The following is a 57,671-nucleotide window of genomic DNA, read 5'->3' as shown; positions in this document are numbered from 1 at the left end:
TTAATTCTGCCTGTTTTTTTATCGAAACCATACGGACAGTGACGGCAGCCGCTTTTACAGCAATAACCTCTTTTTAAATGGTGTTTCTCAGTAAAGCATTTATAACCTTCAGGCGTATAGTAAAAATCTTCACCTTCGATTAATTTATTTTCATTACTTTGCTCTTTCATAAATCTGCATTGGGGTTCATGTTCTCATTTCTCTAAATCAAATTTATTATTTAGATTGTGATTTTAATGAAATTGAACAATTTTTATCTACAAATTTATAAATTTTACAGCTAATGTTTCTGATTGTTGCTAAATATTTAATTCCAAAAGGATATCGCGGAATGGCGGTCTTTCCGTTTGTAATTTTAAAATATGATTTTGATAAAGACAATCCGGTTTTTGTCAATCATGAAAAAATTCATTTGAGACAACAATTAGAATTGCTGTTTGTTCCGTTTTATATTTTTTATCTCTTAGAGTATACAATTAGATTAATACAATACAAAAACAAGGATTTAGCGTACCGCAATATAAGTTTTGAAAGAGAAGCTTATACTAATGAAGCAGATTTGGATTATTTAAAAAAACGGTCTTTCTTTCGCTTTTTGAATTACATAACTTTAAAACAAAAATAGATTTTGAACCAACGAATTCATATCGCTTTTCCCAATGATATTTCACTTACGATAAAACGAGATGATCTTAATCATCCTTTTATTTCCGGGAATAAATTGCGAAAACTAAAATATAATTTGCTTCAGGCAAAAGCAGAGAATCAGCAAACAGTATTGACTTTTGGCGGTGCTTTCTCTAATCATATTGCTGCTGTGGCGCATGCCGGAAAAGAGCAGGGTTTCAAAACTATTGGCGTTATTCGTGGTGATGAACTTTTTGATAAAATTAAAGAAAACCCGACATTGAGATTTGCTCAGCAAAACGGGATGCAATTTGAGTTTGTAACGCGGGAAGATTACAGGGATAAGAGTGAAATTTTCTTTATAGAAAAATTAAAAGAGAAGTTTGGTGATTTCTATTTAGTGCCAGAAGGCGGTACAAATGAATTGGCAGTAAAAGGCTGTGAAGAGATTTTGACTGATGAAGATGCCGTTTTCGATTATGTTTGCTGTGCGGTTGGAACAGGCGGAACAATCTCCGGATTAATCAATAGTGCCTTGCCACATCAGAAAATTTTAGGGTTTCCGGCGTTAAAAGGTGACTTTTTAACCGATGAAATTCGTATTTTTGCAAAACAAGATAACTGGAATTTGATTTCTGACTATCATTTTGGAGGTTACGGGAAAGTGAATTTAGAATTAATTGAATTTATCAATACTTTTTTAGAAGATACTAAAGTGCCCCTTGATCCAATTTATACAGGAAAAATGGTTTTTGGCGTTATAGATTTAATTCATAAGAACTATTTTCCTGAACATTCAAAAATAGTACTCATTCATACCGGCGGATTGCAGGGAATTGAAGGGATGAATATAAAACTGAAACAGAAAAAATTACCAATACTTAAAAACAATGGTTAAAAAAATAATAACATTTTTGATTCTGGCAACTTTAGTGAGTTGTTCCTCTAGTAAACCTGCTATTGCAACCACTAAAAAAGCAGCAATGCAGAAAACCAGAGTGGCAACGACCCGAAAGCCCGCTTATGCTAAACCAATTGGTAAAAATTATCCCACTACAAACAATACTACAGAAGTTATACAATCTACTTCGAAAACAGTCGTAACCAATGATTTAATCACAAATTATGTATTGCAATATAAAGACATTGCAATGGGTAATATGCAAAAATACGGCATTCCTGCCAGTATTATTCTGGCTCAGGGAATTCTGGAATCCGGTGCAGGAAGAGGTGATTTAGCTATTGAAGCAAATAATCATTTCGGAATAAAATGTCATAAAGACTGGTTAGGGGAAAGTGTTCGTCATGACGATGATTCAGCTCAGGAATGTTTCAGGAAATATCCCGAAGCTGCAGAATCTTACAGAGATCATGCTTTGTTTCTGGTTGGAAAAAACAGATATGCGACGTTATTTACTTACGAAAAAGACGATTATAAATCTTGGGCAAAAGGGTTGAGAGCCGCAGGTTATGCAACAGATCCTAATTACCCGGACAAATTAATAAGTTATATCGAAAGATACAATCTGCATCAATACGATTGTCTGGTTACAGGAAGAAATTACAAACCTTTTGAGAAATCAGCCGTGGCTAAAAGTTCTTCAACGCCAGTAAGAAGTTCCTCAAATTCGAGTGCAAATTCAAACGATCCCAATTCATACGAAGTTCAAAAAGGGGATACCTTATATTCGATTTCAAAAAAATTCAACTTGCTTGTTGATGATTTAAAGCGTAAAAATAATCTTTCAGACAATGCCATTTCAATTGGACAGCGATTGAAAGTGAAATAAGTTTTTAGTTTTGAGTGCCGGTTTTCAGTCTCAGTTTGAAAGTATTCAAAAATCTAAAATTCAAATTTTAAAATAGAGTTCATAGTTTATCATCTAAAATCAGAACTCTAAAATCTAAAATCTAAAATGATATATAAAAGAAGTAGTCAGCTTTTTGCTGAAGCAGAAAAAGTGATTCCGGGAGGAGTAAATTCACCAGTTAGAGCCTTTAAAGCAGTTGGGGGAACTCCTATTTTTGTAAAAAGTGCCAAAGGTGCTTATTTGTATGACGAGGACGGAAATAAATTAATAGATTACATCAATTCATGGGGACCAATGGTTTTAGGTCATGCGTATCAGCCAGTTGTTGATGCTGTAATAGAAAAAGCAAAATTGGGAACTTCATTTGGAATGCCAACAGAATTAGAAACTCAAATTGCAGCTTTGGCGGTTTCTATGGTTCCGAATATTGATAAAATAAGATTTGTAAATTCTGGTACAGAAGCGTGTATGAGTGCAATTCGTCTGGCACGCGGATTTACAAAAAGAGATAAAATTATCAAATTTGCAGGTTGCTACCACGGACATTCTGATTCATTTTTGATTCAGGCCGGAAGTGGAGCCGTAACTTTTGGATCTCCAAATAGCCCGGGAGTTACAGAAGGAACTGCAAAAGATACTTTGTTGGCGAAATACAATGATTTAGAGAATGTAAAAACTTTGATCGGGGCCAATAAAGGGGAGATTGCAGCGATTATTATCGAAGCAGTTGCCGGAAATATGGGTTGTATCCCTCCTCAAAAAGGGTTTTTAGAAGGACTAAGAGAGCTGTGTACTACAAACGGAATTTTACTGATTTTTGATGAAGTAATGACAGGTTTCCGTTTGGCTCGCGGGGGAGTTCAGGAATTGTATAATATCAATGCTGATATTGTAACTTTCGGGAAAGTAATTGGCGGAGGTTTACCGGTTGGTGCTTTTGCTGCGCGAGAAGAAATCATGAATTATCTGGCACCACTTGGTCCGGTTTATCAGGCAGGAACATTATCAGGAAATCCGTTAGCAATGGCGGCAGGATTGGCAATGTTACAGGCATTAGATAATGATCGTGCTGTTTTTACCCGTTTAGAAGAGAAAACAGCTTATCTGGAAGCAGGAATTGACAGGGTTTTAAAGGCGAATAATGTTGTTTTTACCATCAATAGAGTAGGCTCTATGATTTCTGTTCATTTTGATGCAAGCCCGGTTGTTGATTTTCAAACGGCTGCAAAAGGAGATAATGAAACATTTAAGAAATTCTTTCACGGTTTATTGAACGAAGGTGTTTATATTGCGCCATCTGCTTATGAAACCTGGTTTATTACAGATGCATTAACCTACGACGATCTGGATTTTACGATTAATGCGATTGATAAAGTTTCGAAGACATTTTAAATTTTAATATATTTTTTTCAATTTAAGGTTTAGCTTTTTTATTAGAGCTGAGCCTTTTTTTGTTTTAGTTTGGGAATTAGTTAATGAAAAGTTAATATGTTATTTTTTTCTTCTAAAATTAGAATAAAAATTATTTTTGTTTATTGAATAATCACTAAACTTATAAGAAATGAATAAATTTTTCATTTTTATTACAATGGCATTTTTTATGCTGTTCTCTACACAACAATTTGCACAATCAAACAAAAAGAAATCCAAAGAAGTAGAATCTGCCGTTACGCCACCTGAGAAAAAATCAGAATCTGGAATAAAAGAATACAGTAAAGTTATTACTAAAAATGCTATTTCTGACGAAGGGCTTTTTACCGTTCATAAAGTCGATAAAAAATACTACTTCGAGATTCCAAATAAGTATTTAGATAAAGACATGCTTTTAGTAAGCAGACTTTCAAAATTACCTTCAAATTTAGGCGGAGGATATGTAAACGCCGGTTCTGAAACTAACGAACAATTAATAGTATGGCAGCGTTTTCAGGATAAAATTCTTATCAAATCAAAATCATATAATGCAGTTGCCAATGATACTTTGCCTATTAGTATTTCGGTAAAATCAAACAATTATGAGCCTACATTATTTGCTTTTGATATTGTAGCTTTTAGCAAAGATTCAGCAAATACAGTTATTGATGTAACTAAATTTTACAGTACAGACGTCAAAGCCATCAGCGGAATATCGGCAGAAATGCGCGAAATGTATAAAGTAAAAGGACTTGATGATTCGAGAAGTTTTATTAATACCATTAAAAGCTTTCCTATGAATATCGAAGTAATTCAGGATATGACTTATAATGCTTCGAAGCCGTCGATGTTAGAAGATACAGAATCAATAAGTATACAGATGAATCAATCTATGGTTTTATTACCCGAAGTGCCAATGAAGCCAAGATTTGCAGATCCCAGAGTGGGATGGTTTACTGTAAGTCAATATGATTATGGAAGTACGGAATTAAAATCTGACCTTAAAACATACATTCGTCGCTGGAGATTAGAACCTCAAGATCCCGAAGCTTATAACAGGGGAGAATTGGTTGAACCAATAAAACCAATTGTTTATTATTTAGATCCTGCAACGCCTGAAAAATTAAGAAAATATATCAAACAAGGAATTGAAGAATGGCAAAAACCTTTTGAAGCTGCGGGTTTTAAAAATGCCATTATTGCCAAAGATGCTCCAACAAAAGAAGAAGATCCTGATTTTAGTCCTGAAGATATTCGCTATTCGGTGATTCGTTATGTAGCGAGTACAACTCGAAATGCCGTTGGTCCAAGTGTATCTGACCCAAGAACCGGAGAAATTATCGAAAGTGATGTTATCTGGTATCACAATCATTTACGTTCGTACAGGAACCGCTACTTGCTCGAAACCGGAGCAGCAAATCCTTCCGCCAGAACTTTACAAACCAGTGATGAAGAAATGGGAGAAATGATGCGAATGGTAATTGCTCATGAAGTAGGCCACGCTTTAGGATTTCCTCATAATATGGGTGCAAGTTGTGCTTATGATGTTGAGAGTTACAGAAATGGAGATTTTACGCAAGAAAACGGAATCTCTGCAAGTATTATGGATTATGCTCGTTTTAATTATATTGCTCAGCCCGGAGATAAAAATATTCGCTTTATTCGTAAAATGGGAGCGTATGATCATTATGCTTTGAATTGGGGATATAGAGTAATTCCGAATGCTAAGTCTCCTGAAGATGAAGTTTCGGTTTTAGACAAATGGATTTTAGAGAAAGCAGGAAATCCTGTTTTTAAGTTTGGGAAACAAAGCAGTGCTTTTGACCCAACTTCGCAAACAGAAGATATTGGTAATAATTCGATGAAAGCAAGTTCTTACGGACTTAAAAATCTGGAATATGTAGCCAGTCATTTAAATGAATGGACAAGTAATGTGACCAATAATTATGGAGATTTAGATGAATTGTATAAAGAAATGCTGGATGTTTGGAGCAGATATGTAGGTCATGTTGTAACCAATGTTGGTGGAGTTTATGAAAATACTAAAAAGCCAAATCAAGTCGGGAACATTTATGAAGTGGTTCCAAAAGCGAAACAAATAGAAGCAATGAACTGGCTTCAAACCAATGCTTTTGCTTCGCCAACCTGGATCGTAAACGTAAATACTTTAAAGAATACAGACGTTGCAGGTTACACAGAAAGATTTAGAGCTTTGCAGGTTCGACATTTAAATAATTTATTGAGTATTGGCCGAATTGGTCGATTAATGGATAATGAAATCCTGGGTGCAGATACTTATAAAGCTTTGGATTTATTAAGAGATACACGAAAAGGAATCTGGAAAGAGACGGCTACGCCAGCGAATGTAACAATATACAGAAGAAATTTGCAACGCGGTTATATTGACAGAATGGGGGCTTTAATGACTGAAGAAATTAAATCAACAGATAGATCGACAGTATATTACAATGTAGCACAATCTGATGTCAGGGCTTTGGTTCGTGGCGAATTGACTGCATTAAAAACTACACTTTTAGCAGCAAAATCAAGACCCGTAAATACAGAAACAAAATACCATTATGAAGATTGTATCAAGCGAATCGATTTGATTTTAAACCCGAAATAAGAAAATACATAGTGAAGAGGTTGTCTGAAAAGACGACCTCTTTCTTTTATTATACTAGTAAATTTACAGAGTGTTTCTTGAAAAATGTAAATTTGGGCTAAAATGGTCTTCTATAAACTTTTCTAAAGCTTCTACGAGATCAAAAATGAGGTTAAAATTGCCCAAACGGATTTTAGCGATCCATTTAGAAAAGTTGTGAGCAATAGCAATCAGGCCAAATTCAGTATTTACTTTGGCTGTTTTGGTAAGTGTAAATCTTTTAAATCCTTTGTTTTGCTTGATGTTACCAAAAACCGGCTCTGGTTCAATACATCTTTTACTATAAATTTCCCTGCCCAATTCACTTTCTAAATTCTCTCTTGCCTTGAATTTCAGTCTTTGAAGATTGTGATTAATTTCTATCCGTCTGTTCCCCTTAGCTTTAAAGCATTGCCCCCGCAGAGGACATCCTGCGCAATTTAAAGCCTCATATACCGAATGATACTGTTCAAAACCAGTTGTAGTTTTTGATTTCTTAGTAAAGATACGAGGCATTTGCTGCCCCATTGGACAAACCAAAAAGTCTTGCTCATTATTATGAAACAGGTTTTGTGCGTGGAATAAATTGTTTTTATGCTTACGGGTCTCTTCGATACGGTACATGTTGTAGGGAACAAAAAAATCAATTTCTTTGTCTTCAAGGAGTTGATAATTTTCCTCACTTCCATAGCCCGCATCGGCTATAACTTTTGCAGATTGTTTGCCGTAGTTGCTTTTGAATCCTTCTAAGTGAGTCTTTAATGTGGTAAAATCAGTAGAAGTCTGGTGGGTGGAGTAATGTGTAATAATTTGATTTTCTGTAGAAATCTGAATATTATAACCCGCTTTTAATTGTCCGTTGCCCATATGATCTTCTTTCATGCGCATAAAAGTAGCATCGGTATCGGTTTTCGAATAACTGTTTCTATCCCCCAGAATTTCGAGATGTTTCTCATATTCTTTAAGTTTTACAAGCTGTTCTTTCTCGAGTTTTTGAAGTGATTTGTTCTGCTGTTTACTCAGCTTCTGCTTTTTTTCACTTTGGTTGATCTCGTGTATTTTTTCTTCTAATTTCTTACTGTCTACCTTGGTATCAGTTTGGTTATCAGTATGCATAATGTCTGACTCGATAGCCTGACCAATATCTGCCAGAACAGCATCGATTTTTCCCTGAAGCCTGTCTTTATGTTTTTCAACTGCTTTCTTCCACACAAAGCTGTATTTATGTGCGTTGGCTTCTATTTTAGTACCATCAATAAATTGTCTCTCCAGGCTAATGAGCTCTAAATCTACCATCATCAGAACGACCTGGCTGAAAAGTTTTTCGATATTCCCTTTTAATTTTTTTCCTCTAAAGTCATTGATAGTTCTAAAATCCGGCTGAAGTCCTCCCGAGAGCCACATAAAATATATATTCTCCTTCACGGCTCTAGCCAGCTTTCGGCTGGAATAGGTATTATTGAGATATCCGTAAAACAATATTTTCAATAACATCTTAGGATGGTAGCTGGATCTTCCACCGCCTTTAAACTGTGATATAATCTCGGAAATTTCCAACTGTTCAACAACACTGTCTATTAATCGGGCAGAATGATTCTCTGGGATCAGATCATTTAAATTCAATGGAAAAAGATCTTGCTGGTGAACCGAATGAGGCTTAAAAACTGGCTGCATAATCATTGATTTTAGTACTTAAATATAAGAAAAATCAATGTGTAAAACAAAAAAAAACTGCCCGAAATTACTTTTCGGACAGCCTCTTTTTTTGATCTCAATTACATTTTATCTTTTCGGTGATCTTTCATTTTATCCTTACGCTCTTTTTGAATCGCAGTCCATTTTTTATATTGATCTGCATTCAAAATAGATTTCATTTTTGTATCAAAAGCGTTGTGATCTTCGGTCATTTGTTTTTTTATGGCCTCTTTATCAGCTGCAGTTGGTTTTATTCCTGTATCTCTTCGGCTTTTTTCAAGCATTGCCATTTTGGTGCTTCTGTCAGATAAAAGTTCACCAATTTGTTTTTGCTGATCAGTATTTAAACTTAAATCAGTTGTTAATTTTTGCAGACGTGCCTGATCGCGTTCCTGCGGAGATTTCATATCTCTTTTGCCTTTGTGATCCCCTTTTCTGTTGCGATCTTTATGCTCTTTTTTAAGAGCTGTCCATTTCGTATACTGATCGGCATTTAAAATAGCTTTCATTTTAGCATCGTTTGCAGCTCTTTCAGTTTCTATTTGTTTTTTAAAAGCTTCTCTTTCTTCAGCAGTTGGTTTTGTTTTGCTGTCTTTTCGGGCATCTTTAAACTTTTCTGCTTTAGTGCTTCTTTCAGCTAATAATTGTTTTACCTGATCCTGTTGTTTTTTATCTAAACTCAATTCAGAAGTTAATTTTTGCAAATGTTTCTCGTTACGCTGTTCGGGAGTTAAATTTTCTCTTTGATCACGTGTCGGTTTTTGCTTGACGTCCTGCGCAAAACTTACTATTCCAACGAACAATAAAGCTGCGATAAATAATTTTTTCATAATTCGTTTTTTTAAAGGTTTATACCCATTAGACTTCAAGAACTTTGCTACGTTTAATTGTCTTGTCAGATTTATCTTTTAATTAACTAAAACTATTAACAAAAGCATAATTTGTCTTTGAAATAAAAAAGAGGCTTAAGTAGCCTCTCCTTACAAATTATAATTATTCTTTATCTTTTTGATACTCTTTCATTTTCTCTCTGGTCTTGTCTTTGTTTTCTTCCTGCATAGACGTCCATTTTTTGTACTGATCTGTATTTAAGACAGCTTTCATTTTTGCATCGTTGGCATCTTTTTCGGCAACCATTTGTTTTTTGAAAGCTTCTTTTTCCGCCGCAGTAAGTTTTACATTACTGTCTTTTCGGTCTTTTCGTTCCTCTCTTAATTTGTCTGCTTTTGCACTTCTTTCAGCTAAAAGTTGTTTAACCTGAGCTTGCTGACTGGTATCTAAATTTAAATCAGTAGTCAGTTTTTGCAAATGTTTCTCATTTCGTTGTTCCGGAGTTAATTTTTCTCTTTGCTGACGAGTAGGTTTTTGATCTGCGTCTTGTGCAAAACTTGCTACTCCAACGAATAACAAAGCTGCGATAAATAGTTTTTTCATGATGTACGTTCTTTAATTGTTATGCCAATTAGACTTTATAAAAAACAATAGGTTTAATCTGATTATCAGAATTATATAATTATTTAACAAAACGAAAAATTATCTCTTAATATTATAGAGGATCTATCGTACTTTTAATTGTTGTAAATTATATTTGATCATAATGGTTTTTACACGAATAGGTTTTAAATTTGCTATGCTTTTAGGATTTTGAAAATAGAATAACAAAAGAAAAGTATGCAAGAATCATTCAATAAGAAAAATAAAAACCGTGTTCTTAAAGCTGTAAATTATGAAATGTCGTATCAAAAATTGACTGCTTCGGAATTGCATCAATTTGTACAGCATTGGAATTATGACGACGGAATTGAACCTTTTGAATGGGTTATCAAACAAAAATATCTGGATAAGGGCACTGCGCTTTGTTTATACTGGATGTTACAGCCAGATTATTTTTGCAGGTTTAAAAACGAAGATGAAATAAAAGGAGGTGGAAATTATGGGCATTATAAGCTGATAAAAGAAATAGAAGAAAGATATTGCTCCGGCTTTTATGAAGATGCGAATTTTTCTTTTGATCCAAAGGGAGAGTTTCTTGATGAAAATTCTAATTTAAAATGTATTCCGTTAGAAATGCTTGCACAGCCCGAGGGAAGTATTTTTGAACGAATAGATATTGAGTTTGCTTTTTTAAGAAATCCTAATGAAAAGGAATTAAAAACAATTGAGACTAAAATAGCGGATGCTATAAAAATTATTCAGATTTCAAATCCTGATTTTGTTTATGGTCACACTGCCGCTACTATAGAAGTGATAATAGAAAGTGTAGAATATTGGAAAACGAAAGAATTAGGAAAGATAAAAATTAAGAACCTCTCTTATTTATGGATGGATTGTCTTCATAAAAAACACAATTGGGATTGGATTATTTGGGATTGGGAAACGGGAAATAATGTAGGTGTTACAAATAGTACAAAAGAACTAACCTGTTTGTCAGACACTATTATCAATCATACCATAGATGGGTTTTAGCCTTCTTCGATAATCGCAGATTTATATACAGATTTAGAAGGAGTCACTAATTTTTATGATTTAAAAAGAGATCCTTACAGCGGTATTGGATTGCTTTTTAGTACAGATCACTTAAAATTCAGAGCATAAATAATATCTCATGACACTAAGAAAAATTATTGTTGAAGAAAATGTTTATCTCTACAAATGCGTAACGGGATTTGGACTTAATACAGAGATCGCAACATTTGAAATAACGGTATTCTTAGAAAATTATAAACAAACCCCGTTGAAAATTAATTTTACTACCTGGGAAGATTTGTATGCCGGAAACCCTTTAAAAACAGGTATAAAGCTAACTAAATTAGCAACCAAAGAAGAAGAATTTGTAAACTTGAACAGGCCTAAATATAGTAGAGAGTTTATTTTATATGGTTTGAAAATGGGATGGGACGGGAAAAATAAACTCGCTTCTATTGATGGTTTAGAAGTCCTTAAAAGTTTAGGTTATGATGTCTCTGTTTTATATCCAAAAGAAGGAATTATTATGGTGCATGGCAAGGAATATCTAAAATAAACTGATTTTTTTAGGATCAGAAATTTACTTCAGGATTAATTCCGTAATTTAGTAAAACTTCAAGTCAGGAAATAAAAACAACTTTTATGAGCTTAAATACCACACCCAATAATAATAATAATAATAAAATCGCCTTTTTTTCAACACAGCCTTATGACAAAGCTTTCTTCAACAAGCATAATATTGAGTTTGGTTTTGAATTGGATTTTTTTGAAACACAGCTAAATCCTCAGACCGTTATTTTGATCGAAAATGCGACTATCGTTTGCGTTTTTGTGAACGATATCGTAAACGAGACAGTGATTAAACAATTGGCAGAAAAAGGCGTGAAAATTATTGCGTTGCGTTGTGCCGGTTTCAATAACGTCGATCTTGAAGCAGCAAAAAAATATAACGTAAAAGTATGTCGTGTTCCGGCATATTCACCTCAGGCTGTTGCAGAGCACGCTATTGCGATGATTTTAACTTTAAACAGAAAAACACATAAAGCGTACAACAGGGTCAGAGAGCAAAATTTTTCGCTAAACGGATTATTAGGTTTTGATTTGTTCGGAAAAACAATCGGAATCATTGGAACGGGAAATATAGGGAAAGCTTTTGCAAAAATCGCTTTAGGTTTTGGATGTAAAGTTTTGGCTTATGATATTGTAACGAATCCGGAGATGGAAAAAGACGGAGTAAAGTTTGTCTCTATAGAAGAAATCTTCAAATCGAGCGATATTATCTCATTGCATTGCCCATTAAATGAACAAACCAAGCATATCATTAATAAAAAGTCTATCGATGAAATGAAAGATAGCGTAATGATTATCAATACAAGCCGTGGCGGATTAATAGAAACTTCTTCTGTAATTGAAGGTTTAAAAGAAGGTAAAATTGGTTATCTCGGAATCGATGTTTACGAGCAGGAAGAAAAACTATTCTTCAGAGATCTCTCTGCTGATATTATTCAGGACGATGCAATTCAGCGTTTAATGAGTTTTCCGAATGTTTTGGTTACAGCGCATCAGGCCTTTTTTACCAACGAAGCTTTAACTCAGATTGCTTTGGTCACTTTCAATAATATAAAATCTTTGCTAACCCATAATGATATTGAGAATAAAGCAGCTTTACTTGTTTAGGATGAATGTTGAACTTTAAAAAGAAAAAATATGAAAAATAAAATTTTAGTGGCAGTTATGATTCTGGGAATGATCTCATGCCAAAACAAAGATAAAACCGACTCAAATAGTGTAATCAAAACAATTGCCGAAGATACCTTATCAAAAACCGTTGCCGGAACTGCAGATGTAAGCGATGCACCAGCAAAAGAGGACAAAGCAGTCGACTTGATTCGTAAACAATTGAATATTCTATTAAAGACAGATCTTCCGGCAATGACAAAAGACGACAGATTCTTTTACTACGAAGCTTTCGATTTGAATAATGATAAAAAAGACGAATATTTCGTTGGTTTCTCTAATCCTTATTTTTGTGGAAGCGGAGGTTGCACCGGATATATCCTAAATAATGATGGAAGTGTAATTAACAGGTTTACTGTAACTGATTTTCCAATTTTGGTTGCCACTTCAGTATCCGATAAATTTTATGATCTTATATTTGAGACTGGAGGAAAATTTCATCTTCTAAAAATGAAAAACGGAAAATATCCTTCAAACCCATCCGTTCAGGAAGTTTGGAAAGGCGAGGCTCCTAAGGAAAGTACGAAGGTTTTAGATATTCAGGGAAAGAAATTAGAGAAGTATTCGTTTTAATGTACTAATGCCCACAAATAGTGTCTGACTTTTTGGGGGCGGTTCAGATTGAAATCTGTCGGGTTTAGAAAAACTATTTTTTATCTCGTTCAGCCCTTTTTATTGAAATATAAGTTTCGGTATCTGAAATTATTTCATGAAGAGTTTTATCTGAATTTTTAGCTAAATTATTTAGGGAACCATAAAATGCCTTTACATGTAATCCTACCCAATCCCGATTGTCAATATTTGAACAATAAAAATGAATTTTACATAGCTTTTTAATATCGTCTTCAATATTTGAAATATCAAGGTATATTTTTAGAATGTTTGAAAAGTTATTTTTATTGCGAATAGTTTTATATTCAAATAAGATGTTTTTATTGTCTATTTGATATTCAAAAAAACCAAGGTTATTTTCTTTTAATCCTTGAAATCGAACTTTTAATATTCTGAAAATTTTTTGTTTTCTCTTTGAAGGAATCTTTTTAGCAATAACTTTTTGAAAGTAAATTTGATAGCAGATAAATGTCGAAAATATAATAATAATTAGAGGCATCGGGGCAGTATTTTAGACATAAAACCCGACAGGTTTTAAAACCTGTCGGGTTTGAATATTATTAGACACCAATTTTGGAATTTGGACCCGAGCGTTAGCGAACAGGCGAAGCAATTTTTAAAAATTGGAATTTTTAAAGAATCTACTCCACCAATTCCACAAACTTAAACTCACCTTCAACAGCCACTTTCGTCAAACCGTGTTTAGATAAGTTTTTCATAGAAGCATCCCATTTTTTACCGCTTAAATTCGCAGTAATTTTTAGTTGCTGAAGATCCATTTTGTTTTCATTTCCTTTCAATAAATCTACGATAAATTTTTCTTCATCAGACAATTCAATCTGAGCTTGTTTTTTCTCCGGACGCATTTGCGGGAACAATAAAACTTCCTGAATCGATGCGTTGTTTGTTAAGTACATAATCAAACGGTCCATACCAATTCCCATTCCGGATGTTGGCGGCATACCATATTCTAATGCTCTTAAAAAATCTTCATCAATAACTCCATTTGCTTCATCATCACCTTTTTCAGCCAAACGCATTTGGTCTTCAAAACGCTCACGCTGATCAATTGGGTCATTTAGTTCAGAATAAGCATTTGCAATTTCTTTACCACAAACCATCAATTCAAAACGTTCAGTAAGATCTGGATTATCGCGGTGCTCTTTACAAAGAGGCGACATTTCTTTAGGATAATCAGTAATAAAAGTTGGCTGAATATAATTCCCTTCGCATTTAGCGCCAAAAATCTCATCAATCAATTTTCCTTTCCCCATTGTTTTATCAACGTCAATTCCCATTCCTCTGGCAGCTTCGAACAATTCTTCTTCGCTTTTTCCAGAGATATCAAAACCGGTAAAATGTTTGATAGAATCTGTCATTGTAACACGAGCGTAAGGCGCTTTAAAGTTAATTTGGTGTTCACCAAAAGTAACTTCGCTGGTTCCGTTTACAGCAATGGCACAATGCTCAAGCAAACCTTCAGCAAATTCCATCATCCAGTTGTAGTCTTTGTAGGCTACATATATTTCCATAGCGGTAAATTCAGGATTATGTGTTCTGTCCATACCTTCATTTCTAAAGTTTTTCGAGAATTCATAAACACCGTCAAATCCACCAACAATTAATCTTTTCAAATACAATTCGTTTGCAATACGCATATAAAGCGGAATATCAAGCGAATTATGATGCGTCGTAAAAGGTCTCGCTGCAGCTCCACCAGGAATCGATTGTAAAACCGGAGTTTCAACTTCAAGATATCCTGCATCGTTAAAATAACCACGCATTGCAGTATATAACTTTGTACGTTTGATAAAGTTTTCTTTAACCTGCGGATTCACTGTTAAATCTACATAACGCATTCTGTAACGTAATTCCGGGTCATTAAAAGCATCGTGTACATTTCCTTCTTCATCAACTTTTGGTAAAGGCAACGGACGTAATGTTTTACTCAGGAAAGTAAATCCGTCAACACGAATACATTGCGCGCCCACTTTTGTGGTAAACAATTCCCCTTCAACACCAATAAAGTCACCTAAATCAGTTAGTTTTTTAAATACCGTGTTGTATAAAGTTTTATCGTCACCTTCGCATAAAACATCACGATTCACGTACAATTGTATACGTCCTTCGCTATCCTGTAATTCAGCAAAACAAGCTTTACCCTGATCTCTAACACTCATCAAACGTCCGGCAACAATAACCTTCTTACCCTCTTCAAACGACTCCTTTATTTGCTTTGAAGTATGATTTACAGGAAAAAGATTAGCTGGATAAGGATTGATTCCTAAGTTGCGTAAGTTTTGAAGTTTTTCTCTTCGGATGATTTCTTGTTCTGATAATGCCATTTTGTGCTCTTTTTTAAGTGTGCAAAGATAAAGAAAAGAATGTAGATTTCAGAATGCAGGTTTTAGATTTTTTGAAGCAGTAATTTATTGCATTTCAAAGACCTTTTGTCCCGCTATTCATTTCAATCTTTTATGCCGAACATCGGCACAAAAGGATTTTCATTTCTATCGGGGCTAGAGTAGAAATTTAAGTTTTTAAAAGACAATTTAGTGGGAACGTCATCGGTCAATTTTGACTAAATAAATATTTTTGTAAGAAATTAATTGGAAATCGGAGTATCTTAGCTTCTCACAAGTTTTAGAAAATGAAATACATATCAGCCTTACTAATTATAATGCTCCTCACAAGCTGTCAGGTTACAGAAACGATAAACATCAATCCGGACGGAAGCGGCACTATTGAAGTTTTTCAATTACGCGACGAAAATAGTTATTTGCAATTAGGACGTCCTTATTCTGATTCTGAAAAATTTAAAGATTCAATATTTGTTTTTCAGGATTATATAACAAAGTATGCAGCAACTTTTGCAAAATTTAATAAATCTGACCAGGCATTGTTTCAGGAACATGCCAATGTAAAAATGCATATTAAAGTGGATCCGGTTCAAATGGAAAATTTTAATGTAATTTCTTCTGACTTTAAAAAAATAGAAGAAATACCTAATCTTTATGAAAGTCTTAGTTTGGCAAATTCTTTAAAAGAAAATTATCCGGTTTCAAAAGAATCTTTTAAAATAAAATATACTTTCGATGGTTTTACTTTCAAAAGAAATCTTCTAATTGTTGATCAGCAAAAGTTTGATAAGGACAAAAAAATGCTGGAAGAAAGAAAAAAAATGTATGCTAAGTATAAATTGGCGCAATCTTATACTTTAAAATATCATTTTCCAAGAGCAATAAAATCGGTCTCAAACGAAAAAGCGATTATTAGCTCAGATAAAAAAAACAATGACATTGCAATTTCAACTTTCAGATTGTTTACAAAATCCGGAAATAACGAATCTGGAAGTGGTTTTAGAGCAAAAAGACCTTCAGTAGTGTCGTCTTAGTATCTTAGAACCTTAGTTTCTTAGAATCTTAAAAAATAAAATAGTCTTCGTATCTTTGATAAAAAATTAGCCATTATGAAATTATACAAGTTACTTAGTTTTTGTTTTGTATTAGCAACATTAACAAGTTGTACTCTAACCGAAAATATTTATGTAAACGATAACGGAACCGGAAAATTTTCTGTAGACATGGATGGTTCCTCTTTAATGGCAATGGCAGGCGATCAGCTTGGTGACCAAATGGGATCGGATGCTAAGAAAAATGTAGATTCTACTTTTACCTTTAAACAATTGTTCGAAGACAAAAAAGACAGTATCTCTAAATTATCTCCTGAAGCTCAAAAAGAACTTAAAAAGCTGGAGAATTTTGTAGTAAATACCAAAATGAACGCAGAAAAAAAAGAGTTTTTAATGACACTTTCTACTGATTTTAAAAACGTAAATGAACTACAAGATGCGGTGCAGGCTTTAAGTGCACTTCAAAAATTAGAAGGAGGTGCAAATTCTTCATCACCTTTTGGAGGTGGCCTGGGAGACAATAGCAGTAAGCTAAGTTATACTTATGACGGTAAGAAATTTACACGTAAAGCAGTAATAGATAAACAAAAATTAGCGGCGAAAGCAAAAGACTCTGCCGCAGATATGTCTAAAATGATTTTTGCTTCATCGAATTATATCATAAAATATCATTTTCCTAAACGAATCAAAAAAGTATCAAACCCAAATGCTTTGTTTAGTGAAGATCGAAAATCAATTACAATTCAATACCCATTCACGGATTATATGGAGAATCCTGAAAAACTTAACTTTGATGTTGAGTTTGAGAAATAATTAAAATGAATAAAAAAATTCAACTTCAGGATTTAGGAAGTAAAGACTATAAATCGACCTGGGAATATCAGGAAGAAATCTTTAAAGACATAGTCGACTTAAAAATCAAAAACAGGAGAGAAGAACTCGATTTGCCAACTCCCAATTATTTGCTTTTTGTAGAACATCCGCATGTTTATACTTTAGGTAAAAGTGGTGATTTGGAAAATTTATTATTAAACGAAAAGCAACTCGAAGCCAAAGGCGCAACCTTTTATAAAATCAATCGTGGCGGCGACATCACGTATCACGGGCCGGGACAAATTGTAGGTTATCCTATTCTGGATCTGGAAAATTTCTTTACCGATATTCATAAATATTTGCGTTTTCTGGAGGAAGCCATAATTCTGACTTTAGAAGAATACGGCTTAAAATGCGGCAGAAGCGAAGGGGAAACAGGAGTATGGCTCGATGCAGGAACTCCATTTGCACGCAAAATTTGTGCGCTTGGCGTACGCGCATCGCGTTGGGTAACCATGCACGGATTTGCCTTAAACGTAAACGTAGATTTAGGATATTTTGATAACATTATCCCGTGTGGAATTCGCGGAAAAGGAGTTACTTCATTGCAAGTAGAACTTGGGGTGGAGAAAGTCGATGAATACGAGGTAAAAGCCAAAATCATAAAACATTTGACTCATTTGTTTGAGGCAGAATTTGTTTAAAAAGCTCATAAAATATCCATAGTATAGAAAATGCTGAAGAGAACGACAATTATCGAATTGCTGTTCCTTCAGCATTTAAATCTATCGTTCGCATTAAAATCGAAGCAACTCAATCTTCTTTCTTTAAATCAAAAAAAAATGATCTTTAAGTTCACTAAAGATGTTTCTGTTTTGTGCCGCCAAATTATAAAAAGGATAATTATTGTATGGTTTTTTATGCTAAATTTGGTTCAATCCTTCTAATAAAAGTTTTAACCAAATCTAATTAAATATCTTATGAGAAAAATCTACTTTATTTGTTTCTTTTTTATGCTTAATAGTCTTTTTGCTCAAAAAAAAGATAAATTATATCCGATTTTGGTTTATGAAAAAGCCTGGTCAGAGCGTAATAGCGATGCAAGATTAAAAATAATAAAGACAATCTGGCTGGAAGAAAGTACTTTTGAGGATCCTTCGGCATCTATAAAAGGAGTGACCCCTTTCAATAACGTTATCAATGAATTTTATAAAAAATTTCCCGATGCTACTATAGTAACTTCCGGTTCTAAAGTAGTAAAAGACAATTATGTAAGCTGGGATTGGAAAATTTTAGATTCAAAAAATAAGCTTATAATGGCAGGTCGTGATTTTGCCAGACTAAATGGTAAAGGACAGGTGAGTAAAATTATTGGTTTTTGGGATTCAGCTGCTGCTTTGTCAGAATCAGAAGTTTTAAAAAATATTGAAACTGATAATTTTAAAGTTGTAGCACAATACTATGAGAGTCTTTTTAAAACAAGGGATTTTACTACAATGGCGCCATTAATAGAAGAAGGTGCAATTTATAGTCAGGCAGAAGGATTGCCTTACGGAGGTACTTATGTTGGTTTTAATGAATGGATGAAAATGTTTATAAAGTCAACTGAATTTCTTGATATGCAAGTAGAAAAAGAACCTGTTTATTTTAGTGATGCAACTAAAAATGAAGTGATTATTTATTTTACAATAAAGTGCAAAGCAAAAAAATCAGGGAAAACACTTTCTATGCCAATCTCAGAACATATTGATTTAAAAAATGGAAAAATTATTGCCATCAGACCATTTTATTTTGATACCAAGCAGTTTGCTGAGTTCTTAAAAAGTAAAAAATAAAAAAGTTAAATCTTGAATGATTAAATGGCTTGTCGATTATATAAGTCATTTAATCATTCAAAATTCAATTCAAGTTGGTCCGGCAAAAGCCTGAAACTCATTCGGTGGTATTTTGTTGTACCGTATTTTCTAATAGCCTCACGATGCTCTTTCGTTGGGTATCCTTTATTCTGTTTCCAGTTGTACATGGGAAACTCTTCATGAATTTGATCCATATATTCATCACGATACGTTTTTGCCAGAACAGAAGCTGCAGCAATGCTGATGTATTTAGAATCTCCTTTTATGATACTCTGATTGGGAATAGATTTTAGTAATTCGATTTCTTTTTTTGAAAACTGCCTGCCAAAAGTATTTTTCAGTCCAAGTTTTGCATTCAGTAAACGATTACCATCCACAATAATAAATTCAGGAACCTGATGTAGTTTCAGGATACATTCCTGCATTCCCTTCATCGATGCATTTAAGATATTTATCTCGTCAATTTCTTTGGGATGTAAGTGTGTAACAGAAAAACAAATGGCATGTTGTTCGATAATGGGTTTTAAAAATACTCTTGTCTTTTCAGACAATTGTTTACTGTCATTTAAAATCAAATTTTCAAAATCAGCAGGTAATATTACAGCCGCTGCAGTTACAGGACCTGCCAGACACCCTCTGCCGGCTTCATCTGTTCCTGTTTCTAAATTAAAACCCGAGAAATTTTTTGCAAGCATTTTTTGTTTTTTTTGAGATACAAATATTATAAAATATTTCTTTTCAATTCTTTAATAATAATTATGGATTTGTCAAAAAAGTAAATAACCTGTTTATTTTGATGATGTTCGTAAAAATAGATATTCTTTTTTGGGAGGTTTACTGATTGATCTTGGTAAATGTTAATTAAATGTTAAATATTGATTTTGATTAAATTTGAAATTTATGCATAAAACAAGGAATTTTTTTATTAAAACGATTGAAATTAATGTTTTTAATGGTATAAATTGATATATGTTTAATTATTTAGATTAAAAATAAGTTAAAATATTTTGGTTTTTTAAGAAATAATTATGATGTTTGTTGCATACTAATTCAAAATAAACTAAAATGAAATTAAAATTACAATGGATTTGTACGCTATTAGTGGCGTTGTCTATGCAGTTTTCTTTCGCTCAGGAAAGAACTGTTACTGGAAAGGTTTCTGATAAAACAGGCGTCATTCCGGGAGTAAATGTTCTCGTAAGGGGAACTAAAGTAAGTACCCAGACAGATTTCGACGGAAGTTATTCGGTGAAAGCAAAAACTGGAGATGTTTTAATATTTTCATACGTAGGTATGAATAATAAAGAAGCTACTGTTGGAACATCAAACAATGTCAATGTTCAATTGGAGTCAGAAGCTCAATTGATGAATGAGGTTGTTGTTGTTGGTTACGGTGTGCAAAAGAGAAAAGAAGTTACGGGTTCTATTTCTAAAATTGCCGGAAGTGACATTGCTAATTTAGTTACTCCAAGTTTTGAGGGAGTTTTAGCAGGTAGAGCAACAGGAGTTCAGGTTTTAACTAATACAGGTCTTCTTGGCGCTGCTCCAAAAATTAGAATTAGAGGTATTGGATCTATTTCCGGAAGTACAGAGCCTTTAATTGTTGTAGATGGTATTCCTATTTATTCTGGAGATATTGGTGGTGTTTCAGCTACAAATGGTTTAGCAGATATCAACCCGGAAGATATTGAATCTTTCGATATCTTAAAGGATGGTGCCGCGACAGCTATTTATGGTTCCAGAGCTGCTAATGGTGTTATCTTGATTACTACTAAAAGCGGAAAAAAAGGTTCTTTAAAAGTAAGTTATTCAAGTGTTTTTGGTGTTGCTAGTGCAGCTAAAAAATACGATTTATTGCAAACTCCGGATTTCATTACTATCTCTAATGAGAAAAGATCGAATGCAGGACTAACTCCTTGGGCTGTAGGAAATACATATAATACAGATTGGCAAAGTGCTGTTTTAAGAAATGCTCCTCAAACAACCCATAATCTTAATTTTAGTGGAGGTTCTGAGAAAACAAAATATTATTTGTCTTTAGGACTTACTGATTTAGATGGTATCAATTTATCAAATAGTATGAAAAAATATTCGATTAGAGCGAATATTGATCAGGATATCAACAGATGGTTAAGTTTTGGGACCAATTTAAATGTGAACAGAACAGAGTATAATGGTTTGAATAGTAATGCAAGTGGATTGTCAGGTAATATTTTTAATACAATCAGACAATTGCCAAACACACCAATTTATGATGCTCTTGATCCAACTGGATATAATCTTGCACCAGGTAATGCTGCTGTTGGTCAGTGGGATAACTTAGCTGCTGTGGGAGATGCTATTACAAATATTATGTATGTTTTGGATCATAATAAATATAAATCAACAACAACAAGAATTATTGCAAGTGTATTTGCAAATGCAAAAATTACTTCTGACTTAAGTTATAAATTACAAGTAAGTGCAGATAATGCTTCAACAGATGGCTTTTATTACTGGAATCCTATTCATGGAGACGGACGTTCATTTAATGGATATGTGTACCAGGAGAATAGAAATCTTTTGAGATGGAACTGGCAAAATATTTTGAATTACAAGCATACTTTTGCTGAAGATCATAATCTTGGTGTAACAGGGGTAGCTGAGTATCAAAAATCACAAGATAAAACATTATGGGGTCAGGGAAGTGATATTATAAGTGACTTCTTTGATAAGAACTTAGTAAATAATAGTTTTAATACTAAAGATACGGGTGGTGGTATTCTAGAAAAAGGAATTATATCATACTTAGGTCGCGTGACATACAACTACAAAGAGAAATATTTTATTCAGGGATCTCTAAGACGTGACGGAATTTCTCAGTTTGAATCGGATGTTAGATACCATAATTTCCCTGGAGTTTCTGCAGGTTGGACAGTTTCTAAAGAAGGGTTTATGGAAGGAATTAACAGTGTAGTTTCTGATTTGAAATTCAGAGGTTCTTATTCTGAAGTGGGTAATGTTGATGTTTTAAACGGAGCATCTTATCCTTCAAAAGATCTTACAATTGGTTCTCCATACGCAGGTTCAAATGGTATTGGTTATTATCAATTCGGAAATCCTTTATTACAATGGGAAACTTCAAGTAAAGTTGACTTTGGTGTAGATTTAGGATTGTTCAACAATCGTTTGACTGTGGCATTTGATTATTATAAAAATGATATTGATAATTTAGTTTTGGCCGCACCAACACCTCCATCTATTGGTATTCCAAACAATACAATCAATCAAAACGTTGGTAAAATGTACAATCAGGGATATGAATTTGCAGTAACTTTCAAAGCTATCAATAATGCAAATTTCAAGTGGGATGTATCTTCTAACGTGACTTTTACTAAAAATAAAGTTACCGCTTTGTATGGTGGGCAACCAATTGTAGGTGGTTCATCTACAGATACAAATATTGCACCTAACATTATTATCAAAGAAGGAGAATCAATTAACTCTTTATATGGGTACAGATATTGGGGCGTTAACACAGCAAATGGTAATCCGGTTTATTACAAAGCTGATGGTAGTTTAGTACAAGGAAATCTTAGTACAACAACCTATGCTGTTTATGACCCTGCTAATCCTGCTAACGTAGCTACAGGAGCATCTTTAGGAACTGCTGATAAAACTATTTTAGGAAATACATTGCCTACATATTATGGCTCTTTTTCATCTACTATGAAGTATAAAAATCTTGATTTTGGTTTCATGTTTAGATTTAGTGGAGGAAATAAAGTTTTCAACGCAACCAGAAGAGAATTAATGAATCAAAATTTCAACAATAATGGTACTGAGATATTAGGAAGATGGCAAAGTGTTGATAATCCTGGAGACGGATGGACACCAAGATTAATTGCTAGTTCTAATACATTTACAAATCTTTCAGGAAATGCCACTACGCGTTTTGTTGAAAAAGGTGATTTTATCTCACTTGATAACATCAGTTTAGGATATACATTACCTAAGTTAGTAATGGACAAAATAGGAGTAGATAACTTTAGATTCTTTGTTCAGGCGCAAAATATCTGGTTAATTACAAAGTATAAAGGTATAAATCCAGAAATGGAAACATCTGGAGTAGATGTGAATGGTACACCACGTGCTAAAGTGATATCAGTTGGATTAAATGTAAGTTTATAATAAAAACATATGAAAAATATAATTAAAACAATGCTACTTTCTGTAGTTATACTCGGGATGAGCTCATGTACAGAAGAAAAAATATTGGATTTAAAACCAGTAAACAATATTCTAAGTCCAGATGCTTTTACAACACCTACGTTGATTTCTACCTACATGAATGGGGTTTATAATGCTGCAGCTATTGGTCAATATAATGCTGCACCAACTAGTCCTAATGGAGGTAGAGGTTATGTTTGGGGAGCTGCGTTTGTAGAGCAAGGTGAAACAAGAGGTGAAGATGTTGTAAATATGCAAACTTTTTATGAGTTAACATACAGAGGGACTTATGATCCAACAACGGCTAATAATGTTTACTACTGGGTTGATGGTTACAGATTAATCAACAGATGTAACATTATGATCGAAGGAACAACAGATGCTGTTGCTAAGGGTATAATTACTCAGGCTGTAGGAAATGATTACATTGGACAAGCTAAATTTTTAAGAGCGATTACGCATTTAGAATTACTTACTTATTTTGCAAAACCATATTTTTTCACCCCTGGCGCTACTCATCCGGGTATTCCTTACAGAGAAGTTGGGGTTAATACAAGTGAAGAAATTAAAACAGAATCGGCAAAACCAAGAAATACAGTTGCTGAAGTTTATGCAAAAGTTTTGACAGATTTAAATGATGCAGAAACGTTAATCACAACTGGTAACTCAACTAGTTTTTCATCAAGAGTTGTTGGTAGAGCTTCTAAATGGGCTGCAATTGCATTCAAAACAAGACTTTATCTTCAAAAGAGAGATTGGGCAAATGTAATAGTTGAAGGAAATAAATTAACTTCAGCTTTTGCAATTACTGCTGATCCTTATGCTCCGTTTCAGAATACTACTGGAAGTGCGCCTAGTAACTCAGAATCTATTTTTTCTATCCAACATTCTGCGATATCTAATCCTGGTTCTAATGCTGCATTGGCTAGTATATTAAAAGATAGGGCTTTAGTGTGTATTAGTCCAATTCTTTGGAGAGATTCTAAATGGTTAGCTGATGATAAACGAAGAGAAAACGGAAAGTTTATTTTTACTCCTGCTTCTGGTATTAAATATTCTAATAAATATACAGACGTTACTAACAGAACAGATGCTGCACCGGTTATTAGGTATGCTGAAGTAGTATTGAACATGGCAGAGGCTCAGGCACGTTTGTCAAATCCAACAGCTGCTTTGACTTTGTTAAACTCTGTAAGAAATAGATCTTTAGCTCTTCCGGCTACTCAAGCATATGTTGCTGCTGATTTTCCTACAGATGCTGCCTTGGTTGCGGGTATTCTTAAAGAAAGAAGAATTGAGTTCTTACAGGAAGGTCGCAGATGGACAGATATTCATAGATTACAAAATGACCCAATACCAGCTATTGCTGATGCTAATAAGGGAGTTCCTGCAAAATTTGCTAATGGCGCACCTGCTGCCGCTGCATATGTATTAGGAAATAGTTTTGTTGTTACTACTCCTGTTGCTGCTATACCATACGAAAATTATAAGTTCTTATGGCCAATACCACAAATTGAATTGAACACTAATCCAGGTTTAGGACAAAATCCGGACTGGAATTAGAAAAAATAAATATTTTGATTTTTTTTTGAAAACCCTCAATCACTTTTCTGATTGGGGGTTTTTACTTCTGCGGATGTGGCCTGAAAAAATAACTCAATAACAATGATTTGTTTTTTTATACGTTTTTATCTTTTACCTTTGCCTGACAAATTTTGCCAAAATAATTCCATATAAAGCGATCAAATGAGAATATTCTTTTTTCTATATCTATTAGTTGTACCAACTTTATTGTTTTCTCAGGAAAAAACTACTTCTAAAAATGGTTTAGATATGAATACAAAATATTCAAGTATAACCGATACTGTAAAAAAGAAGAAAGCAAAAATAGCGACAATAGATCAATATCAGATTATTACACTCGAACATGATACTACCTATGTCGATACTTCGTTAACACTAAAAAGTGCTTATAAACAAAACCATATCCGAAAGGATGATTTCGGGCTTTTGGCTTTCTCGAATATCGGGCAGCCTTTTAATACTTTGCAGTACAGTCTGACTAATTTTTCTCCTTATCCGGAAATAGGATTTAGCGGCAAACATTTTAATTATTTGCAAGCGGACCAAATCAATTATTATTCAGTAGCGACGCCGCTAACAGAACTGTTTTTTAATACAACAATAAACAAAGGACAAAACGTAGATTCGTTTATCACATTAAATACCTCCAAAAACCTTAATTTTTCTATTGCTTACAGAGGTTTACGTTCAGAGGGAGATTATATAAACCAATTGGTTAGTGCCGGAAATTTCAGGTTTACAACAAGTTATGCGACAACTGACAAGAGGTATGAAATAAAAGCTCATTTTACCTCTCAGGATATTTCAAATGGTGAAAACGGCGGAATTACATCTACTTCGGATTTTGAGAGTGACAATAAAGATTATAAAAACCGACAGAGATTACAAGTGTACCTTACAGATGCAAAGTCACTCCTAAAAGGAAGACGTTTGTTTTTTGACCATGCTTTTAGAATAAATCCAACAGACGGAAGCAACAATCTATATGTAACACATCAATTCAATTACGAAAGCAAACATTTCGAATACAATCAGCAGACCGTTTTGTCGACTGTTGGTACCACGCCGGTAAAACGATTTGGAGAATCATACGTGACAAGTGGGATAAATGATCACACCAAATACGAAAGGTTATATAACAGAGTAGGACTTGCTTATGAAAATTCTCTTTTAGGAAAGTTCAATTTCTTTGTAGATGATTACAGGTCAAATTACGAATATGGAAGAATATTAATAGATACAGCAAAGAATGTTATTCCGGATAATTTATTTCTTCAGATTAATAATTTTGGAGGACAATATGAATATCAAAAAAATAAATGGAACGGGCGATTTTTCTATTCCAGATCCATCACAAACCAATCACTTTCTAATTTAGATGCTAAATTAAAATATGATTTTAATGATAAAATCCAGTTTGATTTCAGATATCGTAACATCAACAAATTACCAAATAATAACTACAATTTATACCAAAGCAGTTATGTGCAATATAACTGGTCGAAGGATTTTAAAAACGAAAAAATTAATTCGCTTAGTGCCAGCGTTCTTACACCCTGGCTGAATGCCGAAGTTCAATATACGGTTTTAAAGGATCATTTGTATTTTGCTGATGTTTCTTCACCGGATCAAATAAAAGTTAATACACAAATTATCAATCCTGCTCAGTACGGAAATGCTATTAATTATCTGGAAATAAAGGCAAGCCGTGAATTCAAATTTGGTCATTTTGCATTAGATAATACCCTTTTATATCAAAAAGTAGATCAGTCAGATTTGATTTTAAATGTGCCTGATTTTGTTACAAGAAATACATTTTATTATTCCGGTCACTTTTTTAAGAAAGCACTGTTTATGCAAACCGGAATCGTCTTTAATTATTTTACAAAGTATTACGGAAATGATTATAATCCTGTTATTGGAGAGTTTTTTGTTCAGAAAAATAAAGAAATTGGAGGTTATCCTTTATTTGATCTTTTCGTAAATGCAAGAATTCGTCAGACTAGGTTTTATTTAAAAGCAGAACATATAAATGCTCTTTTTTCTAAAAGCGATTATTATTCGGCACCTAACAATCCTTATCGTGACTTCGTGATCCGATTTGGTTTAGTTTGGAATTTCTTCCAGTAAAATCAGGGGCAATAGTTATATTAAAATCAAATATTAAAATTAAATAAAAATGGACTTTTCAAATAACATTTTAGAAACAATTGGTAATACACCATTGGTAAAACTCAACAAAATTGTTGCTGAAATTGATGCGTTAGTATTGGCAAAAGTCGAAACATTTAATCCCGGAAATTCTGTAAAAGACAGAATGGCCGTAAAAATGGTGGAGGATGCAGAGGCAGATGGACGTTTAAAACCCGGAGGAACTATCATTGAAGGTACTTCTGGAAATACTGGTATGGGATTAGCACTTGTGGCTATCATTAAAGGATATAAACTGATTTGTGTAATCTCAGACAAACAGTCTAAAGAAAAAATGGATATTTTACGTGCTGTAGGTGCCAAAGTTGTAGTTTGTCCTACAGATGTTGAGCCAACGGATCCACGTTCGTATTATTCCGTTTCAAAACGTTTGGCAGAGGAAACACCTAATTCTTGGTATGTAAATCAATATGATAACATGTCAAATTCTTTGGCACATTATGAACAGACGGGACCGGAAATCTGGAAACAAACAGAGGGGAAAATTACTCATTTTGTAGTTGGAGTAGGAACAGGAGGTACAATTTCAGGGGTTGGAAGATATTTGAAAGAGAAAAATCCGAATATTAAAATTTGGGGAATTGATACTTATGGTTCTGTTTTTAAAAAATACCATGAGACCGGGATTTTTGATGAAAACGAAATTTACTCATATATCACAGAGGGAATTGGCGAAGATATATTGCCTAAAAATGTTGATTTTTCTTTAATCGATGGTTTTACAAAAGTAACAGATAAAGATGCAGCAGTTTACACCAGAAAGATCGCGCTTGAAGAAGCAATTTTTGTTGGAAATTCTGCCGGAGCATGTATAAAAGGATTGTTACAGCTTAAAGAACATTTTAAGCCGGATGATGTTGTTGTGGTACTTTTTCATGATTCAGGAAGCCGTTATGTAGGTAAAATGTTCAATGATGACTGGATGCGTGAGCGTGGATTCTTAGAAGAAAACATAACAAAGGCAGAAGATGTTATTAAAGATCATATCGATAAGGAGCTGATCGTAGTACGTACAGAAGAACTGGTTTCGCATGCAATTGAACGTATGCGTAAATATAAAATTTCACAAATTCCTGTGGTAGACATCAACGGATTTGTGGGTTCCGTAGATGAAACAGATTTATTTAGAAGTTATGTTGCGGATAAAAATGTTGCCGAAAAGCCAATTAAAGAAGTAATGGGGAAACCTTTCCCGATTGTAAAATTAGGAACTCCAATTGAAGAAGTTTCTAAATTGTTTACCAAAGAAAATGACGCCGTTTTAGTTGATCTTGGAAATGGAAATCATCATATTATCACAAAATATGACATCATTGGATCTATAAAATAAAAATAGTTTTAATAATTTATAAATCCATAAATCTAGTTTAAACAATTAGATTTATGGATTTTTTAGCTCAGTATAAAATGAATTTTACCGCAATAGATTTTGAAACCGCCACAGGGCATCATCCTTGTTCAGTTGGTATTGTTACTGTAGAGAACGGAATAATTGTCGATGAGTTTGTTACCTTGATTAAACCGCCCAGAAATGAGTACAATCCGTTTACAATCCGTGTTCACGGGATTTATCCTAGTGATACTGTAAACGCGCGATCTTTTGTGCAGGTTTTTCCGGAAATCGAAAAAAGATTAAGAAATAGAATAGTTGTAGCTCATAACGAAAGCTTTGATAGAAATGTTTTGGCAAAATCTATGGCACTCTACGGACTGCAATATGAAGATTTGAATATAGCTGAAAAATGGGAATGTACCGTTAAAATATACAAGGCAAAAGGCTTTAAGCCGACTAAACTAAGTGATTGTTGCAGAGAAATGAACATTCAGTTAAACCATCATGAAGCTTTGTCTGATGCACGGGCATGTGCAAAATTATATCTGTTAAAATAAAAAAGCGAATTAAATTGTAGGATTAGTATTATTTTAATTATTTTTAGGGTTTTATAAACCAAAGTAAAAACCTAAAAATGAAAGAAGACTTCCTTCATTATCTATGGAAATTTAAAAAGTTCGATACATTAAATTTGCAGACTGTCCGGAATGAATCCATCACAATTATAAGGACGGGAGATTATTTAGAACTTGCGGGTCCTGATTTTTTTAATGCCCAGATTGCAATTGGAGATCAAAAATGGGCTGGCAATATCGAGATTCATTTAAAATCATCAGATTGGTATGTCCATGGTCACGAGAACGATGCCGCTTATGAAAATGTAATTTTACATGTAGTTTGGGAACATGACACGGATATCTATGGCAAGAACAATAGACAGATTCCTGTTTTGGTACTTAAAGATTATGTTTCTTCAGATCTTCTCTCAAGTTATAATGCGCTCATAATTCCTAAATCATGGATCTTTTGCGAAAAAAGTATCGGAGAAATTGATGAATTTGTCTTTAAAAATTGGCGCGAAAGATTATTCTTAGAACGTTTAGAAAGAAAATCAAAATTTATATATGATTTATTAGAGGAAACAAATCACGATTGGGAGGCTGTTTTGTTTTCATTACTGGCAAAGAATTTTGGCTTAAATACAAATGGTAATTCCTTTTTGCAAATTGCAAAATCCATCCCGTTTTCGATTATTCGCAAAGAGAGTTTTGAAGTCGAAAATCTGGAGGCAATGCTTTTAGGAACTTCAGGATTATTAAATGATGAAAAAGAAGATGTTTATTTTATTGATCTGAAATTAAGGTACTATTATCTTCTTAATAAATACCAATTAGAAAAACAGCATGTGGATACAGTGCAGTTTTTTAAGCATCGTCCCGATAATTTTCCTACCATCAGGCTTTCGCAATTGGCTAATTTGTACCATAAACACCAAAATATATTTTCAAAAATAATTGATCTGAAATCGGTCAAAAGTGTCTACGATCTGTTGGGAGTTTCTGCAAGTTTGTATTGGCAAAATCATTACCAGTTTGATAAAAAGAGCATCAGTAAGCCAAAAGTGTTATCAAAAGCCTTCTTAGATCTGATTATTATCAATACGATAATTCCAATTCAGTTTGCTTACTCGAATATGAGAAATGAATCAATTTCTGAAGATTTGATAGCGTTTATGAATGAGGTTGCTCCAGAGAAAAATGCGATTATTGATAAGTTCGATTCTTTCGGGATTTCTTGTGAAAATGCTTTCGAAACACAATCATTGTTAGAGCTCAAAAATGAGTATTGCAATCAAAAAGCATGTCTGAAATGTGCTTTAGGAATGAATTTACTCAAAAGTAATTAGGCAATTAGAAAATGTGTCAATGGTATAATTTTGTACTTTTGCCACTCTGAGCAAATATTAATAAGATCCTGTGTAAAATCGAAGGATAAAATATAAAAATCTACTATGTCAGCAATTTTAAAACTCAAGTTTTTCTTCGAGAAATATGGATTTCATGTTTCATCCCGACTTGCAGATAAATTGGGGATGAGAGTAACAAGTGTAAGGCTGTTTTTTATTTACATTTCGTTTGTTACAGCCGGTTTGTGGTTTGGAGTCTACCTTACTCTGGCATTTTGGATTCGGCTAAAAGATTTAGTTCGTGCCAAGCGAACATCAGTTTTTGATTTATAAACGTAAATTATAAGCATAAAAAAGGGCTTTAAAGTATTACTTTAAAGCCCTTTTTATTATAAAAACATGTTTTATCTTGATTTATTAAAACTAAAAGTAAATACTACAGCATGAATTGCTGCAAATACTAAAGAGAAATAATACAAGAAAGCTCCGTCAGCATTTGCATCTAAATGGTTGATGTAAGCAACAACTACCAATGCTATTACCATTGCGTATCCGGAATAAGCGATAGTTTTATAGTTACCTGTACTAAAGGTGCCTTTGTTTAGTACACTATTTTTCATTCCGTAGAACAAGTATAAATCAAAACCAAGCATCATCCAGGCGATTAGTCTGATCCATGTATCCAATGGTAAAAACACCATCATAAATAAACATACTAATACTCCGGCAATTGGTACAAAAGGTACAAGTGGTGTTCTAAAAGCTCTTGGTGCATCCGGCATCTTTTTACGCATAATCAATACACCAATACAAACAAGGATGAAAGCAAACAAAGTACCAATACTGGTCATTTCTCCTACTACTCGTGCAGGAACAAACGCAGCAAAAAGGCTCACAATAACCATGAATAATAAATTGTTTTTTGCAGGAGTTCTAAATTTCGGGTGCACTTCAGAGAAAACTTTTGGCATTAATCCATCTTTACTCATAGAGAAAAATACCCTGCTTTGTCCCATTAACATGACCAAAATTACAGAAGCATAACCACCAAGGATAGCAAGTAAAATAGCATTATTCAACCATGGATATGCCGGAGTAATCATACCGTTTGCTCCCACATGCCCCATCGATTCAACTGCAATTGCTACCGGTGCAATTCCGTCTTTACCGGCAAAAGCCTGATAGTTTACAACTCCCGTCATTACGTGAGCAAAAAGAATATATAAAATAGTACAGATTGCTAATGATAATAAAATTCCAATAGGCATATCTCTTTTTGGGTTTTTAGCTTCCTGAGCTGCAGTAGAAACGGCATCAAAACCAATGTATGCAAAAAATACAATTGCGGCAGCTCTAATTATTCCGGAAAAACCAAATTCTCCAAATTTACCAGTATTTTCAGGGATATATGGTGTGTAGTTTTCAGGTCTGATGTATTGCCATCCTACGGCAATAAAAACTAATACAACCGTAACTTTTAATAAAACGATAATACCGTTTACAAAAGCAGATTCTTTTGTTCCTCGCATTAATATTAATGACATTATCATTACAATTACTACAGCAGGAACGTTGATTATACCTCCTTCAAAAGGAGAAAGCATGTATGACTCATTGAGATGTATACCATAGCCACTAAGAAATTTGCCAAAATACCTCGACCAGCTAATAGAAACTGTTGCGGCTCCTACAGCGTATTCTAAAACCAAATCCCAACCAATGATCCATGCTACAAATTCACCCATTGTTGCAAATGAGTACGTATAGGCACTTCCGGCAACTGGAATCATCGAAGAAAATTCAGCATAGCATAAACCAGCAAAAACACATCCAAACGCAGCTACAAGAAACGAAATGGTTATCGCCGGACCTGCATTCATAGATGCTGCAAGACCAGTAATCGAAAATAAACCAGCTCCAATAATAGCTCCAATTCCTAAAGCAACCAATCCGGGTGCTGTTAATGTTTTCTTTAATCCTTTTTCGGAATCAGCGGCTTCTGCCAAAAGCTGATTTAATGGTTTTCTTTTCCAAATTGACATATATGTGGTTTTTATTATTATTAAGCTCCAAATGTATAGTTTTTTATAAAAAATAAAAACAATAATTAAGTTTTAAGTTATAAAAAAGGAATTTTTAACTTTTTGAAACCCATTTCTCTTTTATTAGTAGGAGAAGAACTAAAATGCGAATTGGAAAAATGTCATTACAGTTAGGTAAATAGTTTCTAATAACGTATAATTGTAGTAAAATATTTATAAATTTATTCAGTTAAAAAAGGTTGAATTAAAATAAATGCACTACAGAAGATGAATTTCAGAGCCATAAAATTACATTTTAAGTTTACACAAGAACAACGTACTGGGGTTTTTGTACTTTTTGTTGTTATAATAGTATTGCAGCTGGTATATTTCTTCACTGATTTTACTTTGCCTGAAAAATCATTTCCTGAAAAGGAAGCATGGATGTCTTTGCAGTCAGAAATTGATGCTATGAAACTTACAAAAGCGGCTGAAAAACCAAAAGTATATGCTTTCAACCCCAATTTTATTACAGACTATAAAGGATATAAGCTAGGGATGTCAGTTCAGCAGATAGATCGTTTGTTGGCTTTCCGAAAAGAAAATAAATATGTGGCTTCTGCGAAAGAGTTTCAGGAAGTAACAAAAATTTCAGATTCTTTACTGAATGTGATTGCTCCGCTTTTTAAATTTCCGGATTGGGTTCAGAATAAGTCAAATTTTAAAACAGAGAGGAAAGAATTTGGTCAGAAAGAGAATTTCAAAAAAGACAACTTCAAAAAACAAAAAATGGTAGTTTTAGATATCAATCAGGCAACCCAGGAAGATTTAATTAAACTTTATGGTATAGGTGAAGCATTATCATTGCGAATCCTAAAGCAAAAAGAAATCTTGGGATGTTTTGTTTCTATGGAGCAAATGAAGGATGTTTGGGGGCTTTCGCCTGAAGTTATTAATGAATTAAATTCGCATTTTAAAGTTGTAATACCTTCCTCTTTTAAAAAGATTGCTATAAATGAAGCCTCTTTAAAAGAGTTATCGCAGTTTTCGTATTTTAGATATGAGCTGGCAAAACAAATTGTCACTTATCGAAGTATGAACGGAAATATTAATAATATTGAGGATTTATCAAAAATTAAAGGTTTTCCTGTTGATAAAGCAAAAATAATTAGTTTATATTTGGAGTTCTAAAACAAAAGCAGCTTACAATGAATTTTGAATATAACGAAACGCAATCAATGATTGCTCAATCTATAAGAGATTTTGCCGAAAAAAATATCAGACCTAATATAATGGAATGGGATGAGGCTCAAATTTTTCCAATACCCTTATTTAAAAAATTAGGCGAAATGGGATTTATGGGGGTTTTAGTTCCTGAAGAATACGGCGGATCAGGTTTAGGATATCATGAATATATTACAGTTGTTGAAGAAATTTCAAAAGTAGATCCTTCAATTGGTTTATCAGTAGCGGCTCATAATTCTTTATGCACCAATCATATTTTGACTTTTGGAAATGAAGAGCAAAAGAAAAAATGGCTGCCAAAATTAGCTACCGCAGAATATATAGGAGCCTGGGGATTAACAGAGCATAATACAGGTTCTGATGCAGGAGGAATGAATACGACAGCTGTTAAAGACGGTGATGAATGGATTGTAAACGGAGCTAAGAATTTTATAACCCACGCTATTTCCGGAGATATTGCCGTAGTAATTGTACGTACCGGAGAAAAAGGAGATTCTAAAGGAATGACCGCTTTTGTTTTCGAAAAAGGAATGAAAGGATTTACTTCTGGTAAAAAAGAAAATAAATTAGGAATGCGTGCCAGCGAAACTGCCGAGTTGGTTTTTGATGGTTGCCGTGTTCCGGATGCAAATAGATTAGGTGAAGTAGGGCAGGGATTTGTTCAGGCTATGAAAATATTAGATGGCGGACGTATTTCAATTGGAGCTCTGTCATTAGGAATTGCAAAAGGAGCTTATGAGGCAGCTCTTAAGTATTCGAAAGAAAGACATCAGTTTGGGCAGCCGATTAGTAATTTTCAGGGAATTTCGTTTAAATTGGCTGACATGGCAACAGAGATCGAAGCATCGGAATTACTATTGCACAAGGCTGCTTTCTTAAAGCAACAACATAAACCCGTTACAACACTTGGTGCCATGGCGAAAATGTACGCTTCAGAAGCCTGCGTTAGAATTGCTAACGAAGCCGTTCAGATTCACGGTGGTTATGGTTATACAAAAGATTATCCTGTAGAAAAATTTTATCGTGATGCTAAGTTGTGTACAATTGGAGAAGGAACTACCGAAATTCAAAAAGTAGTGATTTCCAGAAATTTATTGAAAGAATAAAGAATAAAGAATAAAGAATAAAGAATAAAGAATAAGTTTTACTTAATTGTCTAATTATAAGTGATATATTTTTAAATCTGTTCTCTTTTTTCTATCTTCTTTTTTCTCTTAAAAAATAATTGATAATTTATAACTCATAATTCATAATTAATATATACTTTTGCACACTTAACGAAAGGGGGTGTCTATATTATGTTAATTATACCAATTAAAGACGGAGAAAATATCGATAGAGCATTAAAGCGCTATAAAAGAAAATTTGATAAAACAGGAACTGTTCGTCAGCTAAGAGCACGTACTGCTTTTATTAAGCCTTCTGTTAAAAATAGAATCAAAATTCAAAAAGCAGCTTACATTCAAAACATGAAAGATGGTTTAGAAAGTTAGTATATAGCTTGTCAAAAATAATTACCGTTAGTTGTCAAAATTTTGATACTAACGGTTTTTTTATGCTTAATTTTGAGGTGAATAATATTTTGTTTAAGTGATGTAAAAAGGCTTTGTTCTTATGAAAGCAAATAAAGAAGCATTTCGTGATTATCTTCAATTAGAGAAAAAGTATTCGTTGCATACGATTAATGCTTATTTGAATGATATTTTGTTTTTTGAAACGTTCAATAAAGCTCATTTTGAACAAGGAGATATCGAACAGGTTAATTATGGTCAGATAAGAAGCTGGATTGTTTCTCTGGTTGATGAGGGTATTTCTAATGTTTCTGTTAATAGGAAGATGTCTTCTCTAAAAGCGTTTTATAAATTCCTTCTAAAGACAAAGCAAATCGAGGTTAGTCCGATGTTGAAGCATAAAGCGTTAAAGACTCCTAAAATTGTGCAGATTCCTTTTTCTGAAAAAGAATTAACGGACTTAATGCAGCAGTTTGGTAATCCTTCTGGGTTCGAAGAGGTGAGAGATAAGCTTATTGTTGATCTTTTTTATACAACAGGGATGCGAAGGGCGGAGCTTATAAATTTGATGAAATACAATGTTGATTTGTCTTCAAGTGTGATTAAAGTTTTAGGAAAGCGAAACAAAGAGCGTATAATTCCTGTTTTGCCAATTATAGCAGAGCAGTTTAATTTATACTTGCAGGAAAGGGCTTCGGTTGAAAAGATAGTAAATGATGATTATTTTTTTATTTCGGTAAAAGGGTTAAAATTGAGTGAATCTTTTGTGTATCGATTAATAAATTCATACTTTAGTAAAGTCTCTGAAAAGGTAAAAAAAAGTCCTCATGTGCTTCGGCATACTTTTGCGACTCACTTATTAAATAACGGAGCAGATTTAAATTCAGTTAAAGAATTGTTAGGACATTCGAGTTTGGCATCCACGCAAGTTTATACTCATAATAGTTTGGCAGAGCTTAAAAAGGTGTATGGTAATGCGCATCCTAGAAATAAATAATGATTCTGAAATGTTTAACCCTAAAATTTGTATTATGAAGGTAGATGTTCATGCAGTTAACTTTACTGTTGACAGAAAATTAGTGGATTTTATTCAGGAAAGAATGGATAAATTAGAAAAGTATTATGATCGAGTTGTTTCGGCTGACATTTTTTTAAAAGTCGAAAGAACCAGTGATAAGGAGAATAAGGCAGTAGAGATTAAGGTTAATGTTCCGGGAGATGATTTTTTGGTTAAAAAACAATGTAAGACATTTGAAGAGGCGATTGAGCTTTCGGCTGAATCCTTAGAGCGTGTATTGGTAAAAAGGAAAGAAAAAATAAGAACACACATATAATTGAAAATTTTTTTAAAAAAATGTTTTGATTAAAAGATAAAATAGCTACATTTGCAGTCCGTTAGAAATAGCGGACTTTTTTATTGATATTGCCAGCGTAGCTCAGTTGGCTAGAGCAGCTGATTTGTAATCAGCAGGTCGTGGGTTCGAGTCCCTCCGCCGGCTCTAAATATTTCAAATGCGATTTGAAATTGTTCATGCAATTATTGATAAAAAAAAAGGGGAGATACTCAAGCGGCCAACGAGGGCAGACTGTAAATCTGCTGTGTGAACTTCGCAGGTTCGAATCCTGCTCTCCCCACAAAAAGAAGTTAAGATTCGGAGCGTAGATTTTAGATTTTAAATCTAAAATTTATAAATACAATCTAAATCAGAACTCTCTGCCGACTTAGCTCAGAGGTAGAGTGCTTCCTTGGTAAGGAAGAGGTCACGGGTTCAATTCCCGTAGTTGGCTCAAGTAAGTAGGAAATTGAAAATTAATATATAACTAAGATTAAAAATTAAGTAAAATGGCAAAGGAGAATTTTAATCGTTCCAAACCGCACTTAAACATAGGTACAATTGGACACGTGGATCACGGAAAAACTACATTAACTGCAGCAATTACAAAAGTATTGTCTGATGCTGGTTACTGTCAAGCAAAATCGTTTGATCAAATCGATAACGCTCCAGAGGAGAAAGAAAGAGGTATTACTATTAATACATCACACGTTGAGTACGAAACTGCTAACCGTCACTACGCTCACGTTGACTGTCCAGGTCACGCGGATTACGTAAAGAACATGGTTACTGGTGCTGCTCAAATGGATGGAGCTATCTTAGTAGTTGCTGCTACAGATGGTCCAATGCCACAAACACGTGAGCACATCCTTTTAGGTCGCCAGGTTGGTATTCCTAGAATGGTAGTTTTCATGAATAAAGTTGACATGGTTGATGACGCTGAGTTATTAGAGCTTGTTGAAATGGAAATTAGAGATTTATTATCTTTCTACGAATATGATGGAGATAATGGTCCTGTAGTTCAAGGTTCTGCTTTAGGAGGATTGAATAATGATCCTGCTTGGGTTCCTAAAATTCTTGAATTGATGGAAGCTGTAGATTCTTGGATCGAAGAGCCAATCCGTGATACTGCTAAGCCATTCTTGATGCCGGTTGAAGATGTATTTACAATTACTGGTCGTGGAACTGTTGCTACAGGTCGTATCGAAACAGGTATTGCTAATACAGGAGATGCTGTTGAAATCATTGGTATGGGAGCTGACAAATTAACTTCTACTATTACAGGAGTTGAGATGTTCCGTAAAATCCTTGACAGAGGAGAAGCTGGAGATAACGTAGGTTTATTGTTAAGAGGTGTTGATAAAGAATCTATCAAAAGAGGAATGGTTATCATTAAGCCAGGATCAGTAAAACCACACGCTACTTTCAAAGCAGAGGTTTATATCTTGAAAAAAGAAGAAGGTGGACGTCATACTCCATTCCATAATAACTACCGTCCACAGTTCTACGTACGTACAACTGACGTAACAGGAGTTATTACTTTACCAGAAGGAGTAGAGATGGTAATGCCAGGAGATAACTTGACTATCAATGTTGCTTTGTTAAGCCCAATCGCAATGAGCGTAGGTTTACGTTTCGCTATCCGTGAAGGTGGTAGAACAGTAGGAGCAGGTCAGGTGACTGAAATCGTAGGATAATCCTATAAATAATTATAAAAAGCCAGTTGATTTTCTTAACTGAAATCACTGGCTTTTAATTACGGGCGTAGTTCAAGGGTAGAATAGCGGTCTCCAAAACCGTTGATGGGGGTTCGAATCCCTCCGCCCGTGCAATAAAAAAATATATCAAATGACAAAAGTTACGAATTATTTATCAGAGGCTTTCGAAGAGTTAAAGTCAAATGTTACTTGGCCTGCTTGGGCTGAGGTTCAAAAATTGACAATTGTTGTGGCTGTATTTTCGATCTTATTCGCTTTGGCAACATGGGGAGTAGACGAATTTTTTGCAAAAGCTTTGGCTGGATTTTTTAACTGGTTAAAAGGATAATTTTTTTGTGATGGCAGATAATAATGTAAAAAAATGGTACGTGGTTAGAGCTGTAAGCGGACAAGAGAATAAAGTCAAAGCTTACATCGAAACTGAGATTGCCAGACTAGGTATGGGTGATTATGTTTCCCAAGTTTTAGTGCCTACAGAAAAAGTAGTTACTGTAAAAGAAGGAAAGAAAATGTCTAAGGATAAAGTTTATTTCCCTGGATATGTTATGATCGAAGCTAACTTGGTTGGTGAGATACCTCATATTATCAAGTCTATTACTAGTGTAATTGGATTTCTAGGTGAGATCAAAGGCGGAGAACCTGTTCCTTTGAGACTTTCTGAAGTAAATAGAATGTTAGGTAAGGTAGATGAGTTAGCTGTGAATACAGATACTCGTGCTATTCCTTTCAACTTAGGTGAAACTGTTAAAGTGATCGATGGTCCGTTTAACGGATTCAATGGTACAGTTGAAAAAATCAATGAAGAAAAGCGTAAACTTGAAGTAATGGTTAAGATTTTCGGAAGAAAAACACCATTAGAGTTGAGTTTTATGCAAGTTGAAAAAGTATAATTTTTGTTACATCTATAATAACCATTATAATCGCTTCCTATGATTATAGTGTTAAATTTTTTAAAAAATGGCTAAAGAAATTAGTAAGGTAGTTAAACTACAAGTTAAGGGAGGTGCTGCGAATCCGTCGCCACCGGTTGGACCTGCTTTAGGAGCTGCTGGGGTTAATATCATGGAGTTCTGTAAGCAGTTCAATGCTAGAACACAAGATAAACCTGGCAAAATATGCCCAGTACAAATTACTGTGTATAAAGACAAATCATTTGATTTTGTTGTAAAAACTCCTCCAGCTGCTGTCCAATTATTGGAAGCTGCAAAGCTAAAGTCTGGATCAGGTGAACCAAATCGTAAAAAAGTAGCTAGCGTTACTTGGGACGTTATCAAAGCAATCGCTGAAGATAAAATGGTAGATTTAAATGCATTCACAATCGAATCTGCAATGAGCATGATCGCTGGAACTGCTAGATCTATGGGTATAACTGTATCAGGAGATGCTCCTTTTTAATTAAGAGAAAGAAATGGCAAAATTAACAAAAAAGCAAAAAGAGGCTGCTTCAAAAATTGAAAAGAACAAACTATACTCTTTAAAAGATGCAGCTGCATTAATTAAAGTTATAGCTTCTGCAAAATTTGATGAGTCTGTTGATATCGCAGTTCGTTTGGGTGTAGATCCAAGAAAAGCGAATCAAATGGTTAGAGGTGTAGTTACATTACCTCACGGAACTGGTAAAGACGTTAAAGTATTAGCATTGGTTACTCCAGATAAAGAAGCGGAAGCTAAAGAAGCTGGGGCTGACTACGTTGGTCTTGATGATTACTTACAAAAAATTAAAGATGGTTGGACAGATGTTGATGTTATCATCACTATGCCAGCTGTTATGGGTAAATTAGGTCCATTAGGTCGTATTTTAGGACCTAGAGGTTTAATGCCAAACCCTAAAACAGGTACAGTAACTATGGATGTTGCTAAAGCTGTTGCAGAGGTAAAAGCTGGTAAAATTGACTTTAAAGTTGATAAAACTGGTATCGTACATGCAGGAATTGGTAAAGTTTCTTTTGGAGCTGAGCAAATTTATGACAATGCACACGAAATTATTCAAACATTAATCAAACTTAAACCAACTGCTGCTAAAGGTACCTATATTAAAGGTATTCACCTTACAAGCACTATGAGTCCTGCAATTGCATTGGACCCTAAAGCAGTATAATTGGTAGTTAATAATTTTTAGTATGACTAGAGAAGAAAAATCAATCGCGATTGAAGATTTAACTGCACAGTTAGCTGGTACAAATATTATTTATGTATCTGATATTTCTGGATTAAATGCAGAAACAACTTCAAGCTTAAGAAGAGCTTGCTATAAAGCAGGTATTAAATTAGAGGTTGTAAAAAACACTTTGCTTGCAAAAGCAATGGAAGCTTCTGCTAATGACTATGGTGATTTACCTTCAGTATTGACTGGTAATAGTGCTATATTTATTTCAGATGTTGCAAATGCACCTGGAAAAATAATTAAAGATTTCAGAAAAAAATCGGCTAAACCTGTATTAAAAGGAGCTTATATTAATTCTGAGGTTTATATTGGAGATGATCAATTAGATGCATTAGCAACTATTAAATCTAAAGAAGAGCTTCTTGGAGAACTTATTGGATTATTGCAATCACCAGCACAAAGAGTTATCTCTGCTTTACAGAATCAATTCGCTAATAGCGAAGAGACTGAGGCATAATAACAAATGCGGGAAATTTTATTTCCTTGCTGCTTAAATAGCGCACAATAAATAAATTATATTTTACAAATCATTTTAAACGATAGAAAAAATGGCAGATTTGAAACAATTCGCAGAACAATTAGTTAACTTAACAGTTAAAGAAGTTAACGAATTAGCAACAATATTAAAAGACGAGTATGGTATCGAGCCTGCTGCTGCAGCTGTTGTAGTTGCTGCTGGTGGTGGAGAAGGTGCTGCTGAAGAAGCACAAACTGAATTTACAGTTGTATTAAAAGAAGCTGGTGCTTCTAAATTAGCAGTTGTAAAATTAGTAAAAGAACTTACAGGTTTAGGTCTTAAAGAAGCTAAAGATGTAGTTGACGGTGCTCCAAGTAACGTTAAAGAAGGTGTTTCTAAAGAAGAGGCTGAAGGTCTTAAAAAATCATTAGAAGAAGCTGGAGCTGTAGTTGAACTTAAATAAGTTTACTCGGTTTTAAGAACTAGGTTTAGGTCTTGAGTTAACACTCAATGGCCTAAACCATTTTTCGTATAATAAAATATATCAAGTTTTATTATCAAATAGTTTAAAATACGAAAAAGTTTTTGATCAGTACGAAGAAAAAAAATTAAGCCATTTTTATCGGGTTATTTTTAAAGATGTACTGATTACAAAAAGAAGGTATCCATTAAACATTGTGTTTTTACACAAAAAATTACTTTTTTTTAATCAAAATTTTGTCCATTGATGATAACAAATCAGACTGAAAGATTGAATTTTGCCTCTACAAAAAATATTCCTGATTATCCGGATTTCCTGGATGTTCAGGTTAAATCTTTTAAAGATTTTTTTCAATTAGAAACTAAATCTGACGAAAGAGGCAACGAAGGGTTGTACAACACCTTCATGGAAAACTTTCCAATCACAGATACAAGAAACAACTTTGTATTGGAGTTCCTAGATTATTTTGTTGATCCGCCACGTTATACAATTCAAGAATGTATAGAGAGAGGTCTTACGTATAGTGTGCCTTTAAAAGCCAGGTTAAAACTATACTGTACAGATCCAGAACACGAAGATTTTGAAACTATTGTACAAGATGTTTATCTTGGAACAATACCTTATATGACTCCAAGCGGTACTTTTGTTATCAATGGTGCTGAGCGTGTAGTAGTATCTCAACTACACCGTTCTCCTGGTGTTTTCTTTGGTCAATCATTCCATGCAAATGGTACAAAACTTTATTCTGCCAGAGTAATTCCTTTTAAAGGTTCTTGGATAGAATTTTCTACAGATATCAACAGCGTTATGTACGCTTATATCGATAGAAAGAAAAAATTACCGGTTACAACTTTATTCCGTGCAATCGGGTTCGAAAGAGATAAGGATATCCTTGAAATTTTCGACTTAGCTGAAGAAATTAAAGTTTCTAAAACAGGTATTAAAAAATATATTGGAAGAAGACTTGCTGCACGTGTATTGAACACTTGGCACGAGGATTTCGTTGATGAAGATACCGGTGAGGTAGTTTCTATCGAACGTAACGAAATCATCCTTGATAGAGATACAATTATCGACAAAGATAATGTTGAAGAAATCATCGATTCTAATGTAAAATCTATTTTGTTGCACAAAGAGGATAATAACCAGGCAGATTATGCTATTATCCACAACACGTTACAAAAAGATCCAACAAACTCTGAAAAAGAAGCTGTTGAGCATATCTACAGACAATTGCGTAACGCAGAACCGCCTGATGAAGAAACTGCTCGTGGTATTATCGATAAATTGTTCTTCTCTGATCAACGTTATAACTTAGGTGAAGTTGGTCGTTACAGAATGAACAAAAAACTTGGTTTAGATATCCCAATGGAAAAGCAAGTGCTTACCAAAGAAGATATCATTACCATTGTAAAATATTTGATCGAATTGATCAACTCTAAAGCAGAGATTGATGATATTGATCACTTATCAAACCGTCGTGTTAGAACAGTTGGAGAACAATTGTCTCAACAATTCGGTGTTGGTTTAGCACGTATGGCCAGAACTATTCGTGAGAGAATGAACGTTAGAGATAACGAGGTGTTTACACCAATCGATTTGATTAATGCTAAAACATTATCATCGGTTATCAACTCTTTCTTTGGTACGAACCAGTTATCTCAATTTATGGACCAAACGAATCCATTGGCTGAGATTACGCACAAGAGAAGACTTTCTGCCCTTGGACCTGGTGGACTTTCGAGAGAGAGAGCTGGATTTGAGGTTCGTGACGTTCACTATACACACTATGGTCGTTTATGTCCGATTGAAACTCCAGAGGGACCAAACATTGGTTTGATTTCATCTCTTGGTGTTTATGCAAAAGTTAACGGAATGGGTTTCATCGAAACTCCATACCGTAAAGTTACAGATGGTGTAGTAGATTTAGAAAGTACACCTATCTATTTAAGTGCTGAAGAAGAAGAAGGAAAAATGATTGCTCAGGCAAACATTGAAATGGATGAGACTGGTAAAATTACGGCAACTAATGTTATTGCTCGTGAGGAAGGTGACTTCCCGGTTGTTGAGCCATCTGCTGTACACTATACAGACGTTGCTCCTAACCAGATTGCTTCTATCTCGGCTTCATTGATTCCTTTCCTGGAACATGATGATGCGAATAGAGCCTTGATGGGATCTAACATGATGCGTCAGGCGGTTCCTTTGATCCGTCCGGAAGCACCAATTGTTGGTACAGGTTTAGAGCGTCAGGTAGCTTCAGATTCCAGAGTATTGATTAATGCTGAAGGAGATGGAACTGTAGAATATGTTGATGCAAACATCATTACTATCAAATACGACCGTACTGAAGATGAAAGAATGGTTAGTTTTGATGCTGATGAAAAAACATACAACTTAATTAAATTTAGAAAAACCAATCAAGGTACAAGTATCAACTTGAAACCAATCGTAAGAAAAGGTGACAGAGTTATTCTTGGACAAGTATTATCAGAAGGATATGCTACTCAAAATGGTGAATTAGCTTTAGGTAGAAACTTAAAAGTTGCGTTCATGCCATGGAAAGGATATAACTTTGAGGATGCGATTGTAATTTCTGAAAAAGTAGTTCGTGATGATATTTTTACTTCTATCCACGTTGATGATTATTCATTAGAGGTTAGAGATACTAAGTTAGGAAATGAAGAGTTAACAAACGATATTCCTAACGTTTCTGAAGAAGCTACTAAAGATTTAGATGAAAACGGTATGATCAGAATTGGAGCAGAGGTTAAACCTGGCGACATTCTAATCGGAAAAATTACACCAAAAGGAGAATCAGATCCTACTCCAGAAGAAAAATTGCTTCGTGCAATCTTTGGGGATAAAGCAGGAGATGTAAAAGATGCTTCATTAAAAGCCTCTCCATCTTTACACGGTGTAGTTCTTGATAAAAAATTATTTGCAAGAGCCGTAAAAGATAAACGTAAACGTACTCAGGATAAAGATGCTTTAGGCGCTTTAGAAATGGAGTTTGAAACTAAATTTGTTGAATTGAAAGACAGATTGGTTGAAAAATTATTCCTGATCGTAAACGGAAAAACATCTCAGGGTGTAATGAATGATTTGGGTGAAGAAGTTTTACCAAAAGGTAAAAAATATACTCAGAAAATGCTTTACGCAGTAGAAGATTTCGCTCACTTAAGCAAAGGTCAATGGGTTGCTGATGATGCTACTAATAAAATGGTTAATGATTTAATTCATAACTATAAAATTAAGCTAAACGACTTACAAGGAGCTTTAAGAAGAGAAAAATTCACTATTACAGTTGGGGATGAATTACCATCTGGAATCTTGAAATTAGCGAAAATTTATATCGCTAAAAAACGTAAACTGAAAGTAGGGGATAAAATGGCAGGACGTCACGGTAACAAAGGTATTGTTGCAAGAATCGTTCGTCATGAAGATATGCCTTTCCTTGAAGATGGAACACCGGTAGATATCGTATTGAATCCACTTGGGGTACCTTCACGTATGAACATTGGTCAGATTTATGAGACTGTTCTTGGATGGGCTGGTCAAAATTTAGGTAGAAAATTCGCTACTCCAATTTTTGATGGTGCTTCTTTAGACCAAATCAATGCTTTGACTGATGAAGCTGGAGTACCACGTTTCGGACATACACACCTTTATGATGGTGGTACTGGAGAGCGTTTCCATCAAGCTGCAACTGTGGGTGTAATTTACATGCTTAAATTAGGACACATGGTTGATGATAAGATGCACGCACGTTCTATCGGACCATACTCGTTGATCACTCAACAGCCACTTGGAGGTAAAGCTCAATTTGGAGGTCAGCGTTTTGGAGAGATGGAGGTTTGGGCACTTGAAGCTTATGGAGCATCAAGTACGCTACGTGAAATCTTGACAGTTAAATCGGATGACGTTATTGGTAGAGCTAAAACTTACGAAGCTATCGTTAAGGGTGAGTCTATGCCAGAACCAGGATTACCAGAATCATTCAATGTATTAATGCATGAATTGAAAGGTCTTGGACTTGACATTCGTTTAGAAGAATAATAAGTATTAGGTAGTTTTCAGTTTTCGGATAGTAATATCTGAAAACTGATTACTCATTTATAAAAGTTTTTAGGATTTATACCCGTAACCCGTTCCGATTTTTTATTTAAACCTGAAAAGTTTTATAATTAGCACTTCAAAATTTAGTTTGAAGTTTAGAGAAGTAATCCGAGGTAGTGTTTGAGTCGAAAGTTTGAAAGTCCAAAGTATAAAGTCAATAGTGACTTTATAAACTTTATGACATTTGACTTTAGACTAAAATAAAATCAATTTTTTAATTGCAGATAAATCAATAGTAAAAACTATGATGAATAATAGAAATAATAATAAAGATAAAAATCCGGTAAAAAGATTTAACAAAATCTCTATTGGATTGGCTTCACCTGAATCTATCTTGAAAGAATCAAGAGGAGAGGTTTTGAAACCAGAAACTATTAACTACAGAACACACAAACCAGAACGTGACGGACTTTTCTGTGAAAGAATCTTCGGACCTGTAAAGGATTTTGAATGTGCTTGTGGTAAATATAAAAGAATTCGTTACAAAGGTATCATCTGTGACCGTTGTGGTGTTGAAGTTACGGAGAAAAAAGTACGTCGTGACAGAGTTGGACACATCAACCTTGTTGTGCCAATTGCTCACATTTGGTATTTCCGTTCTCTTCCAAACAAAATTGGTTATATCCTTGGTCTTCCATCTAAGAAATTAGACATGATCATTTACTACGAAAGATATGTAGTAATTCAGGCTGGTATTGCTAAAAATGCAGATGGAGAATCATTACAAAGATTAGATTTCTTAACTGAAGAAGAATATTTGAATATTTTAGATACTCTTCCACAGGAAAATCAATATTTAGATGATATGGATCCTAATAAATTTGTTGCCAAAATGGGAGCAGAATGTATTATGGATTTATTAGCGCGTATCGATTTAGATGAGTTATCTTACCAATTGAGACACAGTGCTAATAATGAAACATCTAAACAACGTAAAACTGAAGCGTTGAAAAGATTACAAGTTGTTGAATCATTCCGTGAGTCTAACTTAAACCGCGAAAATCGTCCTGAGTGGATGATTATGAAAGTGGTTCCGGTTATTCCACCAGAATTACGTCCGCTTGTACCGCTTGATGGAGGTCGTTTTGCAACTTCAGATTTGAATGATTTATACCGTCGTGTAATCATCCGTAACAACCGTTTGAAAAGATTAATGGAGATTAAAGCTCCTGAAGTTATCTTAAGAAACGAAAAACGTATGTTACAGGAATCTGTAGATTCATTATTTGATAACACTCGTAAAGCTTCTGCTGTTAAAACAGAATCTAACAGACCATTAAAATCATTATCTGATTCCCTAAAAGGTAAGCAAGGACGTTTCCGTCAAAACTTACTTGGAAAACGTGTGGATTATTCTGCTCGTTCGGTAATTGTTGTGGGACCTGAATTAAAATTATTCGAATGTGGATTGCCAAAAGATATGGCATCTGAGTTATACAAACCTTTCGTTATCCGTAAATTGATTGAAAGAGGTATTGTTAAAACAGTAAAATCTGCAAAGAAAATTATAGACAAAAAAGAGCCTGTAGTTTGGGATATCCTTGAAAATGTAATCAAAGGTCACCCGGTATTACTTAACCGTGCTCCTACGTTACACAGACTTGGTATTCAGGCTTTCCAGCCAAAATTAATTGAAGGAAAAGCGATCCAGTTACACCCATTAGTATGTACGGCTTTCAACGCCGATTTTGATGGGGATCAGATGGCAGTTCACTTGCCATTAGGACCAGAGGCTATTTTAGAGGCACAATTATTAATGTTGGCTTCTCACAATATCCTTAACCCTGCAAACGGTGCGCCAATTACTGTACCTTCTCAGGATATGGTCTTGGGTCTATATTATATGACCAAAGAACGTATCTCTACACCAGAACACATAATTTTAGGTCAGGACTTAACGTTCTATTCTGCTGAAGAAGTAAACATTGCATTAAACGAAGGAAGATTAGAATTGAATGCTCGTGTAAGAATCAGAGCAAAAGATTTTAATGAAGCTGGAGAATTAGTATTCAAAATTATTCAAACAACTGCTGGACGTGTATTGTTTAACGAAGTAGTACCTGAAAAAGCTGGATACATTAATGATGTATTGACTAAGAAAAACCTTAGAGATATTATTGGACACATTTTAAGTGTGACTGATGTACCTACTACTGCAGCTTTCTTAGACAATATGAAAGATATGGGGTATAAATTCGCATTTAGAGGAGGTTTATCATTCTCTTTAGGTGATATTAGAATTCCAGAGCAAAAAACAAAATTAATTGCAGATGCCAGAGAGCAAGTTGAAGGTATTTCTGTGAATTATAACATGGGTCTTATTACCAATAACGAGCGTTACAACCAGGTTATTGATGTTTGGACTTCAGCAAATGCTCAGTTAACAGAATTAGCAATGAAAAATATTAGAGAAGACCAACAAGGTTTCAACTCTGTATATATGATGCTTGATTCTGGGGCGAGGGGTTCTAAGGAACAGATTCGTCAGTTAACTGGTATGCGTGGTTTGATGGCTAAGCCTAAAAAATCTACTGCCGGTGGTGGTGAAATTATTGAAAACCCGATTCTTTCTAACTTTAAGGAAGGTCTTTCGATCCTTGAGTACTTTATCTCTACTCACGGTGCTCGTAAAGGACTTGCGGATACGGCTCTTAAAACTGCCGATGCCGGATACTTGACAAGAAGGCTTCATGACGTATCACAAGATGTTATTGTAAACATCGAAGATTGTGGTACTCTTAGAGGTGTTGAAGTTTCTGCTTTGAAGAAAAATGAGGAAATTGTTGAATCTTTAGGAGAAAGAATTTTAGGACGTGTTGCATTGCAAGATGTTATTAATCCTCTTACTAATGAAGTTCTGGTTGAGTCCGGACAACAAATTACTGAAGCAATCATGAGAGTTATCGAAGCTTCTCCGATTGAAAGAGTAGAAGTTAGATCTCCATTAACTTGTGAGGCTTTAAAAGGTATTTGTGCTAAATGTTACGGTAGAAACTTAGCTACTGGAAAAATGACACAAAGAGGTGAAGCTGTCGGAGTTATTGCAGCTCAGTCTATTGGAGAGCCAGGTACACAGTTAACACTTCGTACGTTCCACGTTGGAGGGGTTGCTGGAGGTATTTCTGAAGAATCTAGTATTGTTACAAGATTCAACGGTAGACTTGAGATTGAAGATTTAAAAACTGTAAAAGGTGAGGACAGTGAAGGTAATGCGGTAGATATCGTAGTATCACGTTCAACTGAATTAAAATTAGTTGATGAGAAAACTGGAATCGTTTTAAATACACACAATATTCCTTACGGATCTAGTATTTTCGTGAAGGACGGTGAAGTAGTTACTAAAGGATCTGTGATCTGTAAGTGGGATCCATATAATGGTGTAATTGTTTCTGAATTTACTGGTAAGATTGCTTACGAGGATTTAGAGCAAGGACAATCGTTCATGGTGGAGATCGATGAGCAGACAGGATTCCAGGAAAAAGTAATTTCTGAAGCAAGAAATAAAAAATTAATCCCAACTTTATTGGTTTACGGTAAAGAAGGAGAATTGATTCGTTCGTATAACTTACCAGTAGGAGCCCACCTTATGGTTGAGAACGGTGAGAAAATTAAAGCAGGTAAAGTATTGGTTAAAATTCCACGTCGTTCTTCTAAAGCGGGCGATATCACGGGAGGTTTACCAAGAATTACTGAGTTGCTTGAGGCTCGTAACCCTTCAAACCCAGCGGTTGTTTCTGAAATTGACGGTGTTGTTTCTTTTGGAAAAATCAAAAGAGGTAACCGTGAAATTGTTATCGAATCTAAATTTGGTGAGATTAAAAAGTATTTAGTTAAACTTTCAAGCCAAATCTTAGTACAGGAAAATGACTTCGTAAGAGCAGGAGTACCATTGTCTGACGGTGCAATTACACCGGATGATATTTTAAGAATTCAGGGACCGGCTGCTGTTCAACAGTACTTGGTAAATGAAATTCAGGAGGTATACCGTTTACAAGGGGTAAAAATTAATGACAAGCACTTTGAGGTAGTTATTCGTCAAATGATGCGTAAAGTAAGAGTTCAGGATCCGGGAGATACATTATTCCTAGAAGATCAATTGATTCACACTAAAGATTTCATCGTTCAAAACGATAAATTATACGGTATGAAAGTAGTTGAAGATTCTGGAGACTCTGCGGTATTGAAACCAGGTCAGATTATTTCTCCTCGTGATTTACGTGATGAAAATTCATTGCTTAAACGTAATGATAAAAATCTAGTGGTAGCAAGAGACGTAATTACTGCAACTGCAACGCCAGTTTTACAAGGTATTACAAGAGCTTCGTTACAAACTAAATCATTCATCTCTGCTGCGTCATTCCAGGAAACAACAAAAGTACTTAACGAAGCTGCTGTAGCTGGTAAAGTAGATAATCTGGAAGGATTGAAAGAAAATGTAATTGTTGGACACAGAATTCCTGCGGGAACTGGTATGAGAGAATACGATAACACTATCGTAGGTTCTAAAGACGATTACAATGAAATGATGGCTAATAAAGAAGAATATATCTATTAATTAGGAAACTATGAGTAATCCGAAACAACAACAGGAGCAAATTAATATTGAGTTAGACGAAACTATTGCAGAAGGAATTTATTCTAATCTTGCTATTATCAACCACTCATCATCAGAATTTGTTTTAGATTTTGTGAGTATTATGCCAGGTATTCCTAAAGCCAAGGTAAAGTCAAGAATTGTCTTGACGCCACAACATGCTAAAAGATTATTAAAAGCAATTGGTGAAAATATTCATCGCTTTGAAGCCGCTCATGGCGAAATCAAAGAGACAGAACAAGCGCCAATACCGCTTAATTTTGGTCCGGCAGGACAAGCATAAAATCAGAAAGCCCCATTAATTTTTTAATGGGGCTTTTTTTTTATAATTCAAATTAAAGCGTAAAATGTATTTCAACCGATTTAGTTTTGCTTTCGTCGACTAAATTTCAAGTTTTGAATCTATTATGCTAAATTGGTTGCTCCTTCTAAAAAAGGATTAATTTTTGGAATATAATAACTTAGTAAAGGTTGGTTTAATTCAAATTAAAAAAAAGCGCTAATGATAAATTAGCGCTTTTTTTATGCGCGCTTGTGTAATGCTGAAATAGGAGTGAATAGATTTAAATTAATTTATAGGCTTTCCAACCTTTTTATAGAAAATGTACTCTATATAAGTAATGAGCATCTTCGAAAGATCTTAACTTAAAAAAGTACAATATGAAAAAGAAATTCACCTTAGAAATAGCAAGCCCTTGTTCTGAAAATTTTAATAAAATGGTTCCTAATGCAACCGGCTCATTTTGTAATTCATGTGCGAAAAATGTAATCGATTTGAGTAAGAAATCCAATCATGATGTGGCTAAATTTATTGCAGAAACTAAAGACCAAAATATTTGTGCCCGTTTGAGAGTGACACAATTAGATCAGGAGTTTGAATATAATGAAATTTCTAAAATTAGTAATCTTAAATATGCAGCAGTGGCCGCATCACTTTTATTAGCATCAAATGTTTCTGGACAAGAAAAAGCAGCTGTTAAAACTGAAATAAGCTGTCCAAAACCAAGCAATTATTTAATGGGTAAAGTTGCCTATAATCAGAACGTAAAGCAGGAACTCCTGATAACCATTAAAGGGAAACTATTAAATGCTACAACAAATAAACCATTTTCGCGTAAAAACTACCCAAATTTAGGACTTACAATTAATGATTCAGAAAAGATATTTAGAATAAATTCTAAAACTGGTGAGTTTTCTATTTCTGCAAAAGTTTTAAAAAGCAGCAAAAGTCTGATAGTTACGATTACAGGAGATGATTATTATCTTTCAAAAGAAATACCTTTTGCTATAGAATCCGTTAAGAATAATGTTTTGCGACAAGATATAATTGTTGGGGAAGGGGAACTTACCAGAATTATGATTGCCGGAGGATTAGGGATTAATTATAAGTAATATTTTTGAAATTGAATAAAATAAAAAGGCTGTCTAAAATTATTTTAGACAGCTTTTTTATGTGTTTTTCTTTTAAAGAAAATATTAATCGAATTCAGAAGTAAAGAATAGTTTCACGCTAGGATATTTACTTTGAGTCATTTGAATTGTAAAATCAGAATCAGCCAGAAATACCAATTGACCGTATTTATCATGAGCCAGGAATTTCTGTTTAATACGTTTGAATTCCTTGAATTCATTATTTTTGGCATCATCAGGTTTTACCCAGCAAGCTTTATGAACAGGGAAGTTTTCGTAAGTACATTTTGCACCATATTCATGTTCTAGTCGGTATTGGATAACTTCATATTGCAGTGCACCAACAGTTCCGATTATTTTACGGTTGTTCATTTCTAAGGTAAACAACTGAGCAACACCTTCATCCATTAACTGATCGATCCCTTTGTCCAGTTGCTTGGCTTTCATAGGATCAGCATTGTTGATGTATCTAAAGTGTTCCGGAGAGAAACTCGGAATTCCTTTGAAACTCATAATCTCGCCTTCCGTTAAAGTATCTCCAATTTTAAAATTTCCGGTATCGTGTAAACCAACAATATCACCTGGATAAGAAATATCTACAATTTCTTTTTTCTCAGCAAAAAAGGCATTTGGACTAGAAAATTTTAAATTTTTCTTCTGGCGAACGTGGTAATAAGGTTTGTTTCTTTCAAAAGTTCCGGAAACAATTTTTATAAATGCCAAACGGTCTCTGTGTTTTGGATCCATATTAGCATGGATTTTAAAAACAAAACCAGTCATTTTTTCTTCAGTCGGATCTACCAAACGAGTTTCAGAATCTTTTGGTCTTGGAGAAGGAGCGATCGATACGAAACAATCCAACAATTCGCGAACTCCAAAATTATTTAAAGCGGAACCAAAAAACACAGGTTGTAATTTTCCGTCTAAATAATCCTGACGATCAAATTTTGGATACACTTCATCAATTAATTCTAATTCCTCACGTAATCTGTCTGCTGGTTTTTGTCCGATTATTTTTTCTAGTTCAGGGTTTTGTACATCAGAGAACGCAATGGTTTCTTCGATGTTTTTACGGCTGTCCCCGCTGAAAAGATTAATATTTTGCTCCCACAAATTATAAATTCCCTGAAAGTCGTAACCCATACCAATTGGAAAACTCAAAGGCGTAACCGTTAGTCCAAGTTTTTGTTCTACTTCATCCATTAAGTCAAAAGCATCTTTTCCTTCACGGTCCAGTTTATTGATAAAAACAATCATAGGAATGTTTCTCATTCTACAAACTGCCACTAATTTTTCCGTTTGTTCCTCAACCCCTTTTGCAACGTCAATCACTACAATTACGCTATCAACAGCTGTTAAAGTTCTAAAAGTATCTTCGGCAAAATCCTTGTGACCGGGTGTATCAAGGATGTTGATTTTTTTATCTTGATAATTAAAAGCAAGTACAGAGGTTGAAACCGAAATACCTCTTTGGCGTTCGATTTCCATGAAATCACTCGTGGCTCCTTTTTTAATTTTATTGTTTTTTACAGCACCCGCTTCCTGAATAGCCCCTCCAAACAACAATAATTTTTCAGTTAAAGTTGTTTTACCGGCATCGGGATGCGATATAATTCCAAATGTTCTTCTGCGTTGTATTTCTTTTAAAAAGCTCATATTTCGTATAAATAGGTTGCAAAAGTACTATTAATTACGACTTAATAAAAATAATCACTTCTTAAATTAGGAAGTCTTTCGTTTTATTAAACATCAGTTGCCTGTAAAAAAAATAAGGCTGTTTTATCAGAACAGCCTTAGAATTATAATTTTTCGAATTATTGGTTAACAGACCAAACTGAATATCCTTTGGGCGGACATTGAATTTTTACCCATTTGTCTGCCTGAGTTGTGGTAGACCAGTTCGAGTTTCCTGTAAAATCTTTGATTTGAGTATTGGCCCAATTGGTCTGGATCCATCTTTCTTGCCAGGAGTTAGAGTTATTGATGTAAACGACTAATCCGGGGTTTCCATTATACCCATTTCTTCTGGCAATATATTCATCATCATCAGCATATAAAATTGAAGTTGTACCTGTAGCTTTGTTGTTGTGAATCCAGATCAGATTGTTTAACTTATTTTTATCCAGCCATTCTTCATAATCTCTGTAGAATATTGTTGGGTATCCTTCGTGAGTTAAAATATAAGAGTAGGCTAATAGCTTGTTTGAGATCTCATCAGTATCATGATTGGTAACAAACGTAACGGCTTTATATGGATTTCTTTTCCACATCATGTCGTCGTTTAATAATGCCAGATTATTTCCATCAAAAGCATCATTCATTTTGTAGTAGCAGGCAAAATCAAAAACCGTACTGTTGGCATTATTGGCCCAGTCATTTAGTATGTTCACATTAGAATCCCATAATTCACCTACAGAAAATCCGCCCACATTTGCATTCCATGCATTGACAACCCACGCACCAAAACCTTTTACATAGTCAAATCTCCAGCCATCAAATTTCATGGTATTTTTATAATATTTCCCCACTCCGTCTGCTCTTAACCATAACCAATCCTGAACATAAGGATTTGCATGACATAAATCCGGAAATCCCCCAAAAGCACCTTCATCATTATTACCATAACTGTTTTTGTAAAAGTCATTATAAGAACGTTTGAATTTTCCAGAAGCGACTCCGCTGAAATCAGTCCAGGTATTTGTTCCTGTAAACGGATTGGCTTCTGATTGCCCGCCGCTGTTATGATTAATTACGATATCGGCATATACTTTCATGTTTTCGGCATGGGCATTGGTAATTAGACTTACGAGTTCTGTTTTTGAACCAAATCGTGTTTCTACAGAACCATTTTGGTTATAATCTCCAAAGTCAAAATAATCGGTAGGATCATATCCCATAGAGAAAGCGCCGTTTTGGGCCTTAGAAGCCGGAGGTAACCATATCGATCCAATTCCGGCATTCGACCAGGCAGTTACTTTGCTGCTTACCGTGTTCCACCAGGTTCCGCCTGCCGGAACATCCCAATAAAAGGCCTGCATCATTACTCCGCCACCGGGATTGTCGACATATTTTCCTGTTAGAGAAGAGTTGGAAGTTCCGCTGTCGAAAGGTTTTCCGTCATGATGCGTAACATTAATAATTTCAAATTGCTGACTTGCAGCTTTTAAATCCGTTTCATTTGTTTCGTTTTGCGTGCAGGAATACATGAATAATGTCACTGCTGCCCATAAATAAATTTTTACGATAGGTTTTTTCATACTGTAGATGTGGTTAAAGTTAATAAAGTTTATAATATGATATTTATTAGGCTTGAAATCGAACTATTCGCAATTTTAATAGCTATAAATTATCAATTATTAATCTAAAGTATGTGTTTTTTTATTTGATTGGTTTCTGTAAGAAAGTAATTATATGGCGAAAACGTTGTAGTCTTGATAACTTTTTTTATTAGTCTGTATATTAATGGTTTAATTTTTTTGTTGGGCCTCCTGTTAGCAAATATTTTCTGTCAGGACTACAACAATGTTTCCTGTCTTTTTGAAGAAGTTAATCCCCTGTTTGCAGCATGATTTTATTAAATTTAAATATCATCCCTATAATTTTTTGTTAATAGTATAGACGATAGTTGTATTATGTAATTGAATTGTTATTTTTGTTCGTTATAAGTTAAAAAGAACTAGATCTTAATTATTTAGTATTTTCAGTATAATACCATGAAAATACATTTTAAAATGATTTTAGTTTAAAACGAAATTCTAAAGCAAGATCTTTACATTCAAATTAAATTTAAAATAATGTTATTAAAAAAATTACAGTTAAAAACAATTGATTACAAATTAGTGTTGACAATGTGTTTTTTATTTTTTTTCAACTCAATCATTTCGGCTCAGGAAATTATTAAAGATACTGTGATCCAGAAACCAGTTCAACTACAAGCTGGACAGAAGCAAAAAATTGATGGTATTATTGCCAATGTGGGAGATTATATTGTTTTAGATTCAGATATTGATAAAGGTTATTTAGAAATTACAGCGCAAGGTGGTTCTGTAAAAGATATTACAAGATGCCAGATGCTTGGTAAACTTTTAGAAGATAAACTATATGCGCACCAGGCAATTCAGGATAGTATTGTGGTAAGTGATGCTGAAGTCAGAGGTATGATGGATGACCGATTGAATTATATGATTCAACAAGTAGGAGACATCAATAAGGTGGTTGCTTATTATAAAAAGAATTCAGTAGAGGAATTTAAAACCTATTTTTCTGATATTTTAAAAGAGCAAAAACTGGCATCAGAAATGACTAAGAAAATTGTTGATGCGGTAGAAATTACACCGGAAGAAGTTCGTAATTTCTTTAAAAAAATACCAAAAGATGAATTGCCAACTTTTGGAGCTGAAATGGAAGTAGCACAAATTGTGGTAGAACCTAAAGTCTCAAAAGATGATAAGCAAAAAGTAATTGACCGATTAAATGCGATCCGAAAAGATGTTTTAGAAGGGTCGAGCTTTGCTACCAAAGCAGTTTTGTATTCATTAGACCCGGGATCAGCACCTAATGGTGGATATTATAAGATGACAAGGAAAACTCCTTTCGTAAAAGAGTTTAAAGACGTTGCTTTTAGTTTGGGTGAAGGAGAGATTTCTGAACCTTTTGAAACTACTTTTGGATATCATATTATAATGGTTGATAAAATAAAAGGACAGGAAGTTGAATTGCGTCATATTTTAATTTCGCCAACAGTTTCCGAAGATGCTTTAAAAGATGCTAAGGAAAGAATTACCAATATTAGAAATAAGATAGTAAACAAAGAAATCTCTTTTGCTGAAGCTGCAAGAACAGAATCAGACGAAAAAGAAACCAGAGCAAACGGAGGAACTTTAGTTAATCCAAATACTCAGGATACCCGTTTTGAGTTGACTAAAATGGATCCCACTTTATACAGCCAGGTTTCTAACTTGAAAGACAACGAAATTTCTCAGCCAATTTTGAACACAGACGATAAAGGTAAAAAGACTTATAAGTTAATTACTATTACCAACAGAATTGATGCACATACTGCTGATTATGCTAAAGACTATACTAAAATAAAAGAATTAGCATTGAAAGAAAAACAAATCACAACAATCTCAAAGTGGTTTGATACTAAAATAAAAGATACTTATATCAAAATTATTGGAGAGTACAGAGATTGTAACTTTGTATACAACTGGTTGAAAAAATAAGTTTTATTAAATAAATAAAAAGAGTTAGTTTTATGAATTCATAAAGCTAACTCTTTTCAATTTTAAAAATATATCTAAATGTCTGACGTAGCAGCAATTCATAATTTAGTTCAGAAACGAAATGAATTAAAAACCGAAATAGCAAAAATCATTGTAGGCCAGGATGCAGTTGTAGATCAAATTTTACTTTGTATATTTTCCGGCGGACACGCGCTTTTAATAGGTGTTCCGGGATTGGCAAAAACGTTAATGATCAATACTTTGGCGCAAGCCTTAGGATTAGATTTTAAAAGAATTCAGTTTACGCCTGATTTGATGCCTTCAGATATTTTGGGAAGTGAAATTCTGGATGAAAACAGGCATTTTAAATTTATTAAAGGACCCATTTTTTCTAATATTGTTTTGGCGGATGAGATCAACAGAACACCTCCAAAAACACAAGCCGCTTTGCTTGAGGCGATGCAGGAGCGTTCAGTAACCATTGCAGGACAAAACTATAAGTTAGATTTGCCTTATTTTGTATTGGCAACCCAAAACCCAATTGAGCAGGAAGGAACATATCCTTTGCCAGAAGCGCAATTAGACCGTTTTATGTTTGCCATTAAATTAGAATATCCAACTTTTGAAGAAGAAGTGCAAGTTGTAAAACGTACCACGTCTGATGCTAAAACAGTAATTAATCCGTTGTTTACGGCACAGGAAATTATTGATTTTCAGCATTTGATTCGCAGAATTCCCGTAGCAGACAATGTGATTGAATATGCCGTAACTTTAGTAAGTAAAACACGTCCGGATAATGCCTTGTCGAATGAGTTTGTCAAGAATTATTTAGATTGGGGAGCGGGACCAAGAGCCTCTCAAAACTTAATTTTGGCTGCAAAAGCACATGCAGCTTTCAATGGTAAATTCTCACCCGACATTGAAGATGTAAAAGCAGTTGCCACCGGAATTTTACGTCACCGAATTATTAAGAACTACAAAGCAGACGCTGAAGGAATCACAGAAGAGATTATTATTCAGAAACTGATGTAAATAAAAAATAAACGAAAAGTAGCTGTCTCACAAC

Annotated in this window: 48 protein-coding genes and 4 tRNA genes (1 of these 52 running past the window's edge); 42 read left to right on the top strand and 10 right to left on the bottom strand. The window is 34.2% G+C overall.

The window, feature by feature from the left end:
- On the bottom strand, positions 1 to 170 hold the 5' portion of the coding sequence (locus tag B0A67_RS24895) for a DUF5522 domain-containing protein (RefSeq protein ID WP_207557304.1). Its footprint begins 7 nt before the window's first position; the window shows 170 of its 177 coding nt (coding positions 1-170); it begins with the start codon at positions 168 to 170; the stop codon falls past the left edge of the window.
- 113 nt (positions 171 to 283) lie between these two features.
- Here B0A67_RS24895 and B0A67_RS02805 point away from each other — a divergent pair, with 113 nt between their 5' ends.
- The 5 genes from B0A67_RS02805 (at position 284) to B0A67_RS02785 (ending at position 6,474) form a co-directional block, all read left to right on the top strand.
- Positions 284 to 625, top strand: coding sequence for a hypothetical protein (locus tag B0A67_RS02805; protein WP_072959511.1), 342 nt, complete (start codon positions 284 to 286; stop codon positions 623 to 625).
- Positions 626 to 628: 3 nt separating this feature from the next.
- Positions 629 to 1,525 carry a 1-aminocyclopropane-1-carboxylate deaminase/D-cysteine desulfhydrase gene (locus tag B0A67_RS02800; protein WP_089069505.1) on the top strand — a complete coding sequence of 299 codons (897 nt, stop codon included), beginning with the start codon at positions 629 to 631 and terminating at the stop codon, positions 1,523 to 1,525.
- The gene (locus tag B0A67_RS02795) at positions 1,518 to 2,417 is read left to right on the top strand and encodes a glucosaminidase domain-containing protein (protein WP_072959505.1); all 900 of its coding nucleotides are present in this window, start codon (positions 1,518 to 1,520) and stop codon (positions 2,415 to 2,417) included. Before B0A67_RS02800 ends, B0A67_RS02795 begins: the two co-directional genes overlap by 8 nt.
- A gap of 126 nt (positions 2,418 to 2,543) precedes the next feature.
- Positions 2,544 to 3,830, top strand: a complete 1,287-nt coding sequence (gene hemL, locus B0A67_RS02790) for a glutamate-1-semialdehyde 2,1-aminomutase (RefSeq protein WP_072959502.1) — start codon at positions 2,544 to 2,546, stop codon at positions 3,828 to 3,830.
- Between the two features lie 169 nt (positions 3,831 to 3,999).
- Positions 4,000 to 6,474: a zinc-dependent metalloprotease gene (locus tag B0A67_RS02785; RefSeq protein ID WP_072959498.1), complete on the top strand. Its 2,475-nt coding sequence runs from the start codon at positions 4,000 to 4,002 to the stop codon at positions 6,472 to 6,474.
- A 63-nt stretch (positions 6,475 to 6,537) separates the two neighbouring features.
- Here the strand turns inward: B0A67_RS02785 and B0A67_RS02780 are convergent, their stop codons facing one another.
- The 3 genes from B0A67_RS02780 to B0A67_RS02770 all read right to left on the bottom strand — a co-directional run bounded on the left by B0A67_RS02780 (position 6,538) and on the right by B0A67_RS02770 (position 9,621).
- Positions 6,538 to 8,166, bottom strand: coding sequence for an IS1182 family transposase (locus B0A67_RS02780; protein WP_207557303.1), 1,629 nt, complete (start codon positions 8,164 to 8,166; stop codon positions 6,538 to 6,540).
- A gap of 101 nt (positions 8,167 to 8,267) precedes the next feature.
- A complete protein-coding gene (locus B0A67_RS25140) occupies positions 8,268 to 9,017 on the bottom strand; it encodes a hypothetical protein (RefSeq protein WP_242670916.1) in 750 nt (249 codons plus the stop codon).
- 163 nt (positions 9,018 to 9,180) lie between these two features.
- Positions 9,181 to 9,621 (bottom strand): hypothetical protein, encoded by a 441-nt coding sequence (locus tag B0A67_RS02770; RefSeq protein ID WP_072959491.1) that lies wholly within the window; start codon positions 9,619 to 9,621, stop codon positions 9,181 to 9,183.
- A 237-nt stretch (positions 9,622 to 9,858) separates the two neighbouring features.
- On the opposite strand from B0A67_RS02770, the gene B0A67_RS02765 reads away from it, so the two are divergent.
- The 4 genes from B0A67_RS02765 (at position 9,859) to B0A67_RS02750 (ending at position 12,963) form a co-directional block, all read left to right on the top strand.
- On the top strand, positions 9,859 to 10,653 hold the full coding sequence (locus tag B0A67_RS02765; protein WP_072959488.1) for a DUF4274 domain-containing protein: 795 nt from the start codon (positions 9,859 to 9,861) through the stop codon (positions 10,651 to 10,653).
- A 139-nt stretch (positions 10,654 to 10,792) separates the two neighbouring features.
- The gene (locus B0A67_RS02760; protein ID WP_072959485.1) at positions 10,793 to 11,209 is read left to right on the top strand and encodes a hypothetical protein; all 417 of its coding nucleotides are present in this window, start codon (positions 10,793 to 10,795) and stop codon (positions 11,207 to 11,209) included.
- A gap of 86 nt (positions 11,210 to 11,295) precedes the next feature.
- On the top strand, positions 11,296 to 12,330 hold the full coding sequence (locus B0A67_RS02755) for a 2-hydroxyacid dehydrogenase (RefSeq protein ID WP_072959481.1): 1,035 nt from the start codon (positions 11,296 to 11,298) through the stop codon (positions 12,328 to 12,330).
- Between the two features lie 30 nt (positions 12,331 to 12,360).
- On the top strand, positions 12,361 to 12,963 hold the full coding sequence (locus tag B0A67_RS02750) for a hypothetical protein (RefSeq protein ID WP_072959477.1): 603 nt from the start codon (positions 12,361 to 12,363) through the stop codon (positions 12,961 to 12,963).
- 73 nt (positions 12,964 to 13,036) lie between these two features.
- Here the strand turns inward: B0A67_RS02750 and B0A67_RS02745 are convergent, their stop codons facing one another.
- Positions 13,037 to 13,501 (bottom strand): hypothetical protein, encoded by a 465-nt coding sequence (locus B0A67_RS02745; RefSeq protein ID WP_072959473.1) that lies wholly within the window; start codon positions 13,499 to 13,501, stop codon positions 13,037 to 13,039.
- Positions 13,502 to 13,643: 142 nt separating this feature from the next.
- Positions 13,644 to 15,347 carry a lysine--tRNA ligase gene (lysS, locus tag B0A67_RS02740; RefSeq protein WP_072959470.1) on the bottom strand — a complete coding sequence of 568 codons (1,704 nt, stop codon included), beginning with the start codon at positions 15,345 to 15,347 and terminating at the stop codon, positions 13,644 to 13,646.
- 305 nt (positions 15,348 to 15,652) lie between these two features.
- On the opposite strand from lysS, the gene B0A67_RS02735 reads away from it, so the two are divergent.
- The 4 genes from B0A67_RS02735 (at position 15,653) to B0A67_RS02720 (ending at position 19,062) form a co-directional block, all read left to right on the top strand.
- Positions 15,653 to 16,396 carry a hypothetical protein gene (locus B0A67_RS02735; RefSeq protein WP_242670915.1) on the top strand — a complete coding sequence of 248 codons (744 nt, stop codon included), beginning with the start codon at positions 15,653 to 15,655 and terminating at the stop codon, positions 16,394 to 16,396.
- Between the two features lie 75 nt (positions 16,397 to 16,471).
- Positions 16,472 to 17,227 (top strand): hypothetical protein, encoded by a 756-nt coding sequence (locus B0A67_RS02730; RefSeq protein WP_072959467.1) that lies wholly within the window; start codon positions 16,472 to 16,474, stop codon positions 17,225 to 17,227.
- A gap of 5 nt (positions 17,228 to 17,232) precedes the next feature.
- The gene (lipB, locus tag B0A67_RS02725) at positions 17,233 to 17,931 is read left to right on the top strand and encodes a lipoyl(octanoyl) transferase LipB (RefSeq protein WP_072959463.1); all 699 of its coding nucleotides are present in this window, start codon (positions 17,233 to 17,235) and stop codon (positions 17,929 to 17,931) included.
- Between the two features lie 276 nt (positions 17,932 to 18,207).
- Positions 18,208 to 19,062 carry a nuclear transport factor 2 family protein gene (locus tag B0A67_RS02720; protein WP_089069504.1) on the top strand — a complete coding sequence of 285 codons (855 nt, stop codon included), beginning with the start codon at positions 18,208 to 18,210 and terminating at the stop codon, positions 19,060 to 19,062.
- A 53-nt stretch (positions 19,063 to 19,115) separates the two neighbouring features.
- Here B0A67_RS02720 and B0A67_RS02715 read toward each other — a convergent pair whose 3' ends face one another.
- Positions 19,116 to 19,778, bottom strand: a complete 663-nt coding sequence (locus B0A67_RS02715) for a ribonuclease HII (protein ID WP_072959456.1) — start codon at positions 19,776 to 19,778, stop codon at positions 19,116 to 19,118.
- Positions 19,779 to 20,148: 370 nt separating this feature from the next.
- Here B0A67_RS02715 and B0A67_RS02710 point away from each other — a divergent pair, with 370 nt between their 5' ends.
- The 7 genes from B0A67_RS02710 to B0A67_RS02680 all read left to right on the top strand — a co-directional run bounded on the left by B0A67_RS02710 (position 20,149) and on the right by B0A67_RS02680 (position 30,659).
- On the top strand, positions 20,149 to 23,253 hold the full coding sequence (locus B0A67_RS02710) for a SusC/RagA family TonB-linked outer membrane protein (protein ID WP_072959453.1): 3,105 nt from the start codon (positions 20,149 to 20,151) through the stop codon (positions 23,251 to 23,253).
- A 9-nt stretch (positions 23,254 to 23,262) separates the two neighbouring features.
- The gene (locus B0A67_RS02705; protein WP_072959450.1) at positions 23,263 to 24,855 is read left to right on the top strand and encodes a RagB/SusD family nutrient uptake outer membrane protein; all 1,593 of its coding nucleotides are present in this window, start codon (positions 23,263 to 23,265) and stop codon (positions 24,853 to 24,855) included.
- A gap of 183 nt (positions 24,856 to 25,038) precedes the next feature.
- Positions 25,039 to 27,006, top strand: coding sequence for a putative porin (locus tag B0A67_RS02700; RefSeq protein WP_072959449.1), 1,968 nt, complete (start codon positions 25,039 to 25,041; stop codon positions 27,004 to 27,006).
- Between the two features lie 49 nt (positions 27,007 to 27,055).
- On the top strand, positions 27,056 to 28,417 hold the full coding sequence (locus B0A67_RS02695; RefSeq protein WP_072959446.1) for a pyridoxal-phosphate dependent enzyme: 1,362 nt from the start codon (positions 27,056 to 27,058) through the stop codon (positions 28,415 to 28,417).
- Between the two features lie 77 nt (positions 28,418 to 28,494).
- The gene (locus tag B0A67_RS02690; protein ID WP_072959912.1) at positions 28,495 to 28,977 is read left to right on the top strand and encodes a 3'-5' exonuclease; all 483 of its coding nucleotides are present in this window, start codon (positions 28,495 to 28,497) and stop codon (positions 28,975 to 28,977) included.
- A 77-nt stretch (positions 28,978 to 29,054) separates the two neighbouring features.
- A complete protein-coding gene (locus B0A67_RS02685; protein WP_072959442.1) occupies positions 29,055 to 30,326 on the top strand; it encodes a DUF2851 family protein in 1,272 nt (423 codons plus the stop codon).
- 105 nt (positions 30,327 to 30,431) lie between these two features.
- Positions 30,432 to 30,659 (top strand): PspC family transcriptional regulator, encoded by a 228-nt coding sequence (locus B0A67_RS02680; protein ID WP_072959439.1) that lies wholly within the window; start codon positions 30,432 to 30,434, stop codon positions 30,657 to 30,659.
- Positions 30,660 to 30,730: 71 nt separating this feature from the next.
- Here the strand turns inward: B0A67_RS02680 and B0A67_RS02675 are convergent, their stop codons facing one another.
- Entirely contained in the window at positions 30,731 to 32,368 is a 1,638-nt protein-coding gene (locus tag B0A67_RS02675) for an amino acid permease (RefSeq protein ID WP_072959436.1), read from the bottom strand.
- A gap of 267 nt (positions 32,369 to 32,635) precedes the next feature.
- Here B0A67_RS02675 and B0A67_RS02670 point away from each other — a divergent pair, with 267 nt between their 5' ends.
- The 20 genes from B0A67_RS02670 to B0A67_RS02575 all read left to right on the top strand — a co-directional run bounded on the left by B0A67_RS02670 (position 32,636) and on the right by B0A67_RS02575 (position 51,362).
- Positions 32,636 to 33,538 carry a ComEA family DNA-binding protein gene (locus tag B0A67_RS02670; RefSeq protein WP_072959433.1) on the top strand — a complete coding sequence of 301 codons (903 nt, stop codon included), beginning with the start codon at positions 32,636 to 32,638 and terminating at the stop codon, positions 33,536 to 33,538.
- A gap of 17 nt (positions 33,539 to 33,555) precedes the next feature.
- Positions 33,556 to 34,698 carry an acyl-CoA dehydrogenase family protein gene (locus B0A67_RS02665; protein ID WP_072959430.1) on the top strand — a complete coding sequence of 381 codons (1,143 nt, stop codon included), beginning with the start codon at positions 33,556 to 33,558 and terminating at the stop codon, positions 34,696 to 34,698.
- Positions 34,699 to 34,890: 192 nt separating this feature from the next.
- Entirely contained in the window at positions 34,891 to 35,085 is a 195-nt protein-coding gene (gene rpsU / locus B0A67_RS02660; RefSeq protein ID WP_072959426.1) for a 30S ribosomal protein S21, read from the top strand.
- A 121-nt stretch (positions 35,086 to 35,206) separates the two neighbouring features.
- Positions 35,207 to 36,100 carry a tyrosine-type recombinase/integrase gene (locus B0A67_RS02655; protein ID WP_072959423.1) on the top strand — a complete coding sequence of 298 codons (894 nt, stop codon included), beginning with the start codon at positions 35,207 to 35,209 and terminating at the stop codon, positions 36,098 to 36,100.
- 34 nt (positions 36,101 to 36,134) lie between these two features.
- Positions 36,135 to 36,437 carry a ribosome hibernation-promoting factor, HPF/YfiA family gene (hpf, locus tag B0A67_RS02650; protein WP_065448350.1) on the top strand — a complete coding sequence of 101 codons (303 nt, stop codon included), beginning with the start codon at positions 36,135 to 36,137 and terminating at the stop codon, positions 36,435 to 36,437.
- Between the two features lie 91 nt (positions 36,438 to 36,528).
- Positions 36,529 to 36,602 (top strand) — tRNA-Thr (locus tag B0A67_RS02645).
- A 55-nt stretch (positions 36,603 to 36,657) separates the two neighbouring features.
- A tRNA-Tyr gene (locus B0A67_RS02640) sits at positions 36,658 to 36,738 on the top strand.
- Between the two features lie 81 nt (positions 36,739 to 36,819).
- Positions 36,820 to 36,891, top strand: a tRNA-Thr gene (locus B0A67_RS02635).
- Between the two features lie 55 nt (positions 36,892 to 36,946).
- The gene (tuf, locus tag B0A67_RS02630) at positions 36,947 to 38,134 is read left to right on the top strand and encodes an elongation factor Tu (protein WP_072959420.1); all 1,188 of its coding nucleotides are present in this window, start codon (positions 36,947 to 36,949) and stop codon (positions 38,132 to 38,134) included.
- A gap of 61 nt (positions 38,135 to 38,195) precedes the next feature.
- A tRNA-Trp gene (locus B0A67_RS02625) sits at positions 38,196 to 38,266 on the top strand.
- 19 nt (positions 38,267 to 38,285) lie between these two features.
- Positions 38,286 to 38,483 (top strand): preprotein translocase subunit SecE, encoded by a 198-nt coding sequence (gene secE, locus B0A67_RS02620; RefSeq protein ID WP_008466927.1) that lies wholly within the window; start codon positions 38,286 to 38,288, stop codon positions 38,481 to 38,483.
- A gap of 10 nt (positions 38,484 to 38,493) precedes the next feature.
- Positions 38,494 to 39,045, top strand: coding sequence for a transcription termination/antitermination protein NusG (gene nusG / locus B0A67_RS02615; protein WP_029273444.1), 552 nt, complete (start codon positions 38,494 to 38,496; stop codon positions 39,043 to 39,045).
- A 67-nt stretch (positions 39,046 to 39,112) separates the two neighbouring features.
- On the top strand, positions 39,113 to 39,550 hold the full coding sequence (rplK, locus tag B0A67_RS02610; protein ID WP_007807442.1) for a 50S ribosomal protein L11: 438 nt from the start codon (positions 39,113 to 39,115) through the stop codon (positions 39,548 to 39,550).
- Positions 39,551 to 39,563: 13 nt separating this feature from the next.
- Complete coding sequence (gene rplA, locus B0A67_RS02605) at positions 39,564 to 40,253, top strand: 50S ribosomal protein L1 (RefSeq protein WP_007807440.1); 690 nt, start codon at positions 39,564 to 39,566, stop codon at positions 40,251 to 40,253.
- Positions 40,254 to 40,275: 22 nt separating this feature from the next.
- The gene (rplJ, locus tag B0A67_RS02600) at positions 40,276 to 40,776 is read left to right on the top strand and encodes a 50S ribosomal protein L10 (RefSeq protein ID WP_072959417.1); all 501 of its coding nucleotides are present in this window, start codon (positions 40,276 to 40,278) and stop codon (positions 40,774 to 40,776) included.
- A 91-nt stretch (positions 40,777 to 40,867) separates the two neighbouring features.
- On the top strand, positions 40,868 to 41,239 hold the full coding sequence (gene rplL, locus B0A67_RS02595; protein ID WP_007807437.1) for a 50S ribosomal protein L7/L12: 372 nt from the start codon (positions 40,868 to 40,870) through the stop codon (positions 41,237 to 41,239).
- Between the two features lie 264 nt (positions 41,240 to 41,503).
- Positions 41,504 to 45,316 (top strand): DNA-directed RNA polymerase subunit beta, encoded by a 3,813-nt coding sequence (gene rpoB, locus B0A67_RS02590; RefSeq protein ID WP_072959414.1) that lies wholly within the window; start codon positions 41,504 to 41,506, stop codon positions 45,314 to 45,316.
- Between the two features lie 304 nt (positions 45,317 to 45,620).
- Complete coding sequence (gene rpoC / locus B0A67_RS02585) at positions 45,621 to 49,931, top strand: DNA-directed RNA polymerase subunit beta' (protein WP_072959411.1); 4,311 nt, start codon at positions 45,621 to 45,623, stop codon at positions 49,929 to 49,931.
- Positions 49,932 to 49,941: 10 nt separating this feature from the next.
- Positions 49,942 to 50,253 (top strand): DUF3467 domain-containing protein, encoded by a 312-nt coding sequence (locus tag B0A67_RS02580; RefSeq protein WP_072959407.1) that lies wholly within the window; start codon positions 49,942 to 49,944, stop codon positions 50,251 to 50,253.
- A 377-nt stretch (positions 50,254 to 50,630) separates the two neighbouring features.
- On the top strand, positions 50,631 to 51,362 hold the full coding sequence (locus tag B0A67_RS02575; RefSeq protein ID WP_072959404.1) for a hypothetical protein: 732 nt from the start codon (positions 50,631 to 50,633) through the stop codon (positions 51,360 to 51,362).
- 84 nt (positions 51,363 to 51,446) lie between these two features.
- On the opposite strand, the gene B0A67_RS02570 is transcribed toward B0A67_RS02575, so the two are convergent.
- Together B0A67_RS02570 and B0A67_RS02565 are read right to left on the bottom strand one after the other, a co-directional pair.
- Complete coding sequence (locus B0A67_RS02570) at positions 51,447 to 53,036, bottom strand: peptide chain release factor 3 (protein ID WP_072959401.1); 1,590 nt, start codon at positions 53,034 to 53,036, stop codon at positions 51,447 to 51,449.
- 158 nt (positions 53,037 to 53,194) lie between these two features.
- On the bottom strand, positions 53,195 to 54,637 hold the full coding sequence (locus B0A67_RS02565) for an alpha-amylase (RefSeq protein WP_072959398.1): 1,443 nt from the start codon (positions 54,635 to 54,637) through the stop codon (positions 53,195 to 53,197).
- Positions 54,638 to 55,174: 537 nt separating this feature from the next.
- On the opposite strand from B0A67_RS02565, the gene B0A67_RS02560 reads away from it, so the two are divergent.
- The gene (locus tag B0A67_RS02560) at positions 55,175 to 56,605 is read left to right on the top strand and encodes a peptidylprolyl isomerase (RefSeq protein WP_072959395.1); all 1,431 of its coding nucleotides are present in this window, start codon (positions 55,175 to 55,177) and stop codon (positions 56,603 to 56,605) included.
- 78 nt (positions 56,606 to 56,683) lie between these two features.
- On the top strand, positions 56,684 to 57,637 hold the full coding sequence (locus tag B0A67_RS02555) for an AAA family ATPase (RefSeq protein ID WP_072959392.1): 954 nt from the start codon (positions 56,684 to 56,686) through the stop codon (positions 57,635 to 57,637).
- The last annotated feature ends 34 nt before the right edge of the window (positions 57,638 to 57,671 follow it).

It is taken from the genome of Flavobacterium aquidurense (assembly GCF_002217195.1).
In the GTDB taxonomy this organism is placed as follows: domain Bacteria; phylum Bacteroidota; class Bacteroidia; order Flavobacteriales; family Flavobacteriaceae; genus Flavobacterium; species Flavobacterium frigidimaris.
The sequence above is the reverse complement of the archived record's forward strand: the minus strand, read 5'-3'. Positions and strand labels throughout refer to the sequence as shown.

Bases quoted from the DNA above. Each gene is read 5' to 3' on its own strand.
- B0A67_RS02665 (WP_072959430.1), top strand. From the start codon at position 33,556: ATGAATTTTGAATATAACGAAACGCAATCAATGATTGCTCAATCTATA.
- rpoB (WP_072959414.1), top strand. From the start codon at position 41,504: ATGATAACAAATCAGACTGAAAGATTGAATTTTGCCTCTACAAAAAAT.
- B0A67_RS02795 (WP_072959505.1), top strand. From the start codon at position 1,518: ATGGTTAAAAAAATAATAACATTTTTGATTCTGGCAACTTTAGTGAGT.
- B0A67_RS02675 (WP_072959436.1), bottom strand. From the start codon at position 32,368: ATGTCAATTTGGAAAAGAAAACCATTAAATCAGCTTTTGGCAGAAGCC.
- B0A67_RS02755 (WP_072959481.1), top strand. From the start codon at position 11,296: ATGAGCTTAAATACCACACCCAATAATAATAATAATAATAAAATCGCC.
- B0A67_RS02745 (WP_072959473.1), bottom strand. From the start codon at position 13,501: ATGCCTCTAATTATTATTATATTTTCGACATTTATCTGCTATCAAATT.
- secE (WP_008466927.1), top strand. From the start codon at position 38,286: ATGACAAAAGTTACGAATTATTTATCAGAGGCTTTCGAAGAGTTAAAG.
- tuf (WP_072959420.1), top strand. From the start codon at position 36,947: ATGGCAAAGGAGAATTTTAATCGTTCCAAACCGCACTTAAACATAGGT.
- nusG (WP_029273444.1), top strand. From the start codon at position 38,494: ATGGCAGATAATAATGTAAAAAAATGGTACGTGGTTAGAGCTGTAAGC.
- B0A67_RS02685 (WP_072959442.1), top strand. From the start codon at position 29,055: ATGAAAGAAGACTTCCTTCATTATCTATGGAAATTTAAAAAGTTCGAT.
- B0A67_RS02565 (WP_072959398.1), bottom strand. From the start codon at position 54,637: ATGAAAAAACCTATCGTAAAAATTTATTTATGGGCAGCAGTGACATTA.
- B0A67_RS02570 (WP_072959401.1), bottom strand. From the start codon at position 53,036: ATGAGCTTTTTAAAAGAAATACAACGCAGAAGAACATTTGGAATTATA.
- B0A67_RS02655 (WP_072959423.1), top strand. From the start codon at position 35,207: ATGAAAGCAAATAAAGAAGCATTTCGTGATTATCTTCAATTAGAGAAA.
- rplA (WP_007807440.1), top strand. From the start codon at position 39,564: ATGGCAAAATTAACAAAAAAGCAAAAAGAGGCTGCTTCAAAAATTGAA.
- rplK (WP_007807442.1), top strand. From the start codon at position 39,113: ATGGCTAAAGAAATTAGTAAGGTAGTTAAACTACAAGTTAAGGGAGGT.
- B0A67_RS02735 (WP_242670915.1), top strand. From the start codon at position 15,653: ATGAAATACATATCAGCCTTACTAATTATAATGCTCCTCACAAGCTGT.
- B0A67_RS02555 (WP_072959392.1), top strand. From the start codon at position 56,684: ATGTCTGACGTAGCAGCAATTCATAATTTAGTTCAGAAACGAAATGAA.
- B0A67_RS02785 (WP_072959498.1), top strand. From the start codon at position 4,000: ATGAATAAATTTTTCATTTTTATTACAATGGCATTTTTTATGCTGTTC.
- B0A67_RS02805 (WP_072959511.1), top strand. From the start codon at position 284: ATGTTTCTGATTGTTGCTAAATATTTAATTCCAAAAGGATATCGCGGA.
- B0A67_RS02560 (WP_072959395.1), top strand. From the start codon at position 55,175: ATGTTATTAAAAAAATTACAGTTAAAAACAATTGATTACAAATTAGTG.
- rplJ (WP_072959417.1), top strand. From the start codon at position 40,276: ATGACTAGAGAAGAAAAATCAATCGCGATTGAAGATTTAACTGCACAG.
- rplL (WP_007807437.1), top strand. From the start codon at position 40,868: ATGGCAGATTTGAAACAATTCGCAGAACAATTAGTTAACTTAACAGTT.
- hemL (WP_072959502.1), top strand. From the start codon at position 2,544: ATGATATATAAAAGAAGTAGTCAGCTTTTTGCTGAAGCAGAAAAAGTG.
- B0A67_RS02695 (WP_072959446.1), top strand. From the start codon at position 27,056: ATGGACTTTTCAAATAACATTTTAGAAACAATTGGTAATACACCATTG.
- B0A67_RS02780 (WP_207557303.1), bottom strand. From the start codon at position 8,166: ATGCAGCCAGTTTTTAAGCCTCATTCGGTTCACCAGCAAGATCTTTTT.
- B0A67_RS02765 (WP_072959488.1), top strand. From the start codon at position 9,859: ATGCAAGAATCATTCAATAAGAAAAATAAAAACCGTGTTCTTAAAGCT.
- hpf (WP_065448350.1), top strand. From the start codon at position 36,135: ATGAAGGTAGATGTTCATGCAGTTAACTTTACTGTTGACAGAAAATTA.
- B0A67_RS02720 (WP_089069504.1), top strand. From the start codon at position 18,208: ATGAGAAAAATCTACTTTATTTGTTTCTTTTTTATGCTTAATAGTCTT.
- B0A67_RS02700 (WP_072959449.1), top strand. From the start codon at position 25,039: ATGAGAATATTCTTTTTTCTATATCTATTAGTTGTACCAACTTTATTG.
- B0A67_RS02575 (WP_072959404.1), top strand. From the start codon at position 50,631: ATGAAAAAGAAATTCACCTTAGAAATAGCAAGCCCTTGTTCTGAAAAT.
- B0A67_RS02730 (WP_072959467.1), top strand. From the start codon at position 16,472: ATGAAATTATACAAGTTACTTAGTTTTTGTTTTGTATTAGCAACATTA.
- B0A67_RS02750 (WP_072959477.1), top strand. From the start codon at position 12,361: ATGAAAAATAAAATTTTAGTGGCAGTTATGATTCTGGGAATGATCTCA.
- B0A67_RS02690 (WP_072959912.1), top strand. From the start codon at position 28,495: ATGAATTTTACCGCAATAGATTTTGAAACCGCCACAGGGCATCATCCT.
- lipB (WP_072959463.1), top strand. From the start codon at position 17,233: ATGAATAAAAAAATTCAACTTCAGGATTTAGGAAGTAAAGACTATAAA.
- B0A67_RS02670 (WP_072959433.1), top strand. From the start codon at position 32,636: ATGAATTTCAGAGCCATAAAATTACATTTTAAGTTTACACAAGAACAA.
- lysS (WP_072959470.1), bottom strand. From the start codon at position 15,347: ATGGCATTATCAGAACAAGAAATCATCCGAAGAGAAAAACTTCAAAAC.
- B0A67_RS02770 (WP_072959491.1), bottom strand. From the start codon at position 9,621: ATGAAAAAACTATTTATCGCAGCTTTGTTATTCGTTGGAGTAGCAAGT.
- B0A67_RS25140 (WP_242670916.1), bottom strand. From the start codon at position 9,017: ATGAAAAAATTATTTATCGCAGCTTTATTGTTCGTTGGAATAGTAAGT.
- B0A67_RS02705 (WP_072959450.1), top strand. From the start codon at position 23,263: ATGAAAAATATAATTAAAACAATGCTACTTTCTGTAGTTATACTCGGG.
- rpoC (WP_072959411.1), top strand. From the start codon at position 45,621: ATGATGAATAATAGAAATAATAATAAAGATAAAAATCCGGTAAAAAGA.
- B0A67_RS02715 (WP_072959456.1), bottom strand. From the start codon at position 19,778: ATGCTTGCAAAAAATTTCTCGGGTTTTAATTTAGAAACAGGAACAGAT.
- rpsU (WP_072959426.1), top strand. From the start codon at position 34,891: ATGTTAATTATACCAATTAAAGACGGAGAAAATATCGATAGAGCATTA.
- B0A67_RS02680 (WP_072959439.1), top strand. From the start codon at position 30,432: ATGTCAGCAATTTTAAAACTCAAGTTTTTCTTCGAGAAATATGGATTT.
- B0A67_RS02760 (WP_072959485.1), top strand. From the start codon at position 10,793: ATGACACTAAGAAAAATTATTGTTGAAGAAAATGTTTATCTCTACAAA.
- B0A67_RS02580 (WP_072959407.1), top strand. From the start codon at position 49,942: ATGAGTAATCCGAAACAACAACAGGAGCAAATTAATATTGAGTTAGAC.
- B0A67_RS02710 (WP_072959453.1), top strand. From the start codon at position 20,149: ATGAAATTAAAATTACAATGGATTTGTACGCTATTAGTGGCGTTGTCT.